Source organism: Chitinophaga rhizosphaerae, from assembly GCF_003958645.1.
Lineage (GTDB): Bacteria > Bacteroidota > Bacteroidia > Chitinophagales > Chitinophagaceae > Chitinophaga > Chitinophaga rhizosphaerae.
Genome location: NZ_RXLO01000007.1, coordinates 1 through 56,055, shown reverse-complemented (window position 1 = coordinate 56,055; position 56,055 = coordinate 1). Strand labels below are relative to the sequence as shown.

The 56,055-nt window shown below is 51.9% G+C and carries 64 protein-coding genes (1 of these 64 only partly in view); 16 read left to right on the top strand and 48 right to left on the bottom strand.

Annotation, left to right across the window (positions count from 1 at the left end; translation table 11 throughout):
* Positions 1–906 carry the 3' portion of a PepSY-associated TM helix domain-containing protein gene (locus EJ361_RS16860; RefSeq protein WP_126246818.1) on the top strand. It extends 186 nt beyond the left edge of the window, so only the last 906 of its 1,092 coding nucleotides appear in the window; its start codon lies beyond the left edge, outside the window; its stop codon occupies positions 904–906.
* On the opposite strand, the gene EJ361_RS16855 is transcribed toward EJ361_RS16860, so the two are convergent.
* Positions 889–1,455, bottom strand: coding sequence for a hypothetical protein (locus EJ361_RS16855; RefSeq protein ID WP_126246817.1), 567 nt, complete (start codon positions 1,453–1,455; stop codon positions 889–891). The two genes, EJ361_RS16860 and EJ361_RS16855, sit on opposite strands and share 18 nt — an antisense overlap.
* A 192-nt stretch (positions 1,456–1,647) precedes the next feature.
* Positions 1,648–3,870 carry a phosphoribosylformylglycinamidine synthase subunit PurL gene (gene purL / locus EJ361_RS16850; RefSeq protein ID WP_126246816.1) on the bottom strand — a complete coding sequence of 741 codons (2,223 nt, stop codon included), beginning with the start codon at positions 3,868–3,870 and terminating at the stop codon, positions 1,648–1,650.
* Between the two features lie 257 nt (positions 3,871–4,127).
* On the opposite strand from purL, the gene EJ361_RS16845 reads away from it, so the two are divergent.
* The 4 genes from EJ361_RS16845 (at position 4,128) to EJ361_RS26175 (ending at position 8,941) form a co-directional block, all read left to right on the top strand.
* Positions 4,128–6,323, top strand: a complete 2,196-nt coding sequence (locus EJ361_RS16845; RefSeq protein WP_126246815.1) for a glutamine synthetase III family protein — start codon at positions 4,128–4,130, stop codon at positions 6,321–6,323.
* A 124-nt stretch (positions 6,324–6,447) separates the two neighbouring features.
* A complete protein-coding gene (locus EJ361_RS16840) occupies positions 6,448–7,986 on the top strand; it encodes a TlpA family protein disulfide reductase (protein WP_126246814.1) in 1,539 nt (512 codons plus the stop codon).
* Positions 7,987–8,040: 54 nt separating this feature from the next.
* The gene (locus EJ361_RS16835) at positions 8,041–8,730 is read left to right on the top strand and encodes a hypothetical protein (RefSeq protein WP_126246813.1); all 690 of its coding nucleotides are present in this window, start codon (positions 8,041–8,043) and stop codon (positions 8,728–8,730) included.
* Between the two features lie 67 nt (positions 8,731–8,797).
* Positions 8,798–8,941 (top strand): glyoxalase superfamily protein, encoded by a 144-nt coding sequence (locus EJ361_RS26175; protein WP_394344731.1) that lies wholly within the window; start codon positions 8,798–8,800, stop codon positions 8,939–8,941.
* A 387-nt stretch (positions 8,942–9,328) separates the two neighbouring features.
* Here EJ361_RS26175 and accC read toward each other — a convergent pair whose 3' ends face one another.
* From accC to efp, 3 genes are all read right to left on the bottom strand, one after another.
* Positions 9,329–10,666: an acetyl-CoA carboxylase biotin carboxylase subunit gene (accC, locus tag EJ361_RS16825; protein ID WP_126246812.1), complete on the bottom strand. Its 1,338-nt coding sequence runs from the start codon at positions 10,664–10,666 to the stop codon at positions 9,329–9,331.
* Positions 10,667–10,747: 81 nt separating this feature from the next.
* Positions 10,748–11,233 (bottom strand): acetyl-CoA carboxylase biotin carboxyl carrier protein, encoded by a 486-nt coding sequence (accB, locus tag EJ361_RS16820; RefSeq protein WP_126246811.1) that lies wholly within the window; start codon positions 11,231–11,233, stop codon positions 10,748–10,750.
* 66 nt (positions 11,234–11,299) lie between these two features.
* On the bottom strand, positions 11,300–11,866 hold the full coding sequence (efp, locus tag EJ361_RS16815; RefSeq protein WP_126246810.1) for an elongation factor P: 567 nt from the start codon (positions 11,864–11,866) through the stop codon (positions 11,300–11,302).
* A 165-nt stretch (positions 11,867–12,031) separates the two neighbouring features.
* On the opposite strand from efp, the gene EJ361_RS16810 reads away from it, so the two are divergent.
* From EJ361_RS16810 to EJ361_RS16795, 4 genes are all read left to right on the top strand, one after another.
* Positions 12,032–12,547, top strand: coding sequence for a peroxiredoxin family protein (locus tag EJ361_RS16810; protein ID WP_126246809.1), 516 nt, complete (start codon positions 12,032–12,034; stop codon positions 12,545–12,547).
* A 118-nt stretch (positions 12,548–12,665) separates the two neighbouring features.
* Positions 12,666–13,604: a malate dehydrogenase gene (gene mdh / locus EJ361_RS16805; RefSeq protein WP_126246808.1), complete on the top strand. Its 939-nt coding sequence runs from the start codon at positions 12,666–12,668 to the stop codon at positions 13,602–13,604.
* Between the two features lie 144 nt (positions 13,605–13,748).
* A complete protein-coding gene (locus tag EJ361_RS16800; RefSeq protein ID WP_126246807.1) occupies positions 13,749–14,324 on the top strand; it encodes a YceI family protein in 576 nt (191 codons plus the stop codon).
* A 75-nt stretch (positions 14,325–14,399) separates the two neighbouring features.
* Positions 14,400–14,864 (top strand): MarR family winged helix-turn-helix transcriptional regulator, encoded by a 465-nt coding sequence (locus EJ361_RS16795; protein ID WP_126246806.1) that lies wholly within the window; start codon positions 14,400–14,402, stop codon positions 14,862–14,864.
* A gap of 3 nt (positions 14,865–14,867) precedes the next feature.
* Here the strand turns inward: EJ361_RS16795 and EJ361_RS16790 are convergent, their stop codons facing one another.
* From EJ361_RS16790 to EJ361_RS16780, 3 genes are all read right to left on the bottom strand, one after another.
* On the bottom strand, positions 14,868–16,112 hold the full coding sequence (locus EJ361_RS16790; RefSeq protein ID WP_126246805.1) for an MFS transporter: 1,245 nt from the start codon (positions 16,110–16,112) through the stop codon (positions 14,868–14,870).
* Positions 16,113–16,202: 90 nt separating this feature from the next.
* Complete coding sequence (locus EJ361_RS16785; protein WP_126246804.1) at positions 16,203–16,916, bottom strand: DedA family protein; 714 nt, start codon at positions 16,914–16,916, stop codon at positions 16,203–16,205.
* 83 nt (positions 16,917–16,999) lie between these two features.
* The gene (locus EJ361_RS16780) at positions 17,000–18,379 is read right to left on the bottom strand and encodes a dicarboxylate/amino acid:cation symporter (protein WP_240646650.1); all 1,380 of its coding nucleotides are present in this window, start codon (positions 18,377–18,379) and stop codon (positions 17,000–17,002) included.
* Positions 18,380–18,570: 191 nt separating this feature from the next.
* Between EJ361_RS16780 and EJ361_RS16775 the strand changes: the two genes are divergently transcribed.
* Both EJ361_RS16775 and EJ361_RS16770 read left to right on the top strand, forming a co-directional pair.
* Positions 18,571–20,019 (top strand): amino acid permease, encoded by a 1,449-nt coding sequence (locus EJ361_RS16775; RefSeq protein WP_126246803.1) that lies wholly within the window; start codon positions 18,571–18,573, stop codon positions 20,017–20,019.
* A 141-nt stretch (positions 20,020–20,160) separates the two neighbouring features.
* On the top strand, positions 20,161–20,871 hold the full coding sequence (locus EJ361_RS16770) for a YebC/PmpR family DNA-binding transcriptional regulator (RefSeq protein ID WP_126246802.1): 711 nt from the start codon (positions 20,161–20,163) through the stop codon (positions 20,869–20,871).
* Between the two features lie 203 nt (positions 20,872–21,074).
* Here the strand turns inward: EJ361_RS16770 and EJ361_RS16765 are convergent, their stop codons facing one another.
* The 4 genes from EJ361_RS16765 to EJ361_RS16750 form a co-directional block, all read right to left on the bottom strand.
* Positions 21,075–22,031: a D-2-hydroxyacid dehydrogenase gene (locus tag EJ361_RS16765; RefSeq protein WP_126246801.1), complete on the bottom strand. Its 957-nt coding sequence runs from the start codon at positions 22,029–22,031 to the stop codon at positions 21,075–21,077.
* 1,439 nt (positions 22,032–23,470) lie between these two features.
* Positions 23,471–23,815 carry a hypothetical protein gene (locus EJ361_RS16760; protein WP_126246800.1) on the bottom strand — a complete coding sequence of 115 codons (345 nt, stop codon included), beginning with the start codon at positions 23,813–23,815 and terminating at the stop codon, positions 23,471–23,473.
* 20 nt (positions 23,816–23,835) lie between these two features.
* Entirely contained in the window at positions 23,836–24,765 is a 930-nt protein-coding gene (locus EJ361_RS16755; RefSeq protein ID WP_126246799.1) for a DnaJ C-terminal domain-containing protein, read from the bottom strand.
* Between the two features lie 113 nt (positions 24,766–24,878).
* On the bottom strand, positions 24,879–27,254 hold the full coding sequence (locus EJ361_RS16750) for an alpha-ketoacid dehydrogenase subunit alpha/beta (protein WP_240646649.1): 2,376 nt from the start codon (positions 27,252–27,254) through the stop codon (positions 24,879–24,881).
* Between the two features lie 217 nt (positions 27,255–27,471).
* On the opposite strand from EJ361_RS16750, the gene EJ361_RS16745 reads away from it, so the two are divergent.
* Positions 27,472–27,876, top strand: a complete 405-nt coding sequence (locus EJ361_RS16745; protein ID WP_126246797.1) for a DUF1573 domain-containing protein — start codon at positions 27,472–27,474, stop codon at positions 27,874–27,876.
* Between the two features lie 114 nt (positions 27,877–27,990).
* A complete protein-coding gene (locus tag EJ361_RS16740; protein ID WP_126246796.1) occupies positions 27,991–29,184 on the top strand; it encodes a pyridoxal phosphate-dependent aminotransferase in 1,194 nt (397 codons plus the stop codon).
* A 777-nt stretch (positions 29,185–29,961) separates the two neighbouring features.
* Here EJ361_RS16740 and carA read toward each other — a convergent pair.
* The 33 genes from carA to rpsJ form a co-directional block, all read right to left on the bottom strand.
* Positions 29,962–31,077, bottom strand: coding sequence for a glutamine-hydrolyzing carbamoyl-phosphate synthase small subunit (gene carA, locus EJ361_RS16735; RefSeq protein ID WP_126246795.1), 1,116 nt, complete (start codon positions 31,075–31,077; stop codon positions 29,962–29,964).
* 95 nt (positions 31,078–31,172) lie between these two features.
* Positions 31,173–31,982, bottom strand: a complete 810-nt coding sequence (locus tag EJ361_RS16730; protein WP_126246794.1) for a hypothetical protein — start codon at positions 31,980–31,982, stop codon at positions 31,173–31,175.
* 83 nt (positions 31,983–32,065) lie between these two features.
* Complete coding sequence (locus EJ361_RS16725; RefSeq protein ID WP_126246793.1) at positions 32,066–32,359, bottom strand: DUF6881 domain-containing protein; 294 nt, start codon at positions 32,357–32,359, stop codon at positions 32,066–32,068.
* A gap of 292 nt (positions 32,360–32,651) precedes the next feature.
* The gene (gene rplQ, locus EJ361_RS16720; protein ID WP_126246792.1) at positions 32,652–33,137 is read right to left on the bottom strand and encodes a 50S ribosomal protein L17; all 486 of its coding nucleotides are present in this window, start codon (positions 33,135–33,137) and stop codon (positions 32,652–32,654) included.
* Positions 33,138–33,246: 109 nt separating this feature from the next.
* On the bottom strand, positions 33,247–34,242 hold the full coding sequence (locus EJ361_RS16715; RefSeq protein ID WP_126246791.1) for a DNA-directed RNA polymerase subunit alpha: 996 nt from the start codon (positions 34,240–34,242) through the stop codon (positions 33,247–33,249).
* Positions 34,243–34,319: 77 nt separating this feature from the next.
* A complete protein-coding gene (gene rpsD / locus EJ361_RS16710; protein ID WP_126246790.1) occupies positions 34,320–34,925 on the bottom strand; it encodes a 30S ribosomal protein S4 in 606 nt (201 codons plus the stop codon).
* 170 nt (positions 34,926–35,095) lie between these two features.
* On the bottom strand, positions 35,096–35,494 hold the full coding sequence (rpsK, locus tag EJ361_RS16705) for a 30S ribosomal protein S11 (RefSeq protein ID WP_126246789.1): 399 nt from the start codon (positions 35,492–35,494) through the stop codon (positions 35,096–35,098).
* A 111-nt stretch (positions 35,495–35,605) separates the two neighbouring features.
* Positions 35,606–35,986: a 30S ribosomal protein S13 gene (gene rpsM / locus EJ361_RS16700; protein ID WP_126246788.1), complete on the bottom strand. Its 381-nt coding sequence runs from the start codon at positions 35,984–35,986 to the stop codon at positions 35,606–35,608.
* Positions 35,987–36,032: 46 nt separating this feature from the next.
* Positions 36,033–36,149 carry a 50S ribosomal protein L36 gene (gene rpmJ, locus EJ361_RS16695; protein ID WP_072360626.1) on the bottom strand — a complete coding sequence of 39 codons (117 nt, stop codon included), beginning with the start codon at positions 36,147–36,149 and terminating at the stop codon, positions 36,033–36,035.
* 34 nt (positions 36,150–36,183) lie between these two features.
* The gene (gene infA / locus EJ361_RS16690; RefSeq protein WP_012789309.1) at positions 36,184–36,402 is read right to left on the bottom strand and encodes a translation initiation factor IF-1; all 219 of its coding nucleotides are present in this window, start codon (positions 36,400–36,402) and stop codon (positions 36,184–36,186) included.
* A 180-nt stretch (positions 36,403–36,582) separates the two neighbouring features.
* A complete protein-coding gene (gene map / locus EJ361_RS16685) occupies positions 36,583–37,389 on the bottom strand; it encodes a type I methionyl aminopeptidase (RefSeq protein ID WP_126246787.1) in 807 nt (268 codons plus the stop codon).
* Positions 37,390–37,488: 99 nt separating this feature from the next.
* Positions 37,489–38,832, bottom strand: coding sequence for a preprotein translocase subunit SecY (gene secY, locus EJ361_RS16680; RefSeq protein ID WP_126246786.1), 1,344 nt, complete (start codon positions 38,830–38,832; stop codon positions 37,489–37,491).
* A 79-nt stretch (positions 38,833–38,911) separates the two neighbouring features.
* Positions 38,912–39,358 (bottom strand): 50S ribosomal protein L15, encoded by a 447-nt coding sequence (rplO, locus tag EJ361_RS16675; RefSeq protein ID WP_126246785.1) that lies wholly within the window; start codon positions 39,356–39,358, stop codon positions 38,912–38,914.
* Positions 39,359–39,455: 97 nt separating this feature from the next.
* Complete coding sequence (gene rpmD / locus EJ361_RS16670; RefSeq protein ID WP_126246784.1) at positions 39,456–39,641, bottom strand: 50S ribosomal protein L30; 186 nt, start codon at positions 39,639–39,641, stop codon at positions 39,456–39,458.
* 79 nt (positions 39,642–39,720) lie between these two features.
* Positions 39,721–40,239: a 30S ribosomal protein S5 gene (rpsE, locus tag EJ361_RS16665; protein ID WP_126246783.1), complete on the bottom strand. Its 519-nt coding sequence runs from the start codon at positions 40,237–40,239 to the stop codon at positions 39,721–39,723.
* A gap of 33 nt (positions 40,240–40,272) precedes the next feature.
* On the bottom strand, positions 40,273–40,626 hold the full coding sequence (gene rplR / locus EJ361_RS16660; RefSeq protein ID WP_126246782.1) for a 50S ribosomal protein L18: 354 nt from the start codon (positions 40,624–40,626) through the stop codon (positions 40,273–40,275).
* Between the two features lie 149 nt (positions 40,627–40,775).
* Entirely contained in the window at positions 40,776–41,330 is a 555-nt protein-coding gene (rplF, locus tag EJ361_RS16655; protein WP_126246781.1) for a 50S ribosomal protein L6, read from the bottom strand.
* A gap of 114 nt (positions 41,331–41,444) precedes the next feature.
* Positions 41,445–41,843, bottom strand: coding sequence for a 30S ribosomal protein S8 (rpsH, locus tag EJ361_RS16650; RefSeq protein WP_126246780.1), 399 nt, complete (start codon positions 41,841–41,843; stop codon positions 41,445–41,447).
* Between the two features lie 88 nt (positions 41,844–41,931).
* A complete protein-coding gene (gene rpsN / locus EJ361_RS16645) occupies positions 41,932–42,201 on the bottom strand; it encodes a 30S ribosomal protein S14 (RefSeq protein ID WP_126246779.1) in 270 nt (89 codons plus the stop codon).
* A 6-nt stretch (positions 42,202–42,207) separates the two neighbouring features.
* Positions 42,208–42,783 (bottom strand): 50S ribosomal protein L5, encoded by a 576-nt coding sequence (gene rplE, locus EJ361_RS16640; RefSeq protein ID WP_126246778.1) that lies wholly within the window; start codon positions 42,781–42,783, stop codon positions 42,208–42,210.
* Complete coding sequence (gene rplX / locus EJ361_RS16635) at positions 42,783–43,127, bottom strand: 50S ribosomal protein L24 (RefSeq protein WP_126246777.1); 345 nt, start codon at positions 43,125–43,127, stop codon at positions 42,783–42,785. Before rplX ends, rplE begins: the two co-directional genes overlap by 1 nt.
* A 196-nt stretch (positions 43,128–43,323) precedes the next feature.
* Positions 43,324–43,692 carry a 50S ribosomal protein L14 gene (gene rplN, locus EJ361_RS16630; RefSeq protein ID WP_109698268.1) on the bottom strand — a complete coding sequence of 123 codons (369 nt, stop codon included), beginning with the start codon at positions 43,690–43,692 and terminating at the stop codon, positions 43,324–43,326.
* Positions 43,693–43,769: 77 nt separating this feature from the next.
* A complete protein-coding gene (gene rpsQ / locus EJ361_RS16625) occupies positions 43,770–44,030 on the bottom strand; it encodes a 30S ribosomal protein S17 (protein WP_109698267.1) in 261 nt (86 codons plus the stop codon).
* A gap of 58 nt (positions 44,031–44,088) precedes the next feature.
* On the bottom strand, positions 44,089–44,289 hold the full coding sequence (gene rpmC, locus EJ361_RS16620) for a 50S ribosomal protein L29 (protein WP_126246776.1): 201 nt from the start codon (positions 44,287–44,289) through the stop codon (positions 44,089–44,091).
* 59 nt (positions 44,290–44,348) lie between these two features.
* Positions 44,349–44,768: a 50S ribosomal protein L16 gene (rplP, locus tag EJ361_RS16615; RefSeq protein WP_126246775.1), complete on the bottom strand. Its 420-nt coding sequence runs from the start codon at positions 44,766–44,768 to the stop codon at positions 44,349–44,351.
* A gap of 49 nt (positions 44,769–44,817) precedes the next feature.
* Positions 44,818–45,606, bottom strand: a complete 789-nt coding sequence (rpsC, locus tag EJ361_RS16610) for a 30S ribosomal protein S3 (protein WP_126246774.1) — start codon at positions 45,604–45,606, stop codon at positions 44,818–44,820.
* A 51-nt stretch (positions 45,607–45,657) separates the two neighbouring features.
* Entirely contained in the window at positions 45,658–46,014 is a 357-nt protein-coding gene (gene rplV / locus EJ361_RS16605) for a 50S ribosomal protein L22 (RefSeq protein WP_126246773.1), read from the bottom strand.
* A 122-nt stretch (positions 46,015–46,136) separates the two neighbouring features.
* Complete coding sequence (gene rpsS / locus EJ361_RS16600) at positions 46,137–46,403, bottom strand: 30S ribosomal protein S19 (protein ID WP_126246772.1); 267 nt, start codon at positions 46,401–46,403, stop codon at positions 46,137–46,139.
* A 63-nt stretch (positions 46,404–46,466) separates the two neighbouring features.
* On the bottom strand, positions 46,467–47,300 hold the full coding sequence (gene rplB / locus EJ361_RS16595) for a 50S ribosomal protein L2 (RefSeq protein WP_126246771.1): 834 nt from the start codon (positions 47,298–47,300) through the stop codon (positions 46,467–46,469).
* Positions 47,301–47,393: 93 nt separating this feature from the next.
* Entirely contained in the window at positions 47,394–47,693 is a 300-nt protein-coding gene (gene rplW / locus EJ361_RS16590) for a 50S ribosomal protein L23 (protein ID WP_126246770.1), read from the bottom strand.
* Positions 47,694–47,748: 55 nt separating this feature from the next.
* Positions 47,749–48,393, bottom strand: a complete 645-nt coding sequence (rplD, locus tag EJ361_RS16585) for a 50S ribosomal protein L4 (RefSeq protein ID WP_126246769.1) — start codon at positions 48,391–48,393, stop codon at positions 47,749–47,751.
* 1 nt (position 48,394) lies between these two features.
* Positions 48,395–49,018 (bottom strand): 50S ribosomal protein L3, encoded by a 624-nt coding sequence (gene rplC / locus EJ361_RS16580; RefSeq protein ID WP_126246768.1) that lies wholly within the window; start codon positions 49,016–49,018, stop codon positions 48,395–48,397.
* 169 nt (positions 49,019–49,187) lie between these two features.
* Positions 49,188–49,493: a 30S ribosomal protein S10 gene (gene rpsJ, locus EJ361_RS16575; protein WP_012789286.1), complete on the bottom strand. Its 306-nt coding sequence runs from the start codon at positions 49,491–49,493 to the stop codon at positions 49,188–49,190.
* A gap of 220 nt (positions 49,494–49,713) precedes the next feature.
* On the opposite strand from rpsJ, the gene EJ361_RS16570 reads away from it, so the two are divergent.
* A complete protein-coding gene (locus EJ361_RS16570) occupies positions 49,714–50,466 on the top strand; it encodes an energy transducer TonB (protein ID WP_126246767.1) in 753 nt (250 codons plus the stop codon).
* A gap of 98 nt (positions 50,467–50,564) precedes the next feature.
* On the opposite strand, the gene EJ361_RS16565 is transcribed toward EJ361_RS16570, so the two are convergent.
* Entirely contained in the window at positions 50,565–51,167 is a 603-nt protein-coding gene (locus EJ361_RS16565; RefSeq protein ID WP_126246766.1) for an outer membrane beta-barrel protein, read from the bottom strand.
* A gap of 196 nt (positions 51,168–51,363) precedes the next feature.
* Here EJ361_RS16565 and EJ361_RS16560 point away from each other — a divergent pair, with 196 nt between their 5' ends.
* Entirely contained in the window at positions 51,364–52,476 is a 1,113-nt protein-coding gene (locus EJ361_RS16560; RefSeq protein WP_126246765.1) for a PQQ-dependent sugar dehydrogenase, read from the top strand.
* Here the strand turns inward: EJ361_RS16560 and EJ361_RS16555 are convergent.
* Together EJ361_RS16555 and fusA are read right to left on the bottom strand one after the other, a co-directional pair.
* Positions 52,473–53,069: a hypothetical protein gene (locus tag EJ361_RS16555; RefSeq protein WP_126246764.1), complete on the bottom strand. Its 597-nt coding sequence runs from the start codon at positions 53,067–53,069 to the stop codon at positions 52,473–52,475. The two genes, EJ361_RS16560 and EJ361_RS16555, sit on opposite strands and share 4 nt — an antisense overlap.
* A gap of 240 nt (positions 53,070–53,309) precedes the next feature.
* Positions 53,310–55,454: an elongation factor G gene (gene fusA / locus EJ361_RS16550; RefSeq protein ID WP_126246763.1), complete on the bottom strand. Its 2,145-nt coding sequence runs from the start codon at positions 55,452–55,454 to the stop codon at positions 53,310–53,312.
* Positions 55,455–55,867: 413 nt separating this feature from the next.
* On the opposite strand from fusA, the gene EJ361_RS16545 reads away from it, so the two are divergent.
* On the top strand, positions 55,868–56,055 hold a 188-nt coding region (locus EJ361_RS16545), incomplete at its 3' end, for a hypothetical protein (protein ID WP_164714295.1).

Below are 56,055 nucleotides of genomic sequence, written 5' to 3'. Positions count from 1 at the left end.
GAAGCCGGTTCCAAAGCCCTTCCCGGCAACCCTTACCTCACCTTCCAGCGCATGCCGCAGGCGCCGGAAGAAGCGCTCGTGATGCGTGCGGAATACAGTGCAGAGAACAAGGTGTACCTGTACGTGGACCCCTACACCGCCGAAATACTGCATACGCGCGGCAATAAAGACTTTTTCACGGGCTTCCTCCTCTACCTGCACTTCACGCTCATGAGCGGGCGCAACGGTTCCATCATCATCCTTTTCATGGCGGCGGTGATGCTGGTGGCCATTGTTACCGGGGTGTACGTGTACCGGAAGCATTTATGGAAAGTGCTTACTTTCCGCGATAAGATCGAATGGAAATTCCGCCGCCGGCGATGGAGGAACCTGCACCGCATCGCAGGCGTATGGTCGCTGGTGTTTAACCTGCTGATCGTCATCACCGGCATCCTGATACAATGGAAGGTGGTGGGTGCGAGGGTCGGCAAGAAAGCCCCGTCTGTAGCGGTTTCCGCCTCCATCGACTTCGAATCGTTAACTGCGAAAGCCCGTTCAGAGATCAGCAATTATACCATCATGGCCATCCGGCCGCCGCGAACGGAAGGCGGTCCCGTCCTTTTCCTGGGGAATGCGGGCGAGCCGCTGATCTTCGGGGAATACGGCACCACCATTTCCCTTTCTCCGGACAGCGGGAAAGTGGTAAAGAAAACCCTTTTCAACGACGCACCCTTCTCCGTAAAATGGGACGCCGCCGTGAAACCGCTTCATTTCGGCAACTACGGCGGCATTCCGCTGAAAATTCTCTATAGCTTACTGGGATTAACGCCTGGGGTGCTTGCGCTGTCCGGCATCCTCATCTGGTTCCGCCGGAAATGGATGACAGGCCGGGGCCGAATAACCAAACGTTTACAGTCCGCCGCTTAGCGCCAGCTCTACGGCAACGGGGTCCTGCGTGTTGACGCCGGATGCTTTCATTTTGTCTGTCATCACGCCGGAAGCCACCACGTACCGGAAGTTGTAGAACGGCATGAGCGTGGTTTCCAGTCCGTCGGGCACCGCTTTCCCGGTGGTATTGGCGGTCCAGTAATAATGAATGGTGAGTGTTCCCTGCCGGTATTCATACGCGAAATTGTGGACCACGTCAGACGGCGATACGGCCTGGAAAGACAGTGGAAGCGGCATCCAGTTGTGCACACCTTTCGGGATCATGTACATGAGTACCAAACCGTTATCTATTACATCTTTCGTGATTTCGGGGGCTTCTACGGTGATGTACTTGCTGAAGTGCAGTTTTACCTGGTTGTTGCCGTAATCGAGGGCGTAATGGCCGGGGTATTTCCAGGTAGACGCCATGGTGGTGAATTTTTTTGCCGTGATATTGGCATTGCCGTTTTCTCCGTCTTTTCCCGCAGGCCCGGCGGGGCCTTCCTTTTTGCAGGCGCACAGGGTGAAAAGGACGGTCGTCAAAAGCATTACAAAAATGTTTTTCATAACTGTTGAAAGTTGATGGGGTAATTTGTTCCGGACGCAAGCTAAAACGCGGACTGCAGGCTGTGAAAGGGAATTAACGGATGGAGGGATTGGGTTTATGGAACGGAGGAATGGCTGAAAGAACAAAAAAAGGCCGGTCAATCGACCGGCCCCTATCAAAAATGACTTGATGAATTACAGGTGGCTTTCGAGGGCCATATCGTATTTCACTTTCCAATCGGCGGTATTACCCCAGTTTTCGCCATCGATGATCATGCTGTCGCCCTTAACGGTACCGAGCAGTTCGAAGCGAACGGAAGTGGCGGAGGCGTCTACCAGGCCGTGAAGCAGCGATTCGAATTTCTCCTTGTCGGCCGGGTTCACGGTCACTACCACGCGGGATTGCGCTTCGCCGAAGAGGAAGGCGTCTTTGCGGAATTTTTTGTTGGTGTGAACGTCGAAGCCGGAATTACCTGCCATGGCGCTTTCCAGGAGGGTGATGAAGAGGCCGCCTTCGCTCACGTCGTGCGCGGACCGGATCAGGCCGGCGGCGTTGAGCTTGGTGATGGTTTGCTGGAGGCGGTGTTCTTCTTCCAGGTTAAAGTGCGGAGCGGGGCTGAATTCCACGCCGATGAGCTTGTGGAGGTATTCGGAGCTGCTGATATCGTTGTAGCTGCGGCCTACGAGGTAGATGAGGTCGCCGTTGTTTTTGAAATCGAGGGTAATGCGCTGGTCCATGGAGTCGAGCACGCCGAGCATACCGATGGTGGGCGTGGGATACACAGGGCCGTCGGGGCTTTGGTTATAGAAGCTTACGTTACCGCCGGTTACGGGGGTGTTGAACTTGCGGCAGGCTTCGCCCATGCCCTGGATGGCGTGTACGAACTGGTAGTATACTTCCGGATCGTAGGGATTACCGAAATTGAGGCAGTTGGTGATGGCTACGGGTTCGCCGCCGGAGCAAACGATGTTGCGGGCAGCTTCCGCCACTGCGATCTGGCCGCCGGTGTGGGGATCGGCGTGTACGTACCGGGAGTTACAGTCGGTGGTAACGGCGAGCGCTTTCTTCGAACCTTTCACGATTACGATAGACGCGTCTGAAGGGGCGTTGGTGCTGGCGTTGGCGGTACCAACCATGCTGTCGTACTGCGTATATACCCAACGTTTGGACGCTATGTTGGGCAGCTGCGCGATTTTCTCGGCTACTTTCTTCGCATCGGCGATGTCGGGGATATTCTGGATGTCGAACTGTTTTACTTTCTCAAAGTATTTGGGCTCCACGTAAGCGCGGTGGTACTGGGGAGCGCCGCCGCCGAGCACGAGGCTTTCTGCGGGCACTTCGGCTTCGAGTTCGCCGTTCATATAGAAACGGAGGATGGGCTCTTTGGTCACTTCGCCGATCTGAACGCAGTGGAGGTCCCATTTCTCGAAGATGTCGAGGACTTCTTTCTCGCGGCCTTTGTGTACCACGATGAGCATGCGTTCCTGGGATTCGGACAGGAGCATTTCCCAACCTTTCATATTAGCCTGGCGGGTGGGCACCTTGTCGAGGTGGATGATCATGCCATGTTCGCCTTTGGCAGACATTTCGGCGGTGGAGCAGGTGATGCCTGCGGCGCCCATGTCCTGCATACCCACGAGTGCGCCGGTGGGCACGAGTTCGAGGCATGCTTCGAGGAGTTTCTTTTCCTGGAAGGGGTCTCCTACCTGAACGGCCGGGAGATCTTTGGCGGATTCTTCGGTGATGTCTGCGGAAGCGAAGGAAGCGCCGCCGATGCCGTCTTTACCGGTGGCGGAGCCTACGATGAATACGGGGTTGCCGGCGCCGTGGGAGGTGGCGGAAACCATGGTGCCTACTTTCAGTACGCCCACGCTCATGGCGTTCACGAGGGGGTTGGTGCCGTAGCAGTCTTCGAAATATACTTCACCGCCTACGGTGGGTACACCGAAGCAGTTGCCGTAATGGCCGATGCCGTGTACCACGCCTTTGAGGAGGTGCTGGTTCTTTTTATCGTTGATATTGCCGAAGCGCAGGGAGTTGAGGGCCGCGATGGGGCGGGCGCCCATGGTGAAAATATCGCGGTGGATACCTCCTACCCCGGTGGCTGCGCCCTGGAAGGGCTCGAGGGCCGAGGGGTGGTTGTGCGATTCAATTTTGAATACGCAGGCCCAGCCGTCGCCGATATCTACCAGGCCGGCGTTTTCCTCACCAGCTTTCACGAGCAGCCTACCGCCTTCCCGGGGCAGACTTTTCAGCCATACGATGGAGTTCTTATAGCTGCAGTGCTCGCTCCACATCACCGAGTACATGCTCAGTTCGGTGAAGTTGGGGGTACGGCCCAGGATGGATTTTATGCGTTCAAATTCGTCTGCTGTCAGTCCTAACTGTTCGGCGGTTTCAACTGTGGTCGTTTGCATGAATTGAGAAGGTTTATAAAAGAAGATGCAAAACTACATAGATTTCTATCAATTGACAAGACGGAACACGAAAGCCCCATATACGAATTATAATTTTTTTAATATATCAGTTTCGAGGGTTCCCGCCTTCGAATATTTGGCCGAATTTTAAAAAACACCTGTTTTTTCCGGCGAAATGCAATTTTTTGGTAACATTCTGTCGATTTGCTTGCATTTTAAACCAAACTGGTGTTTTTTTGTATAAAATTTTTCACATCATGCAATCGTTACGCTTTCAAGCGCTGGAGAATCTGACCGGCGTTGACTTCAAAGTAAAGCCTGAGCTGAATGGCAAAATTACCGACGTGTTCGGCAGCAACGTGTTCACAGGTAAAGCCATGCGCGAACACCTCAGCGACGAGGCTTATAAAAGCCTGATGAATTCCATCAAGGGCGGCAATAAGATCGAACGCAAAATGGCCGAGCAGATCGCTTCCGGCCTGAAATCCTGGGCTATGAAGAAAGGCGTAACCCACTATACGCACTGGTTCCAGCCGCTGACCGGCACTACCGCCGAAAAACACGACTCCTTCTTTACTATTAAAGGCGATGGTTCTTCCATCGAAACTTTCGACGGAGACGCCCTCGTTCAACAGGAGCCCGACGCCTCCAGCTTCCCCAACGGCGGCATCCGCGCCACCTTCGAAGCCCGTGGCTACACCGCTTGGGACCCCTCTTCCCCCGCCTTCATCATCGAGCAAGGCACCGGCAAGACCCTCTGCATCCCCACCATCTTCGTAGCTTACACCGGCGAATCGCTGGATTACAAAGCGCCCCTGCTGAAAGCCCTCTCTACCCTCGATAAAGCTGCGGTAGACGTGTGCAACTACTTCGACAAAAACGTTACCAAAGTTACCGCCACCCTCGGCTGGGAACAGGAATATTTCATGATCGACGAAGGTCTGGCCAACGCCCGTCCCGACCTGCTGCTCACCGGCCGCACCGTAGTAGGCCACGCGCCCGCTAAAGGCCAGCAGCTGGAAGATCACTACTTCGGCGCCATCCCCGAGCGTGTATACGCTTACATGCGCGATTTCGAAGAAGAATCCTACAAACTGGGCATCCCCCTGCGCACCCGTCACAACGAAGTGGCACCCGCACAGTTCGAGTGCGCTCCCATCTTCGAAGAAGTGAACATCGCAGTAGACCATAACTCCCTGCTGATGGACGTGATGAGCAAAGTGGCCAAACGCCATAAACTGAAAGTGCTCTTCCACGAAAAACCCTTCGCAGGCATCAACGGCTCCGGCAAACACAACAACTGGTCGCTCGCTACAGACACCGGTGTGAACCTGCTGGCTCCCGGCAAAACGCCGAAAACCAACCTGATGTTCCTCACGTTCTTCGTGAACACCATCAAAGCGGTACACGACTACGCCGATCTGCTCCGCGCTTCCATCGCTACTCCGAGCAACGACTTCCGCCTGGGCGCCAACGAAGCTCCCCCGGCCATCATCTCCGTTTTCACCGGTAAATACCTCTTCGATGTTCTCCAGGAAGTTAAATCCCGTGTGAACAACAAGTTCGACGAGCAGGACGAAGCCATCCTGAAACTGGACCTTCACCGTCACATCCCCGAGCTGATGCTCGACAATACCGACCGTAACCGTACCTCTCCGTTCGCGTTCACCGGTAACAAATTCGAGTTCCGCGCCGTAGGTTCTACCGCCAACTGCGCTTCCGCTATGACCGTTCTCAACACCATCATGGCGAAAACGCTGACCGAATTCAAGAAGGAAGTAGACGCGCTGATCGAAAAAGGCGAGAAGAAAGAAATCGCCATCATGCAAACCCTCCGCAAATACATCGTTGATTCCGAGAAGATCCTCTTCGAAGGCGACGGTTATAGCGAAGAATGGGCGAAAGAAGCGGAAAAACGTGGCCTCCCCAACGTGAAAACCACGCCGAAAGCCCTCGATGCATTCGTGACGCCGAAAGCGACCAAACTCTTCACCGAAATGGGCGTTTACAACGAGAAAGAACTGCACGCACGTCATGAAATCCTCCTGGAAGATTACGTGAAGAAAGTTCAGATCGAAGCCCGCGTGATCGGTGACCTCGCCACCAACCACATCCTCCCCGCAGCCGTAAACTATCAGAACACGCTGCTGAACAACATCAAAGGACTGAAAGACGCAGGTTTCGGCGACGACGCTTCCAAAGCGCAACGCCAGATCGCGACCAAGATATCTGAACACATCAATGTCATCAGCGAAAACGTGCAGGCCATGATCGAAGCACGCAAAGTAGCCAACAAGCTCGAAGACAGCCGTCAGAAAGCGATCGACTACTGCGAGAAGATCAAAGAACCGTTCTTCGACACCATCCGTTACCACTCCGACAAACTGGAGTTCCTGGTGGATGACAAAATTTGGGGTCTTCCCAAATACAGAGAGCTGCTTTTCTTGCGATAAAAACCGTAAGATTGTTTTGGTGTATGATGGCCCCCGGTATTCACCGGGGGTTTATCTTTTTTATCAGGCTGCTACGAACCATTCGTAGAATTGCTTATATTGGGTTAAATTTCGTGAAACCCGTATGATAAGATCCCTCCAGCTCCTGCTCCTCCTTTGCTTGTCGTTGCCGCTCCTCTCCCAGCAAACAGACAACAGGCTCCAGATCAAATCACGCCAAGAAGCGCCTCCATTCGGGCCGCTCCGGTTCCGCGAAGATTCCGTTACCATCATCGGAGAATACAAAAATTTCAGCGGCGGGGCCCCATTCACGATCATTTATACGAATTGGGTGACGCGGAACCAGGTCACCTACTCCACGCCGATCGACGCTTCCGGGAAATTCAGGATAACGTTTCCCTTGCCCGCGGAAAGCTCCATCCTGTTGGATTGGGGCCGCGCGAACCTGGGGAACGTAGGCGTGCCGGGTGAAACCATCTATTTGTATGCGGATGCGGGATCCTTCCCGGAAAAAAAGCCGGAAGATGCAGCAGGCAAAGCCGCCCGGGCCAACAAGGCCACCATAAGATACGAGGGCATAAACGCACGGCTCCACAACGAGATCCACCGGTACCTGGAAGTCTCCCAATCGCTGAAGCTGCCCGAATACTGGGATTTCAACTGGGGCAGGCAGTTTAAGACCATGCAGCAATATTCGGATACCATGGTCGGATTGTTCCGTGTCAAGATGCAGCATTTCGAAAACTACGACAAACAACATAAGCTCGAAGCGCGTACCCGTCAATTCATTGAAGCCCGCATCCGGTACGATATCGGCTCGCGCCTCACCCAGCAGTATTTCATGATGCCGGGCAAAGACAAATACCAAATCGACGATACCTTTTTCGAGACGATCGATACCATTGCCAGCCAGCGTTTCGGCACCGGCTATTTGTCTGACGATTACCTGATCGTGATCGACAATATCCGCGACCACAGCGAATCCAAAGCCAGGGCGCTCAAGCTGAATGCCGACTCCATTTACGAAGCGCGTTACCGCCATCCCATCGAAAAAATATTGACAGACACCTGGGAAACCTCCAGCAAATTCAGCCAGGGCTTCGTTTACAGCGATTCCATGCTCCGTGCATTGCGCAAAAACGTGACCGATACTTTCCTGATGACGCGGCTCAGCCGGCAAAATGATTCTCTCAAAGCACTAGACGCGAACGATGCACTGGTGGCCGATACGCGCTTCGTCACCGAATTCCCCGTCATGCAAACGGCAGCAGAAATTTTCAGGCATGTGACAGCCCCGTACAAAGGCAAAGTGATCTATCTCGATATTTGGGGTACCTGGTGCCCACCCTGCCGGAAGATGATGGAACTCATGCCCGATATCAAAAAGGAATATGCCGGGAAAGACGTGGTATTCCTTTACCTGGCCAACCACTCCCCCGAAGCCGCCTGGAAAAACGCCATCCGCCAGCACAAGATCACCGGGCCAACCGTTGTACACTACCGCATGCCCGACATGATGCAACAAGTATTTGAAAGACAATATCTTAACGGCGGCTATCCCAGTTACCTGCTCATCGATAAGGAAGGCAACCTCGTGACCAAACAGGCGCCCTGGCCCCGGGACCCTAAATCCCTCCGCGAAGCCATTAACAAACTTTTATGAGCCCGGGGTTAAACTTCGGGAACACATGGCGGTCTATGTATGAAATTAATCGCCATGATGAAACAAATTGTATGGATGGTGCTGCTGACCGGAAGCGTTTCCCTGGCCAATGCCCAGGATAAGCCTGCCGCCAAAGCAGACCTGAAACTCACCGAACAGCAGTCCGCAAAAATCCGTGATATCAACAAATCGTATATGGACGGATTGAAGGAGCTGCGCAGCAACGAATCCCTCAGCAAGGAAGACCGCAAATCCAAATCCGATGCCCTGCGCTCCACGCGCCAGGACCAGATCAAAACCGTACTCGACAAAGACCAGTTCGCCAAATGGGAGGAAAACCAACAGCTCCTTGCCGACCGTAAAGGCCGCCATCATGGCAAATCCGGGAAAGACGGTAAGTTCGGGAAAGAAGGCAAAATGGCCCGCCGCCATCACGATCGTACCCAGGAAGCCGTAAAAGCGCTGGGTCTCAGCGAAAAACAAAGCGCCGATCTGAAAGCCATCAACAAGGAATACATGGACAAAGCCATGGCCCTTAAAGACGCCGACAAATCCGAACGCAAGGGTAAAATCAAATCCCTCCACAACGAACGCCTCGAAAAAGTGAAACTCGCCCTCGGCGACGAAAAATTCACCCAATACAAAGAATGGCGTGCGAAAGAAAGAATGCAACACAAATCCGGTATGCGCAAGAAAGGCATGATGCAGAAAAAAGCTGCCACGCCCGCAGCCGAAAAATTATAAACTCCGTCCACGGTTCAGGACGAAAGTTTTGTGTCAATCATTTATGCTGAGAACGTTTTAAGGTTTAATGCAACTGGCCGTCCGCAAGGATGGCCTTGTTGTTTTTAGGCTTACATTTACCGGGCGGGACGGGGTTACGCTGCATTTGTCCGAACATCATGGAGACGCAACACCCGGCGCAAAGGTCGTGTACGTGGAGCGGTTTACATAAGCGGTTCGTAACGGATTCGCGGAGGTTCGTCCCATTTCCGGAACGGGCGTTGCTTGATGGAGTACATTCGTTCCATTACCGATCGAACGAGTTATGGCGGCCGCCGGTTCTCCGGCGGGCCCAGCAATTTCACTGGCAACGATAGTGTTGCGTGTTAATCAAACTGTCATTACAAATAATCCTGGCGGACTGCTTTTGCGGTCCGCTTTTACTTTTACGCTGATGGAAGGGGAAAGGTTCTTTACGGTAAATCCGGCGGATGTAAAGAATTAGATGGATCATCCATGGCCAGATGAGGCCGGATTCGAATATAAAGATCATAGGTATTCGGGTAAAAAAGCAGGGCCGCTCCGGAAGAGCGGCCCTGGGCAATATTTACAAGTAAAACTATTGCAGCTTGAAGGTTTCGGTGAACTTGGTGGTAAAGTTGCCTTTACGGAAGTTCTCGTCCTGCATGAGTTGCTGATGGAAGGGGATGGTTGTTTTCACACCTTCGATCACGAATTCGGACAGGGCGCGTTCCATGGTGTTGATGGCTTCTTCGCGGGTTTGCGCCACGGCGATCACCTTGGCCACCATGGAATCGTAGTACGGAGGGATCACATAACCGGCGTAGATATGGGAATCCACGCGCACGCCGTGGCCTCCGGGTGTGTGGAGGACGGTGATCTTGCCCGGCGAAGGGCGGAAATCGTTATGCGGATCTTCCGCGTTGATGCGGCACTCGATGGCGTGCATCTGCGGCGTATAGTTCTTCCCGGAAATGGGGATACCGGCAGCGATCTTGATTTGTTCCTTGATAAGGTCGAAATTGATCACTTCTTCGGTTACGCCGTGCTCCACCTGGATACGGGTATTCATTTCCATGAAGTAGAAATTACGGTGCTTGTCTACCAGGAACTCGATGGTGCCTACGCTTTCGTAATTGATGGCGGATGCGGCTTTGATGGCGGCTTCACCCATTTTCTCACGGAGTTCGGGCGTCATGAAGGGCGAGGGAGACTCTTCCACCAGTTTCTGGTGGCGGCGCTGGATGGAGCAGTCGCGCTCGGAGAGGTGGCATACTTTGCCGTATTGGTCGCCGGCTACCTGGATTTCGATGTGACGGGGCTCTTCCACGAATTTCTCCATGTAGATGCCATCGTTACTGAAAGCGGCGCGGGCTTCGTTTTTAGCCATGTTGTAGGCGTTCTCCACTTCATTTTCGTCCCAAACCACGCGCATACCTTTACCACCACCGCCTGCGGTGGCTTTGAGGATGACGGGGAGGCCCATTTCCCTGGCCAGTTTCTGGGCTTCTTCCACGCTTTCGAGGAGGCCTTCGGAACCGGGGATTACCGGAACACCTGCTGCGATCATGGTTTCCTTGGCGGTCATCTTGTCGCCCATTCTGCGGATCATTTCCGGTGTAGGCCCGATGAACTTGATGCCATGTTCGCCGCAGATCTCTGCGAAGCGGGCGTTTTCGGCGAGGAATCCGTAACCGGGATGGATGGCGTCTGCGTTGGTGATCTCGGCAGCAGCCATCAGGTGAGGGATATTCAGGTAAGAATCGCTGCTTTGCGGCTTTCCGATACACACGGCTTCGTCGGCGAAACGGACATGAAGGCTGTCTTTATCCGCCGTTGAATAAACTGCCACTGTCCTGATCCCCATTTCCTTACAGGTACGGATGATGCGCAGGGCAATCTCGCCACGGTTGGCGATCAATATCTTTTTGAACATGTTACGCAAATAGTGTTATAAAAAACGGCAAAAGGAAAAGGTTGCAAGCAAACTTACAACCTTCAACCGTTATGGAATGATTTACGGTTCTACAAGGAACAGCGGCTGGTCGTACTCAACCGGGGAAGCATCCTCCACCAGTACTTTCACGATCTTGCCGCTCACTTCGCTTTCGATTTCATTGAACAGTTTCATGGCTTCGATGATGCAAACTACTTTGCCGGGTGCCACTTCGTCGCCCACGTTCACGAAAGACGGTTTGCCCGGTCCTGCGCTGCGGTAGAAAGTACCGATCATGGGAGATTTGATGGTGATGAGGTTGCTGGCGGCGGGAGCTGCAGCGGGGGCGGCAGGTGCGGCGGCGGCGGGTGCAGCGGCGGCAGCTACGGGCTGGGGAGCCGCTACTACCGGTTGAACCGCGGTTACGGCCGGTACGGTAACGATCTGCTGTACTTCTTGCTCTTTCTGCTTTATCGTAATCTTAAACTGGTCCTGCTCAATGCTCAGTTCGCTGATGTTTGATTTGTTGATCATTTTAATCAGCTCCTGAATCTGTTTAAAGTCCATGTAGACAGTTTTTGGTTTTAGTAATTTTGCTGTTCGCGAAAATGATGAATATGTGATGGTATATGGCTATTCTTTTACGCGCTCGATGTATTCACCGGTTTTGGTGTTAATGCGGATCAGCTCGCCTTCGTTCACGAACAGGGGAACCATGATGGTAGCGCCGCCTTCAACGGTGGCAGGTTTCAGGGTGCGGGTAGCGGTATCGCCCTTCATGCCGGGCTCGGAATAGGTCACTTTCAGGACGATCTTGTCGGGCAGTTCCACGGCCATGGGCAACTCCGTCTCCGTGTTAATGGCGATCGCCACCTCGTCTCCGTCTTTCAGGAACTGGGGTGCGTCGATCATCTGCTCATTCACTACGATCTGCTCAAAAGTTTCTTTATCCATGAAATTGTACCCGCTTTCATCCTGGTACAGAAACTGGTATGCTTTTTTCTCCACACGTACCGGATAGATGGTATCGCCGGAGTTCCAGGTGTGCTCGATAGAACGGCTATTGTCAACCCCCTTCAATTTGGCCCATACCTTGGCGGCTGCACGGGCGGTTTTATTCTGACCAAACTCTACAACAGAATATAAGCTGTTATCCAGCTTAATGATTAATCCTGTTCTGATATCTGCGGTGGTAGCCATAAAAGGTCAAAGATTTAAAGTTAAAAATTTACATTAAGGATTGCAAAAGTAAAAATTTTAGAATATGAACAAACAATTCTTGCCGGATTTCCCACAAAAGCGGTATAGATTTGACGGCGAACCGCTTGTGCGGATGATTACTTTAACAATAAAACAAATATAAAGATGCGTACATGGTTATTCGTGCTTTTATGCCTCCCGACCCTGCTGAAGGCCCAATCCGGGCATAATCATGCTCATGAAAAACAACCGGGCGCCCCGCTCCCGCCTTTCAAACAGTACAACTTCATCGCACCTTTCCAGCTGACGGCCTATACCGGCCAGGTTTTCACCAAGAACGACATCCCCAAGGGCAGGCCGACCATGGTTTTCCTCTTCAGCGTGGAATGCGACCATTGCGCACATATGACGGAAGACATTCTCAAGAACATCGATAAATTCAAAAAATCGAACATCCTCATGGTAACACCTTTCAAACTCGAAAGGATGAAGGCCTGGTACGACCAATACAAGATCGGGAATTACCCCAATATCATCATGGCGGCCGAGCCTACACGGCAGATCGTATATTACTATGACCTGCACAACTTTCCCGGTGTTTACCTCTACAACAGGAAAGGCCAGCTGGAAGCGGATTACGAAGGTACGGTTAAACTGGACACCGTGTTAAAGCATTTGTAAAATTTCCGGAAGGGCCGCCGAAAGGGGAAATTTTAGCAGTTTCCTCCGAAATTACGGTTCCGATATCCTATTTTTGTTACCCAATTAATTCTTCACCTTTTTAAAATATTCAGATACGATGAAAGTAACTGTTGTAGGAGCTGGAAATGTGGGCGCAACATGCGCTAACGTGCTGGCCCACAGAGATTTCCTGCAGGAAGTAGTTTTGCTGGACATCAAGGAAGGAACCGCAGAAGGCAAGGCACTCGACACCTGGCAGCAAGCGCCGATCGATTACTACAGCACCAAAGTGACCGGCGTTACCAACGACTATGCTAAAACCGCCAACAGCGACGTGGTTGTGATCACCTCCGGCCTCCCCCGCAAACCGGGCATGAGCCGCGACGACCTGATTTCCACCAATGCCAATATCGTTAAATCTGTTACCGAGAATATCGCCAAACACTCTCCCGACGCCATCATCGTTGTGGTTTCCAACCCGCTGGACGTTATGACGTACTGCGCGTTCCTCACCGCGAAGAAAGACAGCTCCAAAGTGTTCGGCATGGCAGGTATCCTCGACACCGCCCGCTACCGCGCTTTCCTGGCAGACGAGCTCGGCTGCTCCCCGAAAGACATTCAGGCCATCCTCATGGGCGGTCATGGAGACACCATGGTGCCCCTCCCCCGCTATACCACCGTTGCCGGTATCCCCGTTACGGAACTGATCGCCAACGACAAGCTGGAAGCGATCATCCAACGCACCAAAGTAGGCGGCGGCGAAATCGTGAACCTGCTCGGCACTTCCGCCTGGTACGCTCCCGGCGCGGCTGCAGCACAAATGGTGGAAGCCATCCTGAAAGATGAAAAACGCATCTTCCCCGTTTGCGCATGGCTCACCGGCGAATACGGCCTCAAAGACATCTACCTCGGCGTGCCCGTGGTACTCGGCAAGAAAGGTATCGAGAAAATCATCGAACTGGACCTGAACGAGGGCGAAAAAGAACTCCTCAACACTTCCGCCAAACACGTGAAAGAAGTGATGGACGTACTCGACAACATGAAAACTCCCGCCTAATCAGGGCACAATATCTTCCGGAAAGCACCTGGCAACAGGTGCTTTCCTTTTTCCATACCGCCCCACCCGTTCATATCATTGATTATCGTACCTTTGGCCCGGGCTATATCAACTAAAATCATCACCGGCCCCCAAAACCATATCATGAGCAGGCTCCTGATTGCCATACTGTTATGCTCTTCGTTGGCCTCGATTGCACAAAGCCCGGTCTGGAAAGCGGACCGCGAAAGATCGTCTGTGTCCTTTTCCGTCACCCATCTCATGATCTCCAAAGTGGAAGGCCACTTCCGGGAATTCGACGGCGAAATCTCCGCCGCAAAACCCGACTTCACCGACGCCTCCATCCAATTCGATGTAGACGCATTCAGCATCACCACCGGAGACGATAAGCGCGATAACCACCTCAAATCGAGCGATTTCCTCCATGCGGAACAATTCCCCAAACTGTCTTTCCGCAGCACCGCCTTCCGCCGCATCACCGAAGGCAGGTACCAGCTGGAAGGAGACCTCACCATCCGCGACGTCACCCGCCGCGTCAAATTCAACGTAGCCTACGGCGGGACCGTCTCCGAAGGTAACCGGCAAAGAGCCACTTTCAAAGCCACTACGTATATCAACCGGTTCGATTATAATTTACAGTGGGACAAACTGACCGAAGCAGGGGGCATGGTCGTCGATAAAATGGTCAACATCATACTCAAACTCGAGTTCGTAAAATAGTAAAGGGCCGGCTCAGGGCCGAGGAAATCCCTGTTTGCCGCCAATCCGTTAATTTGCAAGATATTATTGCCGCATATGTCCAATATCGAAAAATTAATCTCCATCAGAAATTTCACAAGTGAACACCATAAAGGTCTGGTCAGCCTCATCTTCGTCGGCAACTGGATCATCTCCAAACACCAGAACTTTTTCAAGGAGTACGACATCACCATGCAGCAGTTCAACATCCTGCGCATCCTCCGCGGCCAACATCCCAAATCCGCCAGCATCAACACCCTCAAGGAAAGAATGCTCGACAAAATGAGCGACGTTTCCCGCCTCGTGGAAAGGCTCCGCAAAGCCGACCTCGTGGAAAGAAAAAGCTGCGAGGCAGACCGCCGCGCCGTAGATGTGAAAATTACCCAGAAAGGCCTGCAACTATTGAAAGAAATCGACGAGAAAATTTTCGTGCTGGAAGAAACCCTTAAAACCACGTTGACAGACAAGGAAGTAGCACAACTCAACAAACTGCTCGACAAACTCCTTGGCGCCTACGAATAGCCTTTACTCCTCCACATAATCCAGGTCTTTCCCGAACGTTTCCTCCATGGAATATGCAAACCCGAACGCCAGCACGATAGAGATCACGCCCGTGGCCAGGCCGCTTTGAAGATAACTGAGCCCCGCCGTCTGCAAGCCGCCGAACACCAGCGAGATCACCGGCAGCATGCCCCGCGCGTAATTGGGGACCGTCGTAGCTGCCGTGGCGCGAAGGTTGGTACCGAACTGCTCGGCCGCCACCGTTACGAAAATCGCCCAGAAGCCCACACTGAAGCCCATGACGCCGCAAACCGTGTAGAACAGTTGCACGCTGGCGCCGTAGAGGTTAAAATACAGCACCACGCTGATCAATACGAGGGCATAGAAAATATACAGCACCTTTTTCCGGCTGCGCATGATTTGGCTGAGGTACCCGCTGGCCAGGTCGCCGAACGTCAGCGCCGCATAACAGATCATAATGGCTTTCCCGGGATTGATGGGGCCCTGCACGCCCATTTTCTCCGCAAATGCGTTGGAGAACGTCATGAGGATGCCCACCACGTACCAGGTCGGCAGGCCGATCATGATACATTTCAGGTAGCGGAAAAACCGTTCCCTGCTGGTGAAGAATTTAAAATAATTGCCACGGCTCACGCTGCTTTGCTTGATGGTGTTGAACATCCCGGACTCTACCACGCTGATACGCAGGATGAGAAGCGCCAGGCCCAGGCCACCACCGATGTAATAGCAGATCCGCCAGTTATCGCCGAAATATTCCGACACGAAATAAGCAGCTACAGCGCCGGAGATACCTACACTCGCAACGATCATCGTGCCGATGCCCCGCTTTTCTTTCGGCAGCACTTCCGACACGAGGGTGATCCCCGCGCCCAGCTCGCCCGCCAGGCCAAGGCCCGCTATGAACCGCCAAACCATATACCAGAAAATGGCATTCTCTCCCCCTATCATCCCATTGGCGACATTCGCCACGGAATACAGCAGGATCGATCCGAAAAGTACCGACAGGCGGCCGCGTTTATCGCCCAGCACGCCCCAGATAATACCGCCGATCAGCATCCCGATCATCTGGATATTGATCAGCCACATGCCCACGGAATCGATTTTGTCGGCGGCAACGCCCAGCGATGTAAGACTTTTGATACGGATGATGCCAAAAAGCAGCAGATCGTAAATATCGACGAAGTAACCCAGGGAAGCCACGATCACGGCGGCATTCAACAATTTGACGGGTTTGTTGGCGGAATTCATAAAGGACAAAGATTTTCGGTTGATACGTGGACTTTCTGCAAAAAAGAAAGAGACGCAAATTTATTGCGTCTCTTCAAATATCAAAATTTTTTAAGGCTTTACTTTTTCTTTCCCTTCGCCTTCCGTTTTCGGCGCTTCGATCGGATGCCCTTCTTCATCGAAATTGGCGTGGATGCCCGATTTGCCGAAAATCAGCTTGATCGCCACCGGCAGCGTCGTGATCACCACGATGATGACGATGATCCATTCCAGGTGGTCTTTCAGCGTGGGGAAGGCTTTGTCGAGGAAGTGGCCGGCCAGCATGAGCGAAAACACCCAGGTAAACGAGCCGATGATGTTCCAGAACATGAATTTTTTCCGTTCCATCCCTACGATCCCCGCGATGATCGGGGCGAATGTACGGACGATGGGCAGGAAACGGGCCACGAAAATGGCGCCGCCACCATACTTGTCATAAACTTCCTTCGCCTGCCAGAGGTGTTTTTTCTTGAACAGGAAGGTATCTTTCCTTTTAAACAGGATGGGGCCGGTTTTCCGGCCGAACCAATACCCCACGATATTTCCGAGCACGCCCATGATCGCGATGAGGGTCATCATCACCAGTAGCGGCATATTGAAAAAGCTTTCCGCCAACAATTCGGCGTAAATACCGGCAACAAAAAGCAGGGAATCTCCCGGGAGGAAAAATCCTATAAACAAGCCCGTTTCCGCGAAAATAATCGCGAGAATCAGGTAATATCCTCCATTTGCAATAATCCACTCAGGGTTAAGAATGTGCTTGAAAAAGTCTATGATCTGGTCCATGCTAATGTTTAAAAACTATAATTAAGCGGCTAAAATTAATCTTTTATATGTCAAGAGGAAGTTAATATTTCCTGAAATAGGCCTTAGGCTTTGGTTTCAGGCGGAAGTTCCTTGAAATCGACCTCTCCTTCCCACTTCCCGATCACGGCGGTAGCCAAACAGTTACCGATCACGTTCACCGAGGTGCGGGCCATGTCCATCAGCTCGTCGATCCCCAAAATGAGGAAAACCGGCCAGGTGGGCAGGTGGAACGAGGCCACGGTGCCGAGGATGATCACCAGCGTAGCGCGGGGCACACCGGCCACGCCCTTGCTCGTAAGCATGAGCGTAAACACCATGAGGATCTGCTGGGGCCAGGTAAGCGGGGTGCCGGCCGCCTGGGCCACGAACACCGAGGCCAGGGCCAGGTACAGGGTGGACCCGTCGAGATTGAAGCTGTAACCGGTCGGCATCACGAACGCGATGATCTTCCGCGGAACGCCCATCCTTTCCATGGCTTCCATGGCTTTCGGCAGGGCGGATTCCGAGCTGGTAGTGGCAAAGGCGATGGAAACGGGCTCGGAAATTTCCTTGATGAACCGTTTGATGGGCAGGCCGATGATCAGCGCCACCGGTACAAAAACCAGCAGCACGAACGCAATGAGCGCCACATACAGGGTAAGGAGCAGTTTCAAAAGGTTTCCCAGCACATCAAGCCCGCCATGCCCCACGGTATAGGCGATGGCCGCCCCCACGCCCACCGGCGCGAAGTACATGACGATGTTCGTGAATTTGAACATGGTTTCGGAAAGACTGCCGCAGAAATCCAGCATGGGCTGGCGCATTTTGTCTTTCACCATCAGCAGCGCGATCCCGAAAATGACGCTGAACACGACGATGGGCAGGATTTCGCCATGATAGATGGATTTGGCGATGTTTTCGGGGAAGATGTGAAGGATGATATCCTGCCAGTTCTGCGGCTTGGTAGCCGGCAGCACTTCATGGCCCACAGGCGGCTGCGGAACGCCGACGCCCGCCTGTGAAATGTTAATGGCGGCCAGGCCGATGAACAGGGCGATGGTGGTAACGATCTCGAAATAAACGAGTGATTTCCAACCCATACGGCCCACCTGCTTGATATCGGAGTGACCGGCGATGCCCACCACCAGCGTAGCGAAAAGCAGCGGGGCGATGATGGTTTTGATCAGCTGCAGGAAGACTTTACTGAGCACCTGGAAGTTCACGGCGATGGCCGGCCAGTCGTGCCCCAGTTCTCCGCCCACCAGCATGCTCACGAGGATCCAGGTGGTGAGGGATTTTTTGGCGATGGCAAACCACACGAATGCCGCAACCACGATCCAGCGGGTGATCACCAGGATATCCTGCGGAATGGATACCGCAGTGTAGAAATCTATGACATGCAAAATGGCAACGATCGTCAATACGATAAATGCAGTGATGCCTGCCTTCCGTTTATTCATCATGAAATTAGAGGTGATTTAGGTTTAGATGCGACAAAAATCGCCCAAAAATAAGGTTCTCGGTCGAAAATTCCCGCAGATGGGCGTTACCGCTCGTACATAAAATAAAATATGGCTTTTATCATTAACACACTATATTTGGCGATCTATAAAACAAATCTAACCGCTAATATCAACCACAACCCTCTATTTGTATGAGTAGACTCTTTGTCAAAAAGCCGCTTGCACAGTTATTCGCGGAAGCTTCCGATTCTGAAAAAGGGCTTAAAAGGTCTTTAACTGCCACCAGCCTCGTTGCACTCGGCATCGGCGCCATCATCGGCGCGGGCCTCTTTTCCCTTACCGGGCTGGCCGCCGCCAACAACGCAGGCCCCGCTGTTACGCTTTCCTTCGTGATCGGCGCTATCGGATGTGCATTCGCCGGGCTTTGCTACGCCGAATTCGCTTCCATGATCCCCATCGCGGGCAGCGCCTACACCTACAGCTACGCCACCATGGGCGAATTCCTCGCCTGGATCATCGGGTGGGACCTCGTGCTCGAATACGCCCTCGGCGCCGCCACGGTTTCCATCAGCTGGTCGCAATACCTCGTCAAATTCCTCCATCACTACAATATTCATTTGCCGGCGCAGCTCACCGCCTCGCCGTTCGAAACCGTCACCATGCTCGACGGTTCCACGGTAACCGGTATCATGAACCTCCCTGCCGTCCTGATCATCATCGCGCTTTCGCTCCTGCTGATCCGCGGCACCCGTGAATCCGCCCTGCTGAACGGGCTGCTCGTGGCCTTGAAAGTTGTGGTGGTACTGGTATTCATCGCCGTAGGCTGGGGCCATGTAAACCCTGCCAACTACGATCCCTACATTCCCGCCAACACCGGCGAATTCGGTCACTTCGGTATCTCCGGCCTGTTCCGCGGCGCCGCCGTGGTGTTCTTCGCCTTCATCGGGTTCGATGCGGTATCCACCGCCGCCCAGGAAGCCAAGAACCCCAAGCGCGACATGCCCATCGGCATCCTCGGTTCCCTCGCTATCTGTACCATATTATATGTCCTGTTCGCACACGTGATGACCGGCCTGGCCAACTATACCGAGTTCAAGGACAGCGCCGCCCCCGTAGCCATCGCCATCGCCAAAACGCCCTACGGATGGCTGCAACAGGCGATCATCCTGGCCATCCTCGCAGGTTACACTTCCGTGATCCTCGTGATGCTCCTGGGCCAAAGCCGGGTGTTCTATTCCATGTCGCTCGACGGCCTCCTGCCCAAAACCTTCTCGCAGGTACACAAAAAATTCCGCACCCCGTATAAAGCCAACATCCTGTTCATGGTGTTTACCAGCCTTTTCGGCGCCTTCGTTCCCGTACACATCGTGGGCGAAATGGTGAGCATCGGCACCCTGTTCGCTTTCGTGCTGGTTTGCGTGGGCGTGATCGTGATGCGCAAAACCGACCCCGATGTACCCCGCGCTTTCAAGGTGCCCCTGGTACCGGTTGTTCCGATCATCGGCATCATCATCTGCCTGGCCCTCATGGCCTCACTCCCGCTCGATACCTGGCTGCGCCTCGCCGCCTGGATGGGCCTGGGCCTCGTGATCTACTTCGCCTACAGCAAGAATCACAGCAAACTCGGCAACAAACTGTAACCATACGCCCATTATACAAAATCCCGCCAGCCCTGGCGGGATTTTTATTTCCGGTAATCCCGGATTTGACGGGAATTTAATATTTTTGCAGCCTCCTTATCACCGGCCACCCGGAGCATAAGGCAAACTCTTTCAAACATTATGGGACGTATTTTTGAAGTAAGAAAAGCGACCATGTTCGCCCGCTGGGACCGCATGGCCAAACAATTTACCCGTATCGGCAAGGAAATCGCCATGGCGGTGAAGCAAGGCGGCATGGACCCCGATAACAACCCCGCTCTCCGTCGCTGCATCCAGAACGCCAAAGGCGTGAACATGCCGAAAGACCGTGTAGACGCCGCCATCAAACGCGCGATGGGGAAAGACAAGACTGATTACGAAGAAGTTGTATACGAAGGATATGCCCCTCACGGCGTCGCCGTTATGGTAGACACCGCCACCGACAATACCACCCGTACCGTTGCCAACGTACGCATGCACTTCAACAAATGCGGCGGCAGCCTTGGGAACAGCGGTTCCGTAGGCTTCATGTTCAACCGCCTCGGTGAATTCAAGATCAAAAACGCCGGCCAGAACCTGGAAGATCTCGAACTGGAACTGATCGATTTCGGCCTGGAAGAAATCGGGGAAGACAGTGAAGGCAATATCATCGTTCGCGCCACTTTCACCGAATTCGGCAATATGTCGAAAGCGCTGGAAGAAAAAGGACTGGAAGTGATCGCCGCCGAACTGAAGCGCATCCCCGCCACCACCGTGGAACTGAACGAGGAACAAGCCAAGGAAGTACTGGAGCTGATCGACCGCCTGGAACAGGACGACGACGTGCAGCAGGTATTCCACAACCTGAGATAATCGTATCCGCGATATAACTAAAAAGCCCGCCGGATGGCGGGCTTTTTAGTTATCTGCAAACGCCTTCCGGGAAGCGCTTATAAGTCGATTCGAACGGATGATCGCCGCAAGCAGCCACCCGTAAATTTTCCAGTTAACCCGGATACTGAAATGCAATTCTACTATTGAATGCAGGAAACCTCAAGACAGCTCCCCTTTTTCAACTACCCGCCGATCACATTTTGCGGCGCTCCGTCCAGAAATGCTTTCACATTCTCCACCACCTTGTCCATGAGGCGGGAGCGTGCTTCGCGGGTGGCCCAGGCGATGTGCGGCGTAACGTAGCAGTTGCGGGCCGTCAGCAGCGGATTGCCTGCGGAAGGGGGCTCCACCGATAAAACATCCAGTCCTGCCCCGGCAATAACCCCATTATTGAGCGCATCGGCAAGTTCCGGCTCGTTGATGAGCGGACCGCGGCTGGTATTGATCAGTATCGCCGAGGGCCGCATGGTAGCCAGTAGCGCCGCGTTCACGAAGCCTTTGTTGGCCTCGTTGAGCGGACAATGCAGGGAAACGATGTCCGCTTCGCGGAAACAGGTTGCCTGGTCCGTGAAAGTGACTCCTTCCATCCGGTCGCGCTCCGGATGCTTGTGGCTCACGATTACGCGCATCCCGAACGCCAGGGCGATACGCGCCACCGCCTGCCCGATCTGCCCGAATCCTATAATGGCCAGCGTTTTCCCGGATAATTCGGTGAGGGGCATTTTCCAATAGCTGAAATCGGGACAGGCCGCCCATTCGCCATTCCGGACACTGTCTGCATGCAAACCCACGCCCTGGCAAAGTTCCAGGATGAGAGAAAAAGTGAGCTGGGCCACGGAAGCCGTGCTGTATGCGGGAACGTTGGAGACGGTAATACCTTTGGCGCGCGCAGCGTTAATATCTACCACGTTATACCCGGTGGCCATGACGCCGATGTAACGAAGGGACGGCAGCTGGTTGATGACGGACGCGGGGATGAGGGATTTATTCGTGAGGAGGATTTCTGCTCCGAGGGCGCGGGCCGCCACATCGGCGGGGGCCGTTCTGTCGTGGACGGTTACGGTGCCGAGGGATGCTAATGCATCCCACGACAGATCACCGGGCTGTAAAGCATATCCATCCAGTACTACGATTTTCATATGCGGCGGCTTTTTGATGAAGGACTAAAAATAGACAATTCCTCCGTCGATCAAAAGCCTGCTCAGCAATATCGTATCCCTGAAAAAAATCCCGTTGTGCGCAGGAGTAGGAAGGAAATTCCACACCTAACCAGGAAAGACCGATGCTCCCGCCGTTCAACGGGGAAAGCCGGTCTTTCACTGATAAAAACAACATGGAAAGGATTTTCGACCTGTGCGGATAACAGCAGGTAAATCAAAGCATAGCTTTGTCACTACACAAGCCGCACAAATAAAGAAGTTGGTTAACAAACAACATCACCCTTTTTTACAAATCATGGGAAACCCATAAAAATCCTTGGTACAGGAACGTTCCGCATAGTCTTATGTGAACGGGATCCCGGAGTAGATTCGCGCCGGGATGTAATGGATGCTGTGCTCCCGATTCCCGGTGTATCGATATCAACGGAAGCGGCCTTCAGCATCCGGCTCCTTCATTGATGGCCGGATCAGCAGGTGCAATTCGTTCCATCAACCAGGCAGAAAAATTCCAGCTTCCGGCGCACCTGGACTTGCAGCTTGCCTCATGCGAAATCTCATGTATAACAGGGAAAATAATTCGCAAGGGAAGCGAAGGTTCACGTCAACCAGCAATCATTGAAAAGGAGAAAAACGAGATCGTACATCGGCGGCGGATTCACGCATCATCGCAACAGCGTCACTTTATGGAACTGGTTGTTCAATTTGTCGACCACGAAGTTCCCATAGATCGACCGGTAAGTTCCATAACAAAGTTTCCCCCCTACTTCCATATTATGTTCCTTACCCAACGGGTGAAGCCCCTCTATCAGCCCCACGAACCGCATCCTTTGCAATTGGCCGCCACAGCGGCATTTGATTTCAGAAAGCCTCTTGTGAGAGTGTACGATTGTACTGCATCTGATACATCTTGCTTCCATAATTCAGTTACGTTTTAAATAAATTTTGGTTGTTGTCCCCTAACGCATGAATAGATGTTCTTTTGGTATAAAAGGTTAACAAAGCGCACACGCGTTTGTATAAACTAAAGAGGAGAAAAATGTAGCAGAGGGTTAAAAAAAAAGAGAAAACCTGTACCTGTTTTTTCCGGGTGGTTAATCCGGCGATCATGGGAAATGGTTAAAAATCTTTTAAAAAACCAGGCCAGGTCCGCACATAAAAATTCAGAGGATATGGGTAAACAATCTTTTAGATCTGGCGCCTCGGCACCCCCACTGGCATGAAAACTGAAAGAAGGCCGCCCTATTCAGAACGGCCCCCGTTTTCAGCCTATTTGAACCGTCTAAGCAATTTTCATTTGATTATGCCTGCAATTTATCCTCATTCCATTAACCAACGAATAGCAACGGGAGAATGAATAGACAATGAACATTTCGAAAGACAATGAACAAATAAGTGGCTGATAATAAATATTATATGAATTAAAATGAATAGCTTTTCTTGAAGAGTAACCACTGCGCTTGTGCCACCGCAGGGTTCCTGGGATCACTGTTAACAATCAATAAATAACCCGCCAGCCGGCTTAACTGCCAGTCTTCCCACATTTCCCCGCCCTGCCAGCAATAAATCCGCCGGAAATTCAACGTCACCGGCATCCGCAACGCCGCACAGGCCTGCATCGCACGGTCCAGCGCCATCCGCAGCCCCTCCCGCGTATAACCCAGCATCTCCAGCAACTCGCTCGCATAAAAATCAGGCACCGCCTCCGACTCCGCACGGTGCTGCTGTTCGAGGATTTCCTCCAGGTAATCGATCGTTTGTAACATAAGCTTCCATTTTTCGTGGTTTACTGATCCCGCTTCGCCAATTTCCGGAACATCGCCTTCTCTTCTTCCGTAAGGTTTTGCGGCACCGTGATCCTCACCCGCACATAAAAATCCCCCGGCTCCCCATTCCCTCCTTCCGCAACAGGCATCCCCTTCCCTTTCAACCTGAACATCCGCCCGCTATCCGTCCCCGCCGGGACCGTCAACTGCAACGCACTCCCCGGCACCGGCACCTGCACCTTCCCGCCTAAAACCGCCGTATACACGTCAACCGGTACTTCCAGGTACACATCCTTCCCCTTCAACTCAAATCCCGCTCCCGGCACAACACTCACCTCTATCAACAAATCTCCCGCCTCTCCTCCGTTCAAACCCGGGCTCCCCTTGCCTTTCAGCCGCAACACCTGCCCATCCGCCGTGCCTTTCCTTATCTTCAGATTCAATTTCTGTCCGTTCACATTGATCTGCCGCGTGGCGCCCGTATAGACATCTTCGATACTCACGTCCATCGTAGCATGCAAATCCCCGCCGCGCCGCGTGCGCGAACGCCCTTGCTGCGCGCGGCTCCGGAAGCCGCCACCGAACAGGTGCTCGAAGAAATCGGAAAACTGCCCGCCTTCCCCGAACATATCTTCAGTATTGTACTGCTGTCCGCCACCCTGCTGTTGCTGCGCCCGCCAGCGGTTCCAGTCGAAATCGCCCTGCTGCGCGCCGGCCTGTTCGTAATACTTCCAGTTCTCGCCGAACTCGTCGTACTTTTTCCGCTTCTCTGCGTCGCCCAACACTTCATACGCCTCGTTCAGCTCCTTGAACTTCTCTTCCGCGAGCTTGTCGTCGGGATTTTTGTCCGGATGATACTTGACCGCCAGTTTGCGATAAGCCTTCTTGATCTCGTCGGCACTCGCCTTTTTATCTACGCCCAGTATCTTGTAATAATCTTTATAGTCCATATTTCCAGTATAACAATTTGTGCGCCGGCCTTGTTTGGCCCCGCGGTCCATAAAAAATGCCCCCTGCGCATACAGGGGGCACGTTCCGTAACGGTATAATCGGTACAGGTTCGTTACTCCCTGATCATTTCCATGACTACTTTCACCACATCTTCCACGTTTGGCTTGGAGAAGTAATCGCCATCGGAACCGTAAGCCGGGCGGTGCGCCTGGGCAGACAGGGTGCGGGGCGCCACGTCGAGCCAGCGGTAACCGCCCTGCAGTTCCATCACTTGCTGGAACATGTAAGCGGTGCCGCCGCCGGGAACGTCTTCGTCCACGAAAAGGATGCGGTTGGTCTTTTTCAGCGAATCCAGGATGGAGTGGCTGGTATCGAAAGGCAGGAGCGTTTGTACATCGATCAGTTCGCAGGAAACGCCGAGCCCGGAAAGGGTCTGGATGGCCTCCTCGATGATGCGCAGCGTACTGCCGTAAGAAACGATGGTAATGTCGGTACCTTCATGCAGGATTTCCGGAACGCCCATGGGTACGGTGAATTCGTCGAGATTCTCCGGCATGCGCTCTTTCAGGCGGTAACCGTTGAGCGATTCGATGACGATCCCCGGTTCATGCGCGCGCAGGAGGGTGTTGTACATCCCTGCCGCCTGCACCATGTTGCGGGGCACGCAAACGTAGAAGCCGCGCAGGGAGTTGATGATCATCCCCATAGGGCTGCCCGAATGCCAGACCCCTTCCAGCCGGTGGCCGCGGGTGCGGACGATGATGGGACAGAACTGCGTGCCGCGGGTGCGGTATTGCAGGGATGCCACATCGTCGCTCAGGGGCTGAAGGCCGTACAGCAGGTAATCCAGGTACTGGATTTCCGCGATGGGCCGCAGGCCGCGAAGCGCCATCCCGATCCCCTGGCCCATGATGGTCAGTTCGCGGATGCCGGTATCGGAAATGCGGACTTTGCCGTGTTTGGCCTGGAGACCGGCGAATCCCTGGTTGACGTCGCCGATCTTGCCCACATCTTCGCCGAAAGCGAATACCAGCGGGTTGCCGGTGAACAGTTGATCGAAGTATTTATTCAGCACTTCGTAGCCGTTGAGCACGGGAGCGTCTGCCGCATATTCGGCCGGCACTTCCGGGACGTTGAGCGCCGAATTGGCACCCGTGGCGTACAGGAGACTGTTGTAGTTTTCTTTTTCGGTGACGAGCTGGTTGTCGTAAAACAGCTGCAGATCGTTCAGTACCGGCGAAAAATCGCGCGGGTAGCGGAACAGGATGTGCGCAGCAGATTTGAGGATATCGCGGCGGAGGGGCTCGCGGTTGGCGGCCAGCTCCTGGATGGCATGCTGTACCAGTTCCGTTTCCACCCGGCCTTCCTCGACGAGGTTTTTGAGGATGGCGGTCAGCCCCTGCACCTGCCCGCGGATGGGCGCGATGTATTTTTCCCAGGCGCGTTTGCGGCCTTCGTGGGCAAGCACTTTGGCTTCGGCTTCCACTTCCTGGAGGGCGCCTTCATCGGCCAGGGCGTTTACGACGATCCACTGGCGCATTTTGCTATTGCAGTCGAATTCCTTTTCCCAGGCCAGGCGTTCCTTGCTTTTGTACCGCTCGTGCGAGCCGGAAGTGGAGTGCCCCTGGGGCTGGGTGATCTCTTCTACATGGAAGAGCACAGGCACGTGGGTTTCACGGGCCTTACGGATACCTTCTTCGAACACTTCGCAAAGGCCGGCGTAATCCCATCCCTTTACATTATATATCTCCAGCCCGTTGGTCTGCTCCCCTTTCCGGAAACCTTCCAGCGCGGCGCTGATAGAACCTTTGGTAGTTTGATACTTGCGGGGAACGGAAATGCCGTACCCATCGTCCCACACAAAAATGCAAAGCGGCACCTGCAACACACCGGCGGCATTCACGGTTTCCCAGAAATGGCCCTCGCTCGTAGATGCGTCGCCGATAGTGGCGAAACAAACTTCGTTACCCTGGTGGGAAAGGTGCGTCAGCCCCTCCAGTTCCGGCACTTCGCGGAACAGCTTGGAAGCATAGGCCAGGCCCAGTGCACGTGGCATCTGTGCGGCCGTGGGCGCCATATCTGCAGCGGTGTTCTTCTGCGCGGTGAGCGGCAGCCAGTTACCGTCCATATCGATATTCGGAGTGGCGAAATGCGAATTCATCTGTCGACCGGCGGAAAAAGGATCGTTCGCCAGGTCGGGATCTGCATACAGCTGGGAGAAAAACTGCTCTACATTGGAAACGCCCGTAGCGAATGCCCACGTCTGATCACGGTAATAGCCCGAACGGAAATCGCCCGGCTTGAAATATTTGGACATCGCGATCTGCGCCACTTCCTTGCCATCGCCAAATATCCCGAATTTGGCCTTGCCGGTCAGAACTTCCCGGCGGCCCAGCAGGCTCACTTCCCTGCTGATACAGGCCAGCCTGTAATCATTCAAAACTTCCCTGCGGAACTCCTCAAATGACAACTGGCTTTGCATATTCATAGCTAATTCGTTGTTTTCGATCATGCCATCCTTGTTAAAGCACAAATGTAGGGGAAATTGATGAATGGGTAAATGCCCGTGCTCATCGCGTAAAAATTAAATTTTTAAGAAATTTTTAATATCTTGATATGCACGGTTCAGTTTTTGGCCGTAAATTTGAATTGGAAACTGGTAGAAACGTAAATGTTTAACCAATCGACTAAAAACCAATATTATCATGAAAAAATTCGTTGTATCCCTATTTGCAACTTTACTGGTTACCACTTCATTGTGGGCGCAGGCACAGAACGGCGGCGGTACGGCTAATGCAGTAGACGCCAAGCTCAAATTCAAGAAAGAAACAGTTGATTTCGGTAAAACCAAACTCAACAAACCCGTAACCGTTACTTTCGAATTCACCAACGTCTCCAAAGAACCCGTGCTGATCGAAGCGGCCAAACCCAGCTGCGGTTGCACCACCCCGAAATGGACGGCAGAGCCCATCCTTCCCGGAAAGGCAGGTAGCATCACGGCCACCTACAGCGCGAATGCGGTAGGCAAACCGATGAAAACCATCTACCTGAAGTTAAAGGGAGTTGACCAGGAGAAGGAACTATTCCTCACAGGAACGGTTGAAAACTAAAAAAAGCAACAGCAAATAGCGATGCCTCCCGGACAACCGGGGGGCATTTTTGTTTAATATCGTCCATAACATAGCGAGTTGCCTTACCTTTGCCTCGCTAAAAACCAACACCAAATGCCGAACATCAGTCAGCGCGGCCAGATCATGCCGCCCTCTCCGATCCGAAAACTGGTACCCTTCGCGGAAGCAGCCAAAAAGAAAGGAGTTACGGTTTATCATCTCAACATCGGGCAACCCGATATCGAAACGCCGCAACCCGTGCTCGACGCGGTACGCAATTCCCATTTCAAAGTCCTGGAATACAGCCACAGCGCAGGCAACGAATCCTACCGCCGCAAGCTCACCACGTATTACGACCGTTTCGGCATCCAGGTGGATCATAACCAGATCATCGTGACCACCGGCGGCTCCGAAGCCATTATCTTCGGTTTCATGGCCTGCCTCGACCCGGGCGATGAGGTCATCATCCCCGAGCCCTTCTACGCCAATTACAACGGCTTCGCCGTGGAAGCGGAAGTGAAAGTGGTGCCCGTGACTTCCGGCATCGAATCCGGCTTCGCCCTGCCGCCGATCGCCGACTTCGAAAAGAAGATCACGCCCAAAACCAAAGCCATCCTCATCTGCAATCCCAACAACCCTACCGGCTACCTCTACAGCCCCGAGGAACTGAACGTGCTGCGGGATATCTGCAAAAAACATAACCTCTTCCTCTTCTCCGACGAAGCGTACCGCGAGTTCGCGTACGACGGCACTACCCTGTCTGCCCTGCAGCTGGAAGGCCTGGAAGATAACGTAGTGGTGTTCGACACCATCTCGAAGCGGTATAGCGCCTGCGGCGGCCGTATCGGCGCCCTGGTGACCCGTAATAAAACGCTGCTGGATTCGGTGATGAAATTCGCCCAGGCCCGCCTGAGCCCGCCGAGCTTCGCCCAGATAGCCGCGGAAGCTGCCGTTGATATGCCGGAAGATTATTTCGACGGCATCAAGGCGGAATACAGGAGCCGCCGCGACCTGCTGGTGAAGCGCCTCAACGGCATCCCCGGGGTGTTCTGCCCCAATCCGGGCGGTGCGTTCTACGCCATGGCCAAGCTTCCGATCGACGATGCGGACAAATTCTGCCAATGGCTGCTGGAAGATTTCAGCTATGATCAGCAAACGGTGATGCTTTCCCCCGGTACCGGCTTCTACGCCACTCCGGGCCTTGGCAAACAGGAAGTGCGCCTGGCGTACGTCTTGAACCTGGAAGCGATCGATAAGGCGATGACGGCACTGACAAAAGCGCTAGCGGTATATCCCGGCCGCCGCTAAACTGTCAGCGTTTCCTGTCAGTATGAGTTAAAAAAGTATTAAATCTGAAAAACTGACAAAAATCATGTTTTTGCGATTGAACGGCTGGAACGCCTAATTACAGCAAGATTTCACATTAAATATAATTCTATATAACATTTTCCGAGAGATTCTTCTGGATTTTAATGAAAATCTGTTTTTAAATTTGATTTTTATACTTACATTTACTGTGTAATCGGGACGCAAAGGTGCAGAATAATCAAATAGTAAAATTTAATATACATGTTAGGCAAATTTCTAAACCTGCTTTGCAAAAAATTAACTTGTATAATTTTGACAAATGGGAAAATGGCCCGACCTTTGCATTATCAACATTATGTAAAAAATCGGCGACTAACTAAAACGTTTTAGCCAAACAACATATTTTTGTATCAGTTTTTCATAACGTGGAATTTATAAAGGCAAACGGCTCTGTTCACAGAGCCGTATTTTTTTTCCCCATATAATTTCAACCGCTTCCAACCGATTGCATTTTGAAATCCTCTATTTCAAGAAAACTTAGCCCCTTTTTAAATCTTCATCTCGCCGAATTTTTCCTATTATTGTCATGTAATGAAAAGACAAGGTAGGTAACGTGCTTAACCGCATGGTACCTTTCGCTAGTTTTCATAACGTGGAATTTTAAAATGCAACGGTCCTGACTCCTCAGGACCGTCTATTTTTTCCCCCACCCTCATTTACGGGCATAAAAAAGGCCCCCTTGCGGAGGCCTCTTCCCTATCTTGTCGCATTCACACCTTACTTGGTATGGTTGCGGATCATTGTAAAGAAATCATCGAAAAGGTAACGCGAATCGTGCGGACCAGGCGTGCTTTCCGGGTGATATTGCACCGAAAACGCCGGTTTGTTCTTGATCCGGATACCTTCCACGGAATTGTCGTTCAGGTTGATGTGGGTCACTTCCACGTTCTCGGAAGCTTCCACCGCCTGCTTATCGATCGCGAAACCGTGGTTCTGCGTAGTGATCTCGCACTTGCCGGTCTGCAGGTTCTTCACCGGGTGGTTCAGTCCGCGGTGACCGTGGTGCATTTTATACGTCGGGATCCCGTTGGCCATGGCCAGCAGCTGATGCCCGAGGCAGATGCCGAAGAGCGGGCGCCCGGCAGCCAGTACTTTCTTGATGGTTTCCACGGCGTAAGTCAGCGGAGCAGGGTCGCCAGGGCCGTTGGAGATGAAATAAGCGTGCGGCTTGAACTCCTCGCAGGTTTCGAAAGATGTTTGCGTGGGGTGCACTTTCAGGTAAGCGCCTTTTTCGGAGAGGCATTTGAGCATGTTGCGCTTCACCCCGTTGTCCAGCACCGCGATACGGATGTCTGCGTTGGGGTCACCTACGAAATAAGGCTCTTTGGTCGACACTTCGGCGCAAAGCGCGAGGCCTTCCATGGAAGGAACTTCTTTCAGGCGGTTGGCCAGCTCCTGTTCATCGAGGATTTCGGAGGAGATGATGCAGTTCATGGCGCCCTTGTTGCGGATGTGGGCCACCAGCGCACGGGTGTCTACTTCGTGAATGGCTACCAGGTTATTCTCTTCCAGGAAAGTGGCGAGGCTCTGGTCTGCCATTTTGCGGGAGTAGTTGGAAGCGATGTTCTTGCAGATCAGACCACTGATCTTTACGGAACTGGATTCCACGTCTTCCTTTTTGGTGCCGTAGTTACCTACGTAGCAGTTGTTCATGATCAGCACCTGACCTTTGTAGGAAGGGTCTGTGAACACCTCCTGGTAGCCGGTCATCCCGGTATTGAAACAAAGTTCCCCGGACGCGGTACCTACTTTACCGAACGCTTTTCCGTGGAAAACGGTGCCATCTTCGAGCAACAGCATGGCAGGCTGTGTGGATCTGATAGTCTGCGGCATTTCTTCTTACCCTTACTTTTTTTATGTCCCGAAAAGGACGATTAAAACTGCGCAAAGTTAGGGCATGATTTTGAATTTCGTGCAGGTTTTTCCGATCAATTCAAATGAATGGATGTCATGATTTTGTCAGCCGCTTGTTTACCGACGGGATCGTCGGCCGAATGGGTGACCAGCAACTGTACCTGGCTGCCGCCTTTTACGAAAATAACGCTGTGAAAAGCAACGGGTGAAGTTTCCTGTAAGACATACGTCCCCTGTTGTAATAATGCCGGTTGGCCGTCGAGCTGCAGTTCGCGGGAAGTGTAACTGAACCGGGAAACCCCGGGCCTGGTCTCCATTTCGCGGGCCGTCAGCTGCGCCGCCTCCTCCAGGATCACGCTGGCCTGCGCCAGGAATACCGATTCTTCCATCCGGATCACGATCCCTTCCGCCTTTCCACCGGCCTGGAAGGCTTTTTTGTGCATATTGGGACGGTCGTTGGGGGATTCGGGCCGCAGGGACAGCGGTGTCTGTATCCGTATGAGGTGCCCCTTGAAAGTCCGCCACTGATCGTCCTGCAGCAGCGTGGCAGACACCGTGGGCTCCTTAAAAAACGCCATCAGATAGGGCCCGTACAGGAAACTCAGTCCCAGCACCGCCACAAAACAGATGACCCCGAAAGCCAGTGCCCCCTTCTTCCGTAGCGTGAACTGGGCCTTCCGCTCCCTGCGGCGCTCCATGGCAGCATATTCCTTCCCGGTAATACCGTTTTCCAGCCCGAATGCTTCCAGGTTGCCTTCCGGATGATATGCCAGCCAATCTTTATAAATGATGGGAAATTTCTTGCCGCAATGGTCGCAGAACGTGAGGTATTCGGATTTTAATGCACTGTATTCGGTACAGTGCTGGCATTTCATGTAGTTCATAGGGAGGATATTAGGTGCCGGTAACACTAAATTACGTTTTTTCTATATATAACCAAAATTTGACGGCCGGCCACTGAAAGCAGTCAATGCTTCTTATCCAAATAGTTAACACATCCGAACCAAACGTCCTCAAATTCATCTTTCCCAATTTCTTTCGGCAATAACGCGGCATTTCCGGCGATCTCTTCAATACCCGGTATCTGAATTTCCGCTAATACAGTCCCCCCGAACTCGAATTCCACTGAAGCAAGGCCGAAAGTCCTGTCCTTATAAATCTCTACTTTCCGCAACTCATAAGCATCATCGCCGATTTCACTGTAGATGAATTGGGGTTCATCATCTAAACCATGCAGCCAAATTACTTTCAAATATCTCATAAAACAGTGACTTTTTGTCCCATCAACGATCCTCCTTCCACTTTAACATTGGCGGATGCTACAACCTTTTGGACTATCCTTCATTTCCTCCCCCGGAAACCCAGCGTTGACGCTTAATCCAGGCGCTTCCTCCATCCAGCAGGGTTCCTGATACCTTCTCTCGCTTCCCCGAAACAGCAATCCGCACACCGGCTTTTATCATCGAACTTACGCTTCCGGGTTTTCCCACATCACGCATAAAAAAAGGGATAAGGCGTAGGCCTTATCCCTTGCGTATAGCTTTTTCGAAAAACTACTCAGCAGCTTTTTCTTCAGCAGCAGGTGCTTCAGCGCCTTCAGCTTCCGCTTTCTTCTTACCGCCGGCACGACGGGTTTTCTTGGCAGGAGCTTTATCAGCAGCGGCAGTTTTACCGTAGATTTCGTTGAAGTCAACCAGTTCGATCAGCGCAGTTTCGGCGTTGTCACCGATACGTTTGCCAAGCTTGATGATACGGGTGTATCCACCGGGACGGCTGGCGATTTTCTCGCTGATGGGGCCGAACAGTTCCTGGATCGCTTCTTTGTCCTGCAGGTAGCTGAACACGATACGACGGTTGTGGGTGTCGTCGGTTTTACCACGGGTCAGCAGGGGTTCCACGTAAACGCGGAGCGCTTTGGCTTTTGCCAGGGTGGTGGTGATACGTTTGTGAGCAATGAGTTCGCAAGCCAGGTTGCTCATGAGGCTTTTGCGGTGAGCGGACGTGCGGCTCAGTTTGTTCAATTTCTTTCCGTGACGCATGACTTTTTGTTATTTGGTTTCCCTCGCACCGTGTCAGGAATTGCAAGGTACTTGTTATAAAATGCAAATCACGCCCATCCTAACGGCGGCGTGATTTACGAAATGAATACTATTCTTCGTCGAGTTTCAGTTTGGACAGGTCCATACCGAAATGCAGGCCTCTTTCGCCCAGCACTTGTTCGATCTCGCTGAGGGATTTCTGACCGAAGTTGCGGAATTTCATCAGTTCTTCCTGTTCGTACTGTACCAGTTCGCTCAGGGAGTTGATTTTAGCCGCTTTCAGGCAGTTGAATGCGCGTACGCTCAGATCCAGGTCTTCCAGGGGAGTTTTCAGGATCTTGCGCAGCTGCAGGGTTTGTTCGTCTACCACATCTTCTTTCTCAGTGTCTTTGGTATCAAAGCTGATGTTCTCATCGGTGATGATCATCAGGTGCTGGATGAGGATACGGGACGCTTGTTTTACCGCTTCTTCCGGATGGATGGTACCGTCTGTCACTACTTCCATGATCAGTTTCTCGTAGTCGGTCTTCTGCTCCACACGGGTGTTCTCGATGCTGTATTTCACGTTTTTGATGGGCGTGAACACGGAATCGATCGCGATATAACCAAACACTGCATCTTTGGGTCTGTTTTCCTCTGCCGGAACGTAACCGCGGCCTTTGCCGATGGTCAGCTCGATGTCCAGCTTGGCGGAAGGATCCAGGGTGCAGATCAACAGTTCGGGGTTCATGATCTGGAAAGAGTTGGTCGCTTTCTCGATCATATCTGCCCGGAACTCGGTTTTGCCCTTGATAGAGATCTGGATTTTCTCGCTGCCTACTTCATTCTCAACGATCTTCTTGAAACGAACCTGTTTCAGGTTGAGGATGATTTCAGTAACGTCTTCCGTGATCCCTTTCAGGGTGCCAAACTCGTGATCAGCGCCTTCGATCTTGATACCCACAATGGCATAGCCCTCCAAAGACGACAACAGCACGCGGCGGAGCGCGTTACCAATTGTCACACCATAACCCGGTTCTAACGGACGGAATTCGAATTGAGCTTCAAAGTCGGTAGACTTCTGCAAAACGATCTTGTCAGGCTTTTGGAAATTAAGAATTGCCATTGATATGCTTGATTTATGTTTTTAAGGTATGTTATACGGATATAGCCATCCCGGGTTACGGGATGGCTATAACGTTATTACTTGCTGTACAATTCCACGATCAGCTGCTCCTTAATGTTTTCGGGAACAGATTCTCTTTCGGGGTAAGCGATGAAAGTACCTCTCAGTTCTTTCTCGTTGAAGTCTACCCAGTTGTACTTGGGGTTCTTGCCACGAACCTGGCTGGTAACCGCGGTGTTGCCTGCGGATTTAGCCTCGAGGCCTACGATGTCTCCGGGTTTCAGCTGGTAGGAAGGAACGTTTACCACCACGCCGTTAACGGTAACGTGTTTGTGGGAAACGAGCTGACGGGCAGCCGGGCGGGAAGGAGCGATACCCATGCGGAACACGGTGTTATCCAGACGTGCTTCCAGCAGTTTGATCAATACTTCACCAGTAACGCCTTTACGACGGTTAGCTTCTTCGAAGAGGTTACGGAACTGTTTCTCCAGTACGCCGTAAGTGTACTTCGCTTTTTGTTTCTCTCTCAGCTGGAGCGCGTACTCGCCCAGTTGCTTACGCTTGCGTTGTGCGCCGTGCTGACCGGGAGGGTTGCTGTTCTTGCCTAAATACTTGCCATTACCTAAAATGGGCTCTCCAAAAATCCTGGAGATCTTGGTCTTTGGTCCTGTGTACCTTGCCATGTTCTGTGTTGCAGATTTTTAGTTATGATGCACGCTCATTTAAAAATCTTAAAATCCGATCGTGCACCCACTGGTGAATAATAAATGTAATAAAATATTAACTACGAATACGAATTAACCGGTACAAAAGTTCAATTGCACCGGATAATTCGTATCGGAATATCTCGAGACTATACCCTTCTCTTTTTCGGAGGACGGCAACCGTTGTGCGGCAGCGGAGTCACGTCTTTGATGAGGGTTACCTCGATACCGGAATTCGCGATGGCGCGGATTGCGCTTTCACGGCCGGCGCCGGGTCCCTTCACAAATACGTCAGCTCTTTTCAGGCCAGCGTCGATTGCAGTTTTGGCGGCATCGCTAGCAGCCAGCTGAGCAGCATAAGGAGTGTTCTTTTTAGAACCCTTGAAGCCCATCTTACCAGCAGACGACCAGGAGATAACCTGACCCTGCTTGTTGGTGATGCTCACGATGATGTTGTTGAAACTTGCAGAGATATGAACATCTCCGAAGTTATCCACTTTTACTACCCTCTTTTTAGCGGCAGCTTTAGTATTTGATGCTTTTGCCATAATACGTTAAAATTCCTACTATGAAACTCCAAATCCGCTTGTCTATAAAAACCCCTTATGCCGCCGCCTCCCGGATTTGGACGGAGGACCAGCAGACCAGGGAATTTATCACTATTTCTTCGGTGCCTTCTTTTTACCTGCAACCGTCTTACGCTTACCTTTACGGGTACGGCTGTTGGTACGGGTACGCTGGCCTCTAACCGGCAGACCTTTACGGTGACGCAGACCACGGTAGCAGGCGATATCCAGCAAACGCTTGATGTTCATCTGAACCTCGGAACGCAGTTGACCTTCAACTTTCAGCTCGGCGTTGATAATGTTACGAATCGCAGCTTGCTCATCGTCATTCCAATCCTTCACTTTCTTGTTCAGGTCAATTTCAGCTTTGTTCAGGATATATACTGAAGTAGAGTGACCGATTCCGAAGATGTAGGTCAGTCCAATTTCACCCCTTTTGTTCTTAGGAAGATCAATACCGGCTATACGTGCCATATTAATTGTTTAGTTTATTATTCTTTATAATGAGTAACAGATGCGATTATCCCTGACGTTGCTTAAAACGGGGATTCTTTTTGTTGATCACCAGCAATTTACCCTTGCGGCGAACGATCTTGCAGTCTGCACTTCTTTTCTTGATGGAAGCTCTTACTTTCATGAGTCAATAGTTATAAATCTACTAGTGTATTTTATTATTTATACCTGAAAATTATACGACCCCTGCTCAAATCATAAGGGCTCATCTCAACCCCAACCTTGTCGCCCGGCAGGATGCGAATATAGTGCATCCGCATTTTCCCAGAAATGGTCGCCAAAATCTCATGCCCGTTTTCCAGTTTCACCCGGAACATCGCATTTGATAAGGCTTCGAGAATAATACCATCCTGTTTAATCAGTGCCTGTTTCGCCATAAAAATTTTTAGGAATGCAAAGATACCATAAAAGTTTCTGAAAGAGAAAAATTTAGGGCAAATAATATTTTTAAATATCCGGATTGTGGATAAAGCCCCCCCTCCTGTTGTGAATAATTCTGTAACTATCTACAAAACAAGATGATATGTATATAGGAATACTTATTGACATGGAGCATTTTATTGCACCACCGCCGCCGACAACACCGGGTTTTGCTGCTCAGCCGCCTCGATTTCCACAAAAGTGGACAGCATGTCGGCCTTCCCCTTCTGCACCGAAACCGTATGTTCGTAGTGGACCGACACCTTCCGGTCTCTCGTCACAACCGTCCATCCATCTTCCAGGTACTCCACGTCCCGGGTACCCAGATTCACCATCGGCTCGATCGCGATCACCAATCCATCCTTCAGCACCGCACCACTGCCCCGGCGGCCATAATTCGGCACCTGGGGGTCTTCATGAAGGTTACGGCCCAATCCGTGGCCTACCAGCTCCCGCACTACGCCATATCCCCGCTCCTTCTCCAGGTAATCCTGGATAGCATAGGCAATATCGCCCACCCGGTTGCCCACAACGGCCTTTTCGATGCCCTTGTTGAGCGCCACCTTCGTTGCGGCCATCAGCTTCCGTACGTGCGCCGGAACCTCCCCTATCGCGAAGGTATAGGCGCTGTCGCCATGGAATCCGTTCTTGAACACCCCAACGTCTACCGAAACGAGGTCGCCCTCCTTGATCACATATGCATTGGGAATGCCATGCACAACCGCTTCGTTCACGGAAATGCAGCAGGTATTGGGAAACCCTTTATAATTTTTGAAGGAGGGCACCGCACCATGATCCCGGATGAATTGCTCCGCGATGGCGTCGACGTCCAGCGTGCTCATGCCGGGCTTCAGCCGGCGGGCCACCTCAGCGAGGGTGGCGCTTACCAGCTGGGCGCTTTCACGCATCAGCTCAATTTCTTCTTTTGTCTTATAATGAATCATAACTTACAAAATTAACTAAAAATGCCGAGACGGCATTGCCGTAAACAAAACAGCCATCCTGCTCATTAGTTCAGGATGGCTGCCAATATATTTGCCGGGTTATGCGTTGGCGGGTGAGGTTCTGCCCTTGATGCGGCCGGAGCTCATGAGACCGTCGTAGTGACGCATGAGCAGCTGGCTTTCGATCTGTTGCAGGGTATCGAGGATTACACCTACCATGATCAGCAGCGAGGTACCACCGAAGAAGGTGGCAAACTGGCTATTCACGTTGAGTGCGGCCGCGATACCGGGAAGTACGCCTACGAGCGCCAGGAACATCGAGCCCGGGAGGGTGATTCGGTCCATAACGGCGCCGATGTAGTCGGCAGTAGCTTTACCGGGTTTCACACCGGGGATGAACCCGTTGTTGCGTTTCATTTCATCCGCCATTTGGGTGGGGTTGAAAATGAGTGCGGTGTAGAAGAACGTGAAGACGATCACCAGTACAGCATAGATCACATTGTACCAGGGGTTGGTGTGATCGCTGAAGATACGGATGAAGCCGGACGCGCCTTCGCTCTGGGTGGCAAAACCGATCGCCGTGGCGGGGATGAACATGATAGCCTGGGCGAAGATGATGGGCATAACGCCTGCAGCATTCACTTTGAGGGGAATGAACTGGCGAACGCCACCGTATTGTTTATTGCCTACGATCCTCTTGGCGTAATTCACCGGGATTTTGCGTGTTCCCTGTACCAGCAGGATGAGCCCGATGGTGATAACGATGAACATGGCAATTTCCACGAGGAAGATGAGCAGACCGCCGCCGGCGCCCGTTGTTTTCAGGGAGAATTCCTGCAGGAGGGATTCGGGGAGGCGGGCGAGGATGCCCATCATGATGATGATGGAGGTACCGTTACCAATGCCCTTATCCGTGATTTTTTCACCCAGCCACATAACGAACAGCGTTCCGGCGGTCAGCACCACGGTGGTGGAGAGCCAGAACATGAAGCCGCCGTATGCGGGAATGAGCGCCGCACCGGATTGCGTTCTGAGGTACGCAACGTAGGCACTGGCCTGGAAAGCCGTCACGATTACAGTGAGCAGGCGGGTGTATTGGTTGATCTTCTTCCGGCCGCTGTCACCTTCTTTCTGTAATTTCTGGAAATAGGGAACGGCGATCGTGAGGAGCTGAATGGCGATAGACGCCGAGATATAGGGCATGATACCGAGGGCGAAGATGGATGCGCGGGAGAAGGACCCACCGGCAAACATGTTGAACAGCCCCAGGATACCTTGCTGGGAAGTCTCGGAGAATTTGGCCAGCTCGTTGGGATCGAGACCGGGAAGGGTGATATAGGAACCAACACGGTATACCAGTACCAGGAGCAACGTTGTGAGGATGCGTTTACGCAGGTCCTCGATACTCCAGATGTTCTTTATGGTTTCGATAAATTTCTTCACAGGAAGATAAGAGTTTAATAACGCGTGTAAAATTCGAAAAGACGCACTACTCCGTAGGCGCCTTCTCTATCGTAATTTCTTAAACCAGTTCCACAGAACCACCAGCTGCTTCGATGGCTGCTTTCGCTTTCTCGCTGATCGCGTTCACTTTCAGCGTTACTTTGCTCTTCAGTTCACCGTGGCCCAGCACTTTCACCTGGTCGGTTTTGCTGATGAGGCCGTTCATGTAGAGGTTCTCGAGGCTGAATTCCTGGATACCGTATTTTTCAACGATAGTGTCCAGCTGACCAATGTTGAAGACTTTGTAGTCTACACGGCTGATCGGATGGAAACCACGTTTGGGCAGACGGCGCTGGATCGGCATCTGGCCACCTTCGTGACCACGTTTGCTGGAGTAGCCGGTGTTGGATTGGGCACCTTTGTTACCTTTCGTAGAGGTACCACCTTTACCGGAGGCCTCACCGCGACCCAGGCGTTTTTCTTTATGTACTGCGCCTTGTGCAGGACGGAGTTGATGTAAGCTCATTTGTGTAATTGTTTTACTTGCGCGGAAATCAACCGCTCGCTTTTACAATGATAATTCAAAAAAACAGAAAGCCAAATGTAAAAATGAAAATTTTACATTATGCATTCACTTGTTCCACTTTCACCAGGTGGTGTACGGTGCGAACCATGCCCAGGATCTGGGGAGTAGCTTCCACCTCAACGGAATTGTTCATCTTTTTCAGACCGAGCGCCTTCAGCGTCAGCTTCTGACGTTCAGGACGGTCGATTCCGCTCTTTACCTGGGTGATCTTGATCTTTGCCATTTTACTTTGATATATTTCCAATGAAAAATTCCGGTAACTGAAGCCTAGCCGCAGCACCGGGATTATATCGGCCCGGTGATTATCCGTTGAAGACTTTCTTCAGGGACACGTTGCGGGTTTTGGCTACCTGAATGGGTTCACGCAGCAGTCCCAGCGCCTTGAAAGTAGCTTTCACCACGTTGTGGGGGTTTGCGGAGCCGAGGGATTTGGCGAGTACGTCGGTGATACCGGCGCTTTCCAGAACGGCGCGCATGGAACCTCCGGCGATTACACCGGTACCGTGAGCAGCGGGTTTGATAAGCACTTTGGCAGCGCCTTCCTTAGCCAGCTGGTCGTGAGGAATAGTACCGTGGTGAACGGGGATCTTGATCAGGTTCTTCTTCGCGTCGTCGATACCTTTGGTGATCGCTTCCTGCACTTCCTTGGCTTTACCCAGACCGTGACCTACCACGCCGTTTTCGTTACCCACTACCACCAGCGCGGAGAAGGAGAAAGTACGACCGCCCTTGGTGGTCTTGGTAACCCTGTTGATAGCTACAACCTTCTCTTTCAGTTCCAGATCGCCGGCTTTTACTTTATTGAATGAATTCTTTGCCATTTTTATTTAATAAGAATTACGATATCAGTTTGATTAGAATTGCAGACCGCCTTCGCGCGCGCCATCGGCAGTTGCCTTTACGCGGCCATGGTAGAGATAACCGGAACGATCGAACACGCAGGACGTGATACCCAGTGCGGTCGCTTTAGCGGCCAGGGCAGCGCCTACCTGCTTCGACTTTTCGGTTTTGTTGCCAGTCACACCTGCCAGCGCTTTATCGCGGGAAGATGCAGATGCCAGGGTAGTGCCGGTCGTATCGTCGATCAACTGGAGATAGATCTCCGAGTTGCTCCGGAATACGGACAGTCTGGGCTTCTGTGCAGTTCCGCTGATCTTCTTACGGATACGAAAGCGGATATTCTGTCTTCTGTTTGCTTTTGTAATCATTACTTTAAGTATTTGATCTCCCGATGCTGCCGGGATTTTATTGGTAAAGTAAACATCGGGCACTGCAGCCCAATGTTTACTTTAATGTTTTAAAATGGTCCTGTCCCCACTCCTTACAGCCTTACGCCGCGCAGTGAAGGGACCGGAAATTATTTACCGGCGGATTTACCAGCTTTCTTACGTACCACTTCGTCGCTGTAACGCACACCTTTACCTTTGTACGGCTCGGGTTTGCGGAGGCTGCGGATCTTAGCGGCAACCTGGCCCAGGAGCTGGTTGTCGATACCTTCCAGCTGGATCAGCGGGTTTTTACCTTTTTCGGTAACGGTGTTCACCTTCAGTTCCTTCGGAATTTCGAAGATGATGTTGTGGGAGTAACCCAGGGACAGGTCGAGCAGCTGACCGGAGTGAGCGGCTTTATAACCTACACCTACCAGTTCCAGTTGTTTCTTGAAACCGTCGGTTACGCCGGTCACCATGTTGGCGAGGAGAGCGCGGTACAGACCATGCAGGGCGCGGTGACGGATCTGGTCGGTCGGACGGGTAACCAGCAGTTCTCCGTCTTTCGTTTCCACTTTGATATCGCGATCGATCGCTTGTTTCAGTTCGCCTTTGGGACCTTTAACGGTCACCTCGTTAGTAGCGTTAACGGTAACCGTTACGCCGCTGGCCAATTTAATCGGGCTTCTGCCTATACGTGACATGATGTGTCAGTTTATTTGTTGTGAACCGGCATTCCGGGTTCAGCCCGTATAGAAGGCTTAATAATCGAAAATGCCGTTAATCCCGCCCTGGTAAAGGACGGGATCAAAATATGATTAATATACGTAGCAAACTACTTCGCCACCTACGTTTTGCGCTTTGGCTTCCTTGTCGGTCATAACACCTTTGGAAGTGGAGATGATCGCTACACCCAGACCGTTCTTGATTCTCTTGAAATCTTCAGGTTTGGAGTATTGACGCAGACCGGGACGGGAAATCCTTTGCAGATCGGTGATAGCCGGAACCTTGGTCTGGGGATCGTATTTCAAAGCGATCTTGATGATGCCCTGCTTGTTGTCTTCCTCGAACTTGTACTTCAGGATGTAACCTTTGTCGTACAGGATCTCGGTAATGCGTTTCTTCAGTTTGGAAGCTGGAATTTCCACGATCCGGTGATTTGCCATCTGGGCATTGCGGACGCGTGTCAGAAAATCTGCTATTGGATCAGTAACCATTGTTAGTTAAAGTTGTAAATGTGTACAATGCGATATCCAATCGATATAGATAGGAATCAAAAAAACTTGTCGGGCCTACCGGTAAATATTACCAGGAAGCTTTTCTTACGCCAGGGATTTTGCCTGCCAGTGCCATATCGCGGAACATGTTACGGCAAATGCCGAACTGACGCATGTAACCTTTCGGACGACCGGTCAGCTGGCAACGGTTGTGCAGGCGAACGGGAGAAGCGTTTTTAGGCAGTTTGTCGAGCGCTGCGTAATCACCTTCAGCTTTCAGCTGGGCGCGTTTTTCAGCGAACTTAGCCACCATGGCTTCTCTCTTTCTTTGTCTGGCTTTTACGGATTCTTTTGCCATGTGTTATTATTGTTGATCTTTTTTGATGTTCTTGAACGGCATACCCATTTCTTTCAGGAGCTCGTAAGCTTCTTCGTTGGTTTGGGCGGTAGTAACGAACGTGATGTCCATACCGGTGATTTTGGTCACTTTGTCGATGTCGATCTCCGGGAAGATGATCTGCTCGGTAATACCCATGGTGTAGTTGCCACGGCCATCGAAAGCTTTCTCGCTCACACCCTTGAAGTCGCGTACGCGGGGGAGGGAAACAGCGATCAGGCGATCGAGGAATTCGTACATGTTCACGCCGCGCAGGGTTACACGCGCACCGATGGGCATGTGCTTACGCAGTTTGAAGTTGGAGATGTCTTTCTTGGACAGGGTAGCGATGGCCTTCTGCCCTGCGATGCGGGTCATTTCATCTACCGCAACATCTACCAGTTTCTTGTCACCCACAGCACCGTTGATACCCTGGTTCAGGCAAATCTTGGTCAGGCGGGGAACCTGCATCACGCTTTTATAGTTGAATTTCTTTTGCAGGTTAGCTACCACTTCATTGCGGTATTTGGTCTGCAGTCTGGGTTGATATGATGTGTTTGCCATTATTTGATTACCTCCCCTGATTTTTTAGCGATACGAACTACTTTACCATTTTCTCTCTGGCGGTTTACGCGCGTAGCTTTACCAGCCTTAGCATCCCACAACATTACGTTGGAAAGGGAAATGGGAGCCTCCTGCTTAACGATACCACCTTTGGTATTCTGGGCAGTCGGTTTCGTGTGCTTGGTGATGATGTTCACGCCTTCTACCAGCACTTTGGGATTGGTGGCATCAACGATGACTTCCAACACCTTGCGCGCTTTGGTACGGTCCTTGTCCTCACCGGAAATTACCACAACCAGGTCGCCTTTCTTAATGTTGAATTTAGGCTTAAATCTAGTTTTCATCTGTTTGTTTGTTTATACGCCAAGCAAAACTAGGGTCTCGCTTGATTAAAATATATGTCGTTTTATAAAACGGGCTGCAAAGATATGCAAAGATTTCGGATACTGAATCCAGTTATTCACATAAAGCGCGCCACTATATATAACCCACTTATGCCCAACAACTTTGATCCTGTATCCGAAATCCTATATCGACTCCTTAAAGCACTTCAGGTGCCAGGGAGATGATCTTCATGTATCCTTTATCGCGAAGCTCACGGGCAACCGGACCGAATATACGGGTACCGCGCGGCTCGTCAGAGTTATTCAGCAATACTACGGCGTTGTCGTCGAAGCGGATGTAAGAACCGTCGCGGCGACGGAGTTTCTTCTTCGTTCTTACAATAACAGCTTTGGTAACGGTACCTTTTTTCATACCGCCACCGGGGATGGCGTCCTTCACAGTCACCACAATCTTGTCGCCCACACCTGCGTAGTCCTGGCCGGAGTTGCCGAGTACGCGGATGCAGAGCACTTCTTTGGCGCCACTGTTATCTGCTACGTTCAGCCTTGATTCTTGTTGTATCATCGTAATGCGTTTGTAATTGTTTTAGCAGCGGCTGCAGGGCCTATAATGGTTACCGGCAGCTTGAAACAAATAATATATTATTTTACTTTTTCGATCACTTCCACCATGCGCCAGCATTTGTTCTTGGACATCGGGCGGGTTTCCATGATACGAACAGTGTCACCAATGCTGCACTCGTTTTTATCGTCGTGCGCCATGAATTTGGTGGTTTTCTTTACGAACTTACCGTAGATCGGGTGTTTTACCTTACGTTCAACGTTCACGGTAATGGTTTTATCCATTTTGTTGCTGGATACAACCCCGATCCTGGTTTTTCTTAATTTTCTTTCGGTCGTCATTGTTGAAAGTTTATTTACTTCCTTACCGCCTTCCGGCGGAAATGGTGAATGCTAATGTTTAGAATCCCAGTTGTCTTCTACGCAGTTCAGTTTGAATGCGGGCGAGCTCTCTTCTCATGAAGCGGATCTGCATGGGATTTTCGATCGGCGTTACCGCGTGGCTGAACGTGATCTTTTTCAGGCGCAGGGCTTCTTCAGACAGTTTGTCTTTCAAATCCTGATCGCTCAGGCCTTTAAGATCCAGTTTTGCTTTAGGCATCGTTATTTATTTTGTTTCTGGTTATCAGGTTTAATTATACTCGGTGGAGACCGCTCCTATTACGCAACGTAGTCGCGACGGATAACGAATTTCACCTTGATCGGAAGCTTCTGTGCTGCCAGTTCCATCGCTTCTTTGGCTACCTGTAAGGGTACACCGTCAGCTTCGAACAGGATGCGACCGGGCTTCACTACGGCAGCCCAATGGTCGGGCGCACCTTTACCTTTACCCATCCTCACTTCCAGCGGTTTTGCCGTGATCGGCTTATCGGGGAAAATACGGATCCACACGTTACCTTCACGTTTCATGTGACGGGTCAAAGCCACACGGGCAGCTTCGATCTGACGGTCAGTGATCCATTTAGGTTCCAATGCTTTAAGGCCGAATGAACCGAAAGAAAGCAGCGCACCGCGTTTCGCGTTCCCTTTGATGCGGCCTTTTTGCATCTTCCTGTGTTTCGTTCTCTTGGGCTGTAACATCGTTTATGTTGTTAAAAAGTTGTTGTTAATGAAATATCCAAAGTTCAGCTTACTTGCGAGGGCCACGGTCACCACCTCTTCTTTCGCCGCCACGACCACCACGGTCGCCACGATCACCGCCACGGCCGCCGCGATCACCACCACGGTCACCGCCCGGACGTCCGCCTTCAGCCTTGTCGGAGATGGCGTTCGGGTTGAGGTCGCGCTTACCCAGCACTTCACCTTTACAAATCCAAACTTTGATACCGATCTTACCGTAAACGGTCAGCGCGAAGAGGGAAGCGTAGTCGATGTCCATGCGGTAAGTATGCAGGGGAACGCGGCCTTGCTTCATTTCTTCGGAACGTGCGATTTCAGCACCACCGAGGCGGCCGCCTACTTTCACCTTGATACCTTCTGCACCCATGCGCAGTGCGGTAGCAATCGCCATTTTGATGGCACGTTTATAGTTGATACGGCTTTCGATCTGTTTGGCGATAGTTTCAGCTACGATAGTGGCGTCGATCTCGGGGCGACGGATCTCCAGGATGTTGATCTGTACGTCTTCCTTACCGGTCAGCTTTTTCAGCTCTTCCTTGATGCGATCCACTTCGTTACCGCCTTTACCTATGATGATACCAGGTTTGGAGGTATGAATGGTAATGATAAGCTTACCCAGGGTGCGCTCGATCACTACGCGGGAAATACCACCCTTGTTGATACGTGCGTTGAGGTAAGTTCTGATCTTGTTATCTTCGATCAGTTTAACAGCATAATCTTTTTTGCTGCCATACCAATTAGAGTCCCATCCTCTGATGATACCTAACCTGTTACCAATAGGATTTGTTTTCTGACCCATGTTCTGGTTTTATTTGTCTATGAGTTTAAATATATTTTTCCTACAGTTTGCTTAACCTTGTTGAACCGGACGGCTATCAACAGCCAGTGTTACGTGGTTGCTGCGTTTGCGGATACGGTACCCTCTTCCCTGGGGAGCGGGACGCATTCTTTTCAGCATACGGCCGCCGTCAACGAAGATCGTTTTAACGTACAGGTTAGCATCTTCCACCCGTGCTCCTTCATTCTTCACTTTCCAGTTTGCCACAGCGGAGAGCAACAGTTTCTCCAGCGGAGTGCTCGGGTGTTTGGGATGGAATTTCAAAATATTCAAAGCTTTCTCTACATCCAGGCCGCGGATCAGGTCTGCAAGCAAACGCATTTTGCGGGTGGAGGTAGGATTATTGTTCAGCTTAGCTACTGCTTCCATTGTTATTTGTTTCTGAGTGATGTTAAGTTTCTTGTTTCAGCGTCCGGTCCTGTCTGTTTCCTTCGTCCTTTCGAGAATCTCCTTTAGCCGGAACCGAAAACGGGAAACCTTAAAACCGATGACTACATTTTCTTGTTAGCGTGCCCTTTGAAGTTGCGGGTAGGGGCGAATTCGCCCAGTTTATGACCTACCATGAACTCAGTTACGTAAACCGGGATGAACTTGTTACCGTTGTGAACGGCAAAAGTGTGGCCCACGAAGTCAGGCGTAATCGTAGAACGGCGGCTCCAGGTTTTGATCACCGTGCGTTTGGTGCCTTCGTTCTGCTTGAGAACCTTGTTTTCTAATTTAATGTCTACGTAAGGACCTTTTTTAATGGAACGACCCATGTTGTTAGTTTATTTACCATCCCCGTTCCGCTATTACGCGGAACGGGAACGCGTTAGACGTTATTAAAGTTTTTTACCGTTTTTGCGGCTGATGATCAGCTTGTCGGAGCTCTTATGCGGCTTCCTCGTTTTCAGACCTTTGGCGTATTTACCAGTTCTGGAACGGGGGTGACCACCGGAGGACTTACCTTCACCACCACCCATCGGGTGATCTACGGGGTTCATCGCTACACCACGGTTGCGGGGTTTGATACCTCTCCAACGGTTGGCACCAGCCTTACCGATGGATTGCAGACCGTGATCGGAGTTCGAAACGGTACCCACGGTAGCCATGCAGGTGTTCAGGACCTTGCGCAGCTCGCCGGAGGGCATTTTCAATACGGCGTATTTTTCTTCCTTGTTGCTCAGCTGGGCGTACGCACCTGCGGAACGCGCGATGGCTCCGCCTTTACCGGGCTGCAGTTCGATGTTGTGAACCACGGTACCCAGGGGCATATTTTTCAGCGGCAGTGCGTTCCCTACTTCAGGAGCGGATTCAGCGCCGCTTACTACGGTAGCGCCAACCTGCAGGCCCTGGGGAGCGATGATGTAACGTTTTTCGCCATCTGCATAGCTCAGCAGCGCGATGAACGCGGTACGGTTCGGATCGTACTCGATAGTTTTTACAGTTGCGGGAATACCGGTCTTGTCGCGTTTGAAGTCAACAACACGGTATTGTTTCTTGTGCCCGCCGCCGATATAACGCATGGATCTGCGGCCTTGTGCGTTTCTACCGCCGGTTCTTTTTGCCGGAGCCAGGAGGCTCTTTTCAGGCGTGTCGGAGGTCAGCTCTGCGTATGCATTACCAATTTTCCAACGGGTACCGGCTGTAATCGGTTTGTATTTTTTCAGTGCCATTTCTACTTAATTCTAAGATTTAATAGACTATTGTTTAATTGATCTGTATATACATCCAGGTTAACGGCTTACGCCGCTAACGGCACTGGTATATTATATGTTAGCATACAGATCGATGGATTCTCCTTCTGCCAGCGTGATTACCGCTTTCTTGTAGGAAGGCTTGCGGCCGGAGATAAAACCGGCTTTGGTAAAACGGGTTTTGTTTTTGCCCGGCATTACCATGGTGTTCACTTCTGCTACCGTCACACCGTAAAAATCTTCCACAGCTTTCTTGATCTCCAGTTTGTTGGCTTTCTTGTCAACAATGAAGTAGAAGCGGTTGAACTTTTCGGTTGCTTTGTTCACCTTCTCAGTGATCACCGGTTTAATTAAAACATCAGACAGTTTCATCTGTTAGTTATTTTATAGTTCGCCGGACTGAAACCGGCCTTGTTGATTGAATTGATTAAGCTTCTACTACAGTCTCGTCTTCAGCGAAGATTTTGGCTGCGCTCTCCGTCAACACCAGGAAGTTGGAGTTCATGATTTCGTAAGTGTTCACGTCGCTCAGCACGGTGGAATCCACGGTGGGGATGTTGCGCAGTGACAGGTATACGTTATCGTTGTACTCGGGCAGCACCACGAGGGTCTTCTTGCCGTCAACGTTGATGTTCAGGTTGGAGAGAATGCTCTTGAACTGCTTGGTTTTGGGAGCGTCCAGCTGCAGGTCTTCCACGATAATGATGGAGCCGGCTTTAGCTTTGGTGGACAGGGCGGAGATTTTCGCCAGATCCTTCACCTTGCGGTTCAGTTTGATGTCGTAGCCGTGGGGCTTGGGACCGAAGATGGTACCACCACCTTTATACAGCGGGTTACGGATGTTACCTTTACGGGAACCGCCGGTACCTTTTTGTTTGTGCAGCTTGCGGGAAGCACCTTTCACCTCGGCACGGGTTTTTACCTTGTGGGTACCCTGACGCTGAGCGGCGAGGTATTGTTTAACCGCGAGGTAAATCACGTGATTGTTCGGCTCCACGCCAAAGATCTCCTCAGGGAGTTCGATGGTACGGCCGGTTTTCTTACCTTCTATATTTAAAATATCGAGTTGCATGTTACTTCTGGATTAAAACGATTGAACCATTGTGGCCGGGAACGGAACCACTTACCAGGATATAATTTTTCTCAGGGAAAATCTTAACGATTTTCAGACCTTTCACTTTCACGCGTTCAGCACCCATCTGACCTGCCATGCGCATGCCCTTGAATACACGGGAAGGATAGGAAGAACCACCTACGGAACCCGGAGCACGCTGACGGTCGTGCTGACCGTGGGTCTTTTCACCCACACCGGAGAACCCGTGACGTTTAACAACGCCCTGGAAACCTTTACCTTTGGAAGTACCTACAACGTCAATTTTCTCACCTTCAGCGAAAATATCGCAGGTGAGCGTCTCTCCGAGGGCTTTAGCCACGGCAGCATCCGGATTGCGGAACTCGGTAACGTAACGTTTAGGGGAGGTTTGTGCTTTCGCGAAGTGATTTTGTTCAGCTTTGGGAGTGTTTTTGGCTTTCTTTTCGCCAAATGCAACCTGAACAGCGTTGTACCCATCAGTTTCCTGGGATTTCACCTGGGTAACCACGCAGGGACCGGCTTCGATGATGGTAACGGCGGTCTGTTTGCCGTTGGCCTCGAAGATGCTGGTCATGCCAATCTTTTTACCAATAATACCTTTCATTTGTTATATAATTTAGCCCAGCGCCTGAGGGATCTCTAGCTATCCTCAGGATGAGCGGTTTAAATGCTATTGGGCGGCTACCCGGAAGGCGTAGCCTGTATTTAATGCTGTCGTCATAAAATACCTCAGGCGGGCGTAATGCCCACCCTTGCTGAGGTCCCTTCTATTCCTACGCTTTGATCTCCACTTCAACACCAGACGGCAGATCGAGCTTGCTCAGCGCATCTACGGTTCTGGAAGAAGATGTGTAAATATCCAACAGGCGCTTGTGAGTGCACAGTTGGAATTGCTCACGCGCCTTTTTGTTCACGTGCGGAGAACGCAGCACCGTAAAGATTTTCTTCTCGGTCGGTAAAGGAATTGGACCTGTTACCACGGCGCCCGTATTGCGAACGGTTTTAACGATCTTCTCGGCAGATTTATCTACCAGGTTGTGATCGTAGGACTTCAGCTTGATTCTAATTCTCTGAGACATATGCAATGAACTTCTTCTATTATTACCCCTCAATTTGGGAGGGCAAAGGTAATCAAGTTTTTTATCCCCACAAATAATTTTTCAGGATATTTTCCCCCAATCATTGACTTTTTCGACGCCATTCCCTAGTTTTAGTCGGCCGGCTCCTTTTGCCCCGCCTCCCGCCATCCAAATAATACGCTTATACCCAATCCATTACACCCGTCAATTCTACTTTCATATGCACCTCCGCCTCCTCATACCTTTTTTTCTCATCCCCCTCCCTATTTTCGCACAATCCCAACTCCCCAACCCCTCTTTCGACCGCGAAAAAGAACTCGACGCCCTCCAGGCCGATGAACTCCCCCAGTTCCCCGGAGGCCCCGAAAAAATGGGAAAATGGATCAACTATAACCTGAAAATTCCCTATATCCCCCTCCGGAATGACACCACCGTCACCGTCAACGTCCATTTCACCGTACAACCCGACGGCAAGCTCACCGACATCACCATCCGGCAACCCGGGTTCCGGAGCCTCGACAAGGCCGTCATAGACGCCTTCACAGTTATGCCCGTATGGAAACCCGGCTACCTCGGCGAACGTGCCGTTCCCATCCGGTTTTCCCTCCCCCTCGCTCTCCATCTCGGCAACACCCTCCGCAAACCGTACGACGTTCCCACACCGGAAGTAACCACCATGCCGCAATACAACGGCGGCGGCAAAGCCCTCGCCTATTTCATCCGGAAAAATCTCAAATACCCCGAAGAAGCCCGCGCCGCAGGAATGGAAGGCGTCATCACCGTAGAATTCACCGTATTGTATAATGGTGTAGTAGCCAATGCATTCACAGCCGGGAACGCGATCGGGTACGGACTGGAAGAGGAAGCGATCCGCATCGTGGAGAAAATGCCCCGCTGGAAGCCCGCCGTTCTCGACGGCAAGCCCACCACCGCAAAACATAAGATCCTCATCCGGTTCGAGCTCCCGAAATAAGACTGGTAAAACAGCAAAAGGGCCAGCAGCAGGACTTCTGCCGCCGGCCCCTTGCAATGAGGCTCGATTATATCGACTTTCAGGGGGGTGTATTCCGCTTACTTCGCCATTTTCGTTTCCCGGATGGTTTGGCGTGCCTTGGCGCTGGGCAGGTAAATCTGGAATCCCAGGTTCAGCCCCACGCTATGCGCCGTCACCGAACTGCCGAAACCTACTGTCAGATTGTATTTCAGCAAGGCCTCCAGCGCGATGTTGGGGGTGATGAAATACGCCAGGCCAGGCCCGAACCCAAGGCCAAGACCGTTGGTGTTCGTACTCGCCACATTGCTCGCCTTGGTATTTACCCCGTTAAAGCCTGCGTTGGCTTCCAGGAACCAGCGGGTTTTATTCAATAATTCAATCCGTTTGTCTTTAATGTAGTAACGCCCGAACGCCCCGATGCCGTAGTTGAAACGGGTAGATCCGTTGCCGGTCAACAAACCGAGGTTCACTTCCGGACCGATCGCGATATCGTCTTTAATGAACCATCCTGCCTTGGGCGTCAGATTCAGGCTGAACGTGCTCCCTCCGTCCTGGAATGTGCCGCCGATGTTGGCGAGGTTGGCGCCCACAAGGATATTTCCTTTCTGTGTTTGCGCATTTGCATTGATACTGAGGAACATGCCGGCGAGGGCAACTGCCAGGTAGCCAATTTTCTTCATATGGGATGTGTTTTAATGAAATGCTTGCTTGCCTATATGGTTTCGCGGTGGGGATAAACAGGATATGGTTGATTATGAATACAATAAACATAAACTTAACATCCCGATTAAGAAAAGGTTGAAATGTGTCGGGATTTTTTTTGACTGGCAGACAATTTGCAGCCGTTTCTCCAGTTCTTCTTAAAATACCAGGTCTATGAAAACATCCTTTCCGGCCTTGCTGCTGTTGCTTTTACTCACCGCTTCGGGTGGATGCGGCAAAAAGAGTACCCCCAACCCGGCAGGCCCGCCAGAAGACCCGGACTGGCCGGCCGACAAAGTCCGTGTGGTCGTATCCTCCGGCATCGGGCGCCCCTGGGAAATTCTCTGGGGACCTGATAATTTCATCTGGATGACCGAGCGTGGCGGGCGCATTTGCCGCGTGAACCCCAAAACTGGACAGGTGTTCCCGCTCCTGACCCTGCCCGATATCGTTGCCAATGGCGAAGGTGGGCTCCTGGGCATGGCGCTCCATCCCGATTTCAGCAATTCTCCCTTCGTTTACCTGTCGTATAATTACGGATCGCCCTATCGCGAAAAAGTAGTGCGATACGAATATGGCAACAACACCCTTTCGTCTCCCCTCACCCTGCTTGATAATATCCCTGCAGCCGGCATCCACAACGGTTCCCGGCTCGGGTTCGGGCCAGACGGCATGCTGTACGTGACCACCGGCGACGCCGCCAACGGAAGCGCCGCGCAAAACACAGCCTCCCTCAGCGGCAAGGTGCTTCGCCTGCGGCCCGACGGATCGATCCCTGCCGACAACCCGGTACCGAACAGCCCGTTGTGGAGCCTGGGGCACCGCAATCCGCAAGGCCTGGTGTTCGTCGGCACAACGCTGTACACCTCCGAACATGGCGCCAATACGGAAGATGAGGTCAATATCATCGAAAAAAACCGGAATTACGGGTGGCCCGATGTTCAGGGCCCCTGCAACGGCGGCGAGCTGGATTTCTGCAACGCCAACAACGTCAAACCACCGATCTGGTCTACCGGCAACAGCACTTACGCCGTCTGCGGCATGGATTTCTACAACCACGACCGCATCCCCGCATGGAAAAATTCCCTGCTGCTCGTCAGCCTGAAAAACGCGACGCTTTACCAGCTGAAACTCTCGTCCAACAGGCAAAGCGTCGCATCAACAACAAACTGGTTCGCCAACCGGTATGGCCGGCTCCGCGACATTTGCGTGTCGCCGAACGGGCGGGTTTACATCTGTACCGATGCCGATCCGGGCCGCATCATCGAGATCAGCGATCCCGGTTAGGGAGCGGGCATGGTACCGGCGGGAAGGTCGCCCTCGCTGAGCCGGCGCCAGGCACAGCCGTGGAGGATGAGCGCGAGGTGAGTACGGTCCATCGACACACAGATCCAGCCCATGTAGGGAACATTGTCACGGGTAAATTGGAAGCCGATATATTTTCGGTTGGCGCTCAGCCAATCGCCCGTCCAGACGGTATCATTGGGCCTGGCGGCGGGGATGTGGGCTTCCACGAGGTAGGATTCCATGCCTTTCCAATCGCGGGGGTGCGGCGCGATGGATTTAATGACTTCGTGCTGTTGCAGGCAAATCGTTGAATCGACTTTTACCAACAACTTTGTGCTATTGATCCCGGCGGCGAAGAATTTGCCGGTTGTGCCGGTGGCGTCTCCGGTGACACCGAGGGCGAGATAGACGTTGTGGGTACCGTCGAGGTCGATGTCGAGGTGATAGGATTGGAGGTTTCTCACCTGAACATCGCCAAGGGTGCGGTACTTGATGGAATTGGACGGGACGGGGTCGCAGTTCTTCTTTTTCGAGCAGGCAAAAAGCATGGTAAGGACCACAAAAGCTGCGGCCAGCAGGGGTTTTGAATGCATAATCGGTGGTTTGAAGGGGTTTAATTTAAGTAGCTTGTTGAGCGAACAACAGTCTGGATATTAGACGGGGGACGGGCGTGTTATGTTACAGTCGCGTCTTAACCGGCGATTTGGCCGGCTCAGGCGGGTAAAAAGAGGGATGAAACGGGCAAGGTGCGTACGGTTACACTACGGACGAAAAAAGCCCCCCGGAATACCGGAGGGCTCTTTTTCTTATTCTATCTATCAACTTGTGGCTGATTAGGCGTTCACTTTACCTTTTACCTTTGCGATCACCTCTTCGGCGATGTTGTTCGGTGCGGGGTTGTAGTGAGAGAACTCCATGATGGAAGTTGCGCGGCCGGAAGACAGGGAGCGGAGTTGGGTTACATAACCGAACATTTCGCTCAGGGGCACTTTCGCCTTGATAACCTGTGCACCATTGCGGGATTCCATACCTTCCAGCATACCACGACGGCGGTTGAGGTCACCGGTTACGTCGCCCATGTACTGGTCGGGGGTGGTAACTTCCACTTTCATGATGGGTTCGAGCAGGACCGGTTTCGCTTTACGGCCGGCTTCACGGAAGGCGGATTTGGCGCAAAGCTCGAAGGACATTGCGTCGGAGTCCACTGCGTGGAAGGAACCGTCGAACAGGCGAACTTTCAGGGAAGTCAGCGGGAAGTTAGCGAGAACGCCATTGTTCATGGACTGCTCGAAACCTTTCTGAATTGCCGGAATGAACTCTTTCGGAACGGAACCACCGAAGATATCGTTGATGAACTGGAAGGACTTACCGTCATTTTCTTTCAGCCATTCTGCGTCTGCGGGTCCGATTTCCACCTGGATGTCGGCGAATTTACCACGACCACCGGTTTGTTTCTTGTACACTTCGCGGTGTTCAACCTTGTTGGTGAACGCTTCTTTGTAAGCTACCTGGGGAGCGCCCTGGTTAACTTCCACTTTGAATTCGCGGCGCATACGGTCAACGATGATCTCCAGGTGGAGCTCACCCATACCGCTCAATACGGTTTGGCCGGTTTCTTCGTCGGTTTTAGCTTTCAGCGTGGGATCTTCTTCCACGAGTTTAGCGATGGCCATACCCATTTTATCAACGTCTGCCTGCGTTTTAGGCTCGATGGCGATGTGGATTACGGGCTCGGGGAAAGACATCGATTCGAGAACGATCGGATGGTTTTCCGCGCAGAGGGTATCACCGGTTTTGATATCTTTAAAACCTACGGCAGCTCCGATATCGCCGGCTTCGATGAAGTCGATCGGGTTCTGCTTGTTGGCGTGCATCTGCATGATACGGCTGATACGCTCGTTTTTGCCGGTGCGGGTGTTCAGCACATAAGAACCTGCGTCCAGATGGCCGGAATATACCCGGAAGAATGCCAGGCGGCCTACGAACGGATCGGTAGCGATCTTGAACGCGAGGGCTGCGAAGGGTTCTTTGGCGGAGGGTGCGCGCTTGATTTCTTCACCATTGTCGGGGTCGGTACCGGTTACGGCTTCAACGTCCATGGGAGAAGGGAGGTAGCGGCAAACGCCGTCGAGCATTTTCTGTACGCCTTTGTTTTTGAAGGAAGAACCGCACATCATGGGGATGATAGCCATGTCGATAGTGGCTTTGCGGATCGCTTCATGGATTTCGGCTTCGGAGATGGAGTTAGGATCTTCGAAGAATTTTTCCATGAGGGTATCGTCGTATTCAGCAACAGCTTCTACGAGTTTAGCTCTCCATTCTTCGGCTTCCTCCTTCATATCTGCCGGGATTTCGATTTCCTGGTAGGTGGCGCCTTTACCGGCTTCGTCCCAGATGATGCCTTTCATGGTGATCAGGTCAACCACGCCTTTGAAGTTATCTTCAGCGCCGATGGGCAGGGTCAGGGGAACGGGGTTTGCACCGAGCATTTCCTTCACCTGTTTAACCACGTTCAGGAAGTCTGCACCGGAGCGGTCCATTTTGTTAACGAAACCGATACGGGGTACGCGGTATTTGTTTGCCTGGCGCCAAACCGTTTCGGATTGGGGCTCAACACCGGATACGGCGCAGAACAGGGCAACCAGACCGTCGAGTACGCGCAGGGAGCGTTCTACTTCCACGGTGAAGTCCACGTGGCCCGGGGTATCGATGATATTAAATTTATACTGTTTGGTATCCGGCAGGTTCTGGCCCTGGTTGGTAGGGAAGTTCCAGAAACAGGTAGTAGCAGCAGATGTAATGGTAATACCTCTCTCCTGCTCCTGGGCCATCCAGTCCATGGTAGCGGCTCCTTCGTGAACCTCACCGATTTTGTGAGTCTTACCTGTGTAATACAGGATACGCTCTGTGGTAGTGGTCTTACCGGCATCGATGTGCGCCGCAATACCAAAGTTTCTTTGAAATCTTAAGTCTGCCATAAAAGTAAAATGACTATAAGTAATGCAATTTGGGGGGCAAAGGTAATCTTTTTCTATCAATAAATAAAGCGGTCTGATTTTGTCAAATTGTTAAAAACGTCCTTCCCGTTCAATCCTGCCGCTTATCCCGCCAAAACCGCCAAAAATGAAACGGATTCCGCTAATCCGTTCACCGGGACAATTTTTTTCTAGTTTTACGTCGTCGAAAGCTGAAGAGCCCCCATTGTCCTCTAAAAATGAACCGTTTATACAGTAACCGTTTCCCCGTGCCCCAAAGCCGTGGAGATTGCAGCATGGCATCACAGACCGCAAACTGAAGGGCCCCGTCAACCAGATCGCTCTATGCTTCGTTACCGGTATTTCCTGTAACCATTTTACCGCGATTTCCAGAACCATCACATAACCATTGTTTTATGAAGCATATTTCTACCAAGCACCTATTATTGGCCATGTTCCTGGCCATATCGTGGCTGCCGGCCCGTTCGCAGCTGGTACTGGTCAGACAGGTGGCCGCCTCTTCCGGAGGGTCCGGCATTATCGGCGGTATTCAGTTCGATTACACCATCGGTGAAGCCGTCGTTACCCCACTGGCCGCAGGGCC

Coding starts and splice junctions, on each gene's coding strand:
- EJ361_RS16855 (WP_126246817.1), bottom strand. CDS start 1,455: ATGCTTTTGACGACCGTCCTTTTCACCCTGTGCGCCTGCAAAAAGGAA.
- purL (WP_126246816.1), bottom strand. CDS start 3,870: ATGCAAACGACCACAGTTGAAACCGCCGAACAGTTAGGACTGACAGCA.
- EJ361_RS16845 (WP_126246815.1), top strand. CDS start 4,128: ATGCAATCGTTACGCTTTCAAGCGCTGGAGAATCTGACCGGCGTTGAC.
- EJ361_RS16840 (WP_126246814.1), top strand. CDS start 6,448: ATGATAAGATCCCTCCAGCTCCTGCTCCTCCTTTGCTTGTCGTTGCCG.
- EJ361_RS16835 (WP_126246813.1), top strand. CDS start 8,041: ATGATGAAACAAATTGTATGGATGGTGCTGCTGACCGGAAGCGTTTCC.
- EJ361_RS26175 (WP_394344731.1), top strand. CDS start 8,798: ATGCAACTGGCCGTCCGCAAGGATGGCCTTGTTGTTTTTAGGCTTACA.
- accC (WP_126246812.1), bottom strand. CDS start 10,666: ATGTTCAAAAAGATATTGATCGCCAACCGTGGCGAGATTGCCCTGCGC.
- accB (WP_126246811.1), bottom strand. CDS start 11,233: ATGGACTTTAAACAGATTCAGGAGCTGATTAAAATGATCAACAAATCA.
- efp (WP_126246810.1), bottom strand. CDS start 11,866: ATGGCTACCACCGCAGATATCAGAACAGGATTAATCATTAAGCTGGAT.
- EJ361_RS16810 (WP_126246809.1), top strand. CDS start 12,032: ATGCGTACATGGTTATTCGTGCTTTTATGCCTCCCGACCCTGCTGAAG.
- mdh (WP_126246808.1), top strand. CDS start 12,666: ATGAAAGTAACTGTTGTAGGAGCTGGAAATGTGGGCGCAACATGCGCT.
- EJ361_RS16800 (WP_126246807.1), top strand. CDS start 13,749: ATGAGCAGGCTCCTGATTGCCATACTGTTATGCTCTTCGTTGGCCTCG.
- EJ361_RS16795 (WP_126246806.1), top strand. CDS start 14,400: ATGTCCAATATCGAAAAATTAATCTCCATCAGAAATTTCACAAGTGAA.
- EJ361_RS16790 (WP_126246805.1), bottom strand. CDS start 16,112: ATGAATTCCGCCAACAAACCCGTCAAATTGTTGAATGCCGCCGTGATC.
- EJ361_RS16785 (WP_126246804.1), bottom strand. CDS start 16,916: ATGGACCAGATCATAGACTTTTTCAAGCACATTCTTAACCCTGAGTGG.
- EJ361_RS16780 (WP_240646650.1), bottom strand. CDS start 18,379: ATGATGAATAAACGGAAGGCAGGCATCACTGCATTTATCGTATTGACG.
- EJ361_RS16775 (WP_126246803.1), top strand. CDS start 18,571: ATGAGTAGACTCTTTGTCAAAAAGCCGCTTGCACAGTTATTCGCGGAA.
- EJ361_RS16770 (WP_126246802.1), top strand. CDS start 20,161: ATGGGACGTATTTTTGAAGTAAGAAAAGCGACCATGTTCGCCCGCTGG.
- EJ361_RS16765 (WP_126246801.1), bottom strand. CDS start 22,031: ATGAAAATCGTAGTACTGGATGGATATGCTTTACAGCCCGGTGATCTG.
- EJ361_RS16760 (WP_126246800.1), bottom strand. CDS start 23,815: ATGTTACAAACGATCGATTACCTGGAGGAAATCCTCGAACAGCAGCAC.
- EJ361_RS16755 (WP_126246799.1), bottom strand. CDS start 24,765: ATGGACTATAAAGATTATTACAAGATACTGGGCGTAGATAAAAAGGCG.
- EJ361_RS16750 (WP_240646649.1), bottom strand. CDS start 27,254: ATGAATATGCAAAGCCAGTTGTCATTTGAGGAGTTCCGCAGGGAAGTT.
- EJ361_RS16745 (WP_126246797.1), top strand. CDS start 27,472: ATGAAAAAATTCGTTGTATCCCTATTTGCAACTTTACTGGTTACCACT.
- EJ361_RS16740 (WP_126246796.1), top strand. CDS start 27,991: ATGCCGAACATCAGTCAGCGCGGCCAGATCATGCCGCCCTCTCCGATC.
- carA (WP_126246795.1), bottom strand. CDS start 31,077: ATGCCGCAGACTATCAGATCCACACAGCCTGCCATGCTGTTGCTCGAA.
- EJ361_RS16730 (WP_126246794.1), bottom strand. CDS start 31,982: ATGAACTACATGAAATGCCAGCACTGTACCGAATACAGTGCATTAAAA.
- EJ361_RS16725 (WP_126246793.1), bottom strand. CDS start 32,359: ATGAGATATTTGAAAGTAATTTGGCTGCATGGTTTAGATGATGAACCC.
- rplQ (WP_126246792.1), bottom strand. CDS start 33,137: ATGCGTCACGGAAAGAAATTGAACAAACTGAGCCGCACGTCCGCTCAC.
- EJ361_RS16715 (WP_126246791.1), bottom strand. CDS start 34,242: ATGGCAATTCTTAATTTCCAAAAGCCTGACAAGATCGTTTTGCAGAAG.
- rpsD (WP_126246790.1), bottom strand. CDS start 34,925: ATGGCAAGGTACACAGGACCAAAGACCAAGATCTCCAGGATTTTTGGA.
- rpsK (WP_126246789.1), bottom strand. CDS start 35,494: ATGGCAAAAGCATCAAATACTAAAGCTGCCGCTAAAAAGAGGGTAGTA.
- rpsM (WP_126246788.1), bottom strand. CDS start 35,986: ATGGCACGTATAGCCGGTATTGATCTTCCTAAGAACAAAAGGGGTGAA.
- rpmJ (WP_072360626.1), bottom strand. CDS start 36,149: ATGAAAGTAAGAGCTTCCATCAAGAAAAGAAGTGCAGACTGCAAGATC.
- infA (WP_012789309.1), bottom strand. CDS start 36,402: ATGGCGAAACAGGCACTGATTAAACAGGATGGTATTATTCTCGAAGCC.
- map (WP_126246787.1), bottom strand. CDS start 37,389: ATGATTCATTATAAGACAAAAGAAGAAATTGAGCTGATGCGTGAAAGC.
- rplO (WP_126246785.1), bottom strand. CDS start 39,358: ATGAGCTTACATCAACTCCGTCCTGCACAAGGCGCAGTACATAAAGAA.
- rpmD (WP_126246784.1), bottom strand. CDS start 39,641: ATGGCAAAGATCAAGATCACCCAGGTAAAGAGCGGAATCGACCGTCCT.
- rpsE (WP_126246783.1), bottom strand. CDS start 40,239: ATGGCAAAGAATTCATTCAATAAAGTAAAAGCCGGCGATCTGGAACTG.
- rplR (WP_126246782.1), bottom strand. CDS start 40,626: ATGATTACAAAAGCAAACAGAAGACAGAATATCCGCTTTCGTATCCGT.
- rplF (WP_126246781.1), bottom strand. CDS start 41,330: ATGTCACGTATAGGCAGAAGCCCGATTAAATTGGCCAGCGGCGTAACG.
- rpsH (WP_126246780.1), bottom strand. CDS start 41,843: ATGGTTACTGATCCAATAGCAGATTTTCTGACACGCGTCCGCAATGCC.
- rpsN (WP_126246779.1), bottom strand. CDS start 42,201: ATGGCAAAAGAATCCGTAAAAGCCAGACAAAGAAAGAGAGAAGCCATG.
- rplE (WP_126246778.1), bottom strand. CDS start 42,783: ATGGCAAACACATCATATCAACCCAGACTGCAGACCAAATACCGCAAT.
- rplX (WP_126246777.1), bottom strand. CDS start 43,127: ATGAAAACTAGATTTAAGCCTAAATTCAACATTAAGAAAGGCGACCTG.
- rplN (WP_109698268.1), bottom strand. CDS start 43,692: ATGATACAACAAGAATCAAGGCTGAACGTAGCAGATAACAGTGGCGCC.
- rpsQ (WP_109698267.1), bottom strand. CDS start 44,030: ATGACGACCGAAAGAAAATTAAGAAAAACCAGGATCGGGGTTGTATCC.
- rpmC (WP_126246776.1), bottom strand. CDS start 44,289: ATGCCTAAAGCAAAACTGGATCTTAAAGGCCTGAGCGATCAGGATTTG.
- rplP (WP_126246775.1), bottom strand. CDS start 44,768: ATGTTACAGCCCAAGAGAACGAAACACAGGAAGATGCAAAAAGGCCGC.
- rpsC (WP_126246774.1), bottom strand. CDS start 45,606: ATGGGTCAGAAAACAAATCCTATTGGTAACAGGTTAGGTATCATCAGA.
- rplV (WP_126246773.1), bottom strand. CDS start 46,014: ATGGAAGCAGTAGCTAAGCTGAACAATAATCCTACCTCCACCCGCAAA.
- rpsS (WP_126246772.1), bottom strand. CDS start 46,403: ATGGGTCGTTCCATTAAAAAAGGTCCTTACGTAGACATTAAATTAGAA.
- rplB (WP_126246771.1), bottom strand. CDS start 47,300: ATGGCACTGAAAAAATACAAACCGATTACAGCCGGTACCCGTTGGAAA.
- rplW (WP_126246770.1), bottom strand. CDS start 47,693: ATGAAACTGTCTGATGTTTTAATTAAACCGGTGATCACTGAGAAGGTG.
- rplD (WP_126246769.1), bottom strand. CDS start 48,393: ATGCAACTCGATATTTTAAATATAGAAGGTAAGAAAACCGGCCGTACC.
- rplC (WP_126246768.1), bottom strand. CDS start 49,018: ATGAAAGGTATTATTGGTAAAAAGATTGGCATGACCAGCATCTTCGAG.
- rpsJ (WP_012789286.1), bottom strand. CDS start 49,493: ATGTCTCAGAGAATTAGAATCAAGCTGAAGTCCTACGATCACAACCTG.
- EJ361_RS16570 (WP_126246767.1), top strand. CDS start 49,714: ATGCACCTCCGCCTCCTCATACCTTTTTTTCTCATCCCCCTCCCTATT.
- EJ361_RS16565 (WP_126246766.1), bottom strand. CDS start 51,167: ATGAAGAAAATTGGCTACCTGGCAGTTGCCCTCGCCGGCATGTTCCTC.
- EJ361_RS16560 (WP_126246765.1), top strand. CDS start 51,364: ATGAAAACATCCTTTCCGGCCTTGCTGCTGTTGCTTTTACTCACCGCT.
- EJ361_RS16555 (WP_126246764.1), bottom strand. CDS start 53,069: ATGCATTCAAAACCCCTGCTGGCCGCAGCTTTTGTGGTCCTTACCATG.
- fusA (WP_126246763.1), bottom strand. CDS start 55,454: ATGGCAGACTTAAGATTTCAAAGAAACTTTGGTATTGCGGCGCACATC.